At 37.5% G+C, this 48746-nt stretch carries 52 protein-coding genes and 1 tRNA gene; 25 read left to right on the forward strand and 28 right to left on the reverse strand.

Going from position 1 to position 48746, the window contains the following annotated elements:
* Positions 1-233: IS3 family transposase (locus J690_RS21770; RefSeq protein WP_032037302.1), on the forward strand; the 233-nt coding region annotated here is incomplete at its 5' end.
* Between the two features lie 292 nt (positions 234-525).
* On the opposite strand, the gene J690_RS21775 is transcribed toward J690_RS21770, so the two are convergent.
* The 5 genes from J690_RS21775 to J690_RS21790 all read right to left on the reverse strand — a co-directional run bounded on the left by J690_RS21775 (position 526) and on the right by J690_RS21790 (position 2566).
* On the reverse strand, positions 526-714 hold the full coding sequence (locus J690_RS21775) for a hypothetical protein (protein WP_081309099.1): 189 nt from the start codon (positions 712-714) through the stop codon (positions 526-528).
* Between the two features lie 147 nt (positions 715-861).
* Complete coding sequence (locus tag J690_RS21780) at positions 862-1332, reverse strand: hypothetical protein (RefSeq protein WP_032038391.1); 471 nt, start codon at positions 1330-1332, stop codon at positions 862-864.
* Positions 1333-1428: 96 nt separating this feature from the next.
* Positions 1429-1578 carry a hypothetical protein gene (locus J690_RS24170; RefSeq protein WP_081405283.1) on the reverse strand — a complete coding sequence of 50 codons (150 nt, stop codon included), beginning with the start codon at positions 1576-1578 and terminating at the stop codon, positions 1429-1431.
* Positions 1579-1805: 227 nt separating this feature from the next.
* Entirely contained in the window at positions 1806-2015 is a 210-nt protein-coding gene (locus J690_RS21785) for a cold-shock protein (RefSeq protein ID WP_014206275.1), read from the reverse strand.
* 230 nt (positions 2016-2245) lie between these two features.
* Complete coding sequence (locus tag J690_RS21790) at positions 2246-2566, reverse strand: hypothetical protein (RefSeq protein WP_032038393.1); 321 nt, start codon at positions 2564-2566, stop codon at positions 2246-2248.
* 385 nt (positions 2567-2951) lie between these two features.
* Between J690_RS21790 and J690_RS24175 the strand changes: the two genes are divergently transcribed.
* From J690_RS24175 to J690_RS24505, 3 genes are all read left to right on the forward strand, one after another.
* Positions 2952-3104, forward strand: a complete 153-nt coding sequence (locus J690_RS24175; RefSeq protein WP_081405284.1) for a hypothetical protein — start codon at positions 2952-2954, stop codon at positions 3102-3104.
* 172 nt (positions 3105-3276) lie between these two features.
* Positions 3277-3393, forward strand: coding sequence for a hypothetical protein (locus J690_RS24345; RefSeq protein ID WP_119026689.1), 117 nt, complete (start codon positions 3277-3279; stop codon positions 3391-3393).
* 340 nt (positions 3394-3733) lie between these two features.
* A complete protein-coding gene (locus tag J690_RS24505) occupies positions 3734-3967 on the forward strand; it encodes a hypothetical protein (RefSeq protein ID WP_024436173.1) in 234 nt (77 codons plus the stop codon).
* Positions 3968-4125: 158 nt separating this feature from the next.
* On the opposite strand, the gene J690_RS21800 is transcribed toward J690_RS24505, so the two are convergent.
* Positions 4126-4752, reverse strand: a complete 627-nt coding sequence (locus J690_RS21800) for a hypothetical protein (protein ID WP_032038395.1) — start codon at positions 4750-4752, stop codon at positions 4126-4128.
* A gap of 158 nt (positions 4753-4910) precedes the next feature.
* The gene (eat, locus tag J690_RS21805) at positions 4911-6326 is read right to left on the reverse strand and encodes an ethanolamine permease (RefSeq protein WP_017386651.1); all 1416 of its coding nucleotides are present in this window, start codon (positions 6324-6326) and stop codon (positions 4911-4913) included.
* 181 nt (positions 6327-6507) lie between these two features.
* Here eat and J690_RS21810 point away from each other — a divergent pair, with 181 nt between their 5' ends.
* The 3 genes from J690_RS21810 (at position 6508) to qhpR (ending at position 10251) form a co-directional block, all read left to right on the forward strand.
* The gene (locus tag J690_RS21810) at positions 6508-7509 is read left to right on the forward strand and encodes a phosphotransferase enzyme family protein (RefSeq protein WP_032038398.1); all 1002 of its coding nucleotides are present in this window, start codon (positions 6508-6510) and stop codon (positions 7507-7509) included.
* A gap of 73 nt (positions 7510-7582) precedes the next feature.
* Positions 7583-8908: an HAD family hydrolase gene (locus J690_RS21815; RefSeq protein WP_032038401.1), complete on the forward strand. Its 1326-nt coding sequence runs from the start codon at positions 7583-7585 to the stop codon at positions 8906-8908.
* A gap of 308 nt (positions 8909-9216) precedes the next feature.
* Positions 9217-10251 carry an AraC-like transcriptional regulator QhpR gene (gene qhpR, locus J690_RS21820; protein WP_031944595.1) on the forward strand — a complete coding sequence of 345 codons (1035 nt, stop codon included), beginning with the start codon at positions 9217-9219 and terminating at the stop codon, positions 10249-10251.
* Positions 10252-10373: 122 nt separating this feature from the next.
* Here the strand turns inward: qhpR and J690_RS21825 are convergent, their stop codons facing one another.
* Both J690_RS21825 and J690_RS21830 read right to left on the reverse strand, forming a co-directional pair.
* Positions 10374-11714 (reverse strand): aspartate aminotransferase family protein, encoded by a 1341-nt coding sequence (locus J690_RS21825; protein WP_032038403.1) that lies wholly within the window; start codon positions 11712-11714, stop codon positions 10374-10376.
* Between the two features lie 360 nt (positions 11715-12074).
* On the reverse strand, positions 12075-13265 hold the full coding sequence (locus J690_RS21830; protein WP_032038406.1) for an MFS transporter: 1191 nt from the start codon (positions 13263-13265) through the stop codon (positions 12075-12077).
* A gap of 103 nt (positions 13266-13368) precedes the next feature.
* Here J690_RS21830 and J690_RS21835 point away from each other — a divergent pair, with 103 nt between their 5' ends.
* From J690_RS21835 to J690_RS21855, 6 genes are all read left to right on the forward strand, one after another.
* Positions 13369-14280: a LysR family transcriptional regulator gene (locus tag J690_RS21835; protein ID WP_032038408.1), complete on the forward strand. Its 912-nt coding sequence runs from the start codon at positions 13369-13371 to the stop codon at positions 14278-14280.
* A gap of 361 nt (positions 14281-14641) precedes the next feature.
* The gene (gene mutS, locus J690_RS21840) at positions 14642-17281 is read left to right on the forward strand and encodes a DNA mismatch repair protein MutS (protein ID WP_032038411.1); all 2640 of its coding nucleotides are present in this window, start codon (positions 14642-14644) and stop codon (positions 17279-17281) included.
* Between the two features lie 61 nt (positions 17282-17342).
* Positions 17343-17873: a GNAT family N-acetyltransferase gene (locus tag J690_RS21845; RefSeq protein WP_032038414.1), complete on the forward strand. Its 531-nt coding sequence runs from the start codon at positions 17343-17345 to the stop codon at positions 17871-17873.
* A 344-nt stretch (positions 17874-18217) separates the two neighbouring features.
* Positions 18218-18541: a ferredoxin FdxA gene (fdxA, locus tag J690_RS0104780; RefSeq protein WP_002051033.1), complete on the forward strand. Its 324-nt coding sequence runs from the start codon at positions 18218-18220 to the stop codon at positions 18539-18541.
* A 135-nt stretch (positions 18542-18676) separates the two neighbouring features.
* Positions 18677-19399 (forward strand): D-Ala-D-Ala carboxypeptidase family metallohydrolase, encoded by a 723-nt coding sequence (locus J690_RS21850; protein ID WP_174724152.1) that lies wholly within the window; start codon positions 18677-18679, stop codon positions 19397-19399.
* A gap of 138 nt (positions 19400-19537) precedes the next feature.
* Entirely contained in the window at positions 19538-20206 is a 669-nt protein-coding gene (locus J690_RS21855; RefSeq protein WP_014206262.1) for an O-methyltransferase, read from the forward strand.
* A 116-nt stretch (positions 20207-20322) separates the two neighbouring features.
* On the opposite strand, the gene J690_RS21860 is transcribed toward J690_RS21855, so the two are convergent.
* The 11 genes from J690_RS21860 to J690_RS21910 all read right to left on the reverse strand — a co-directional run bounded on the left by J690_RS21860 (position 20323) and on the right by J690_RS21910 (position 31069).
* A complete protein-coding gene (locus J690_RS21860) occupies positions 20323-21165 on the reverse strand; it encodes a universal stress protein (RefSeq protein WP_002115820.1) in 843 nt (280 codons plus the stop codon).
* 155 nt (positions 21166-21320) lie between these two features.
* Complete coding sequence (locus tag J690_RS21865) at positions 21321-21932, reverse strand: chloramphenicol acetyltransferase CAT (protein WP_002115833.1); 612 nt, start codon at positions 21930-21932, stop codon at positions 21321-21323.
* A complete protein-coding gene (locus tag J690_RS21870; protein WP_032038417.1) occupies positions 21925-22524 on the reverse strand; it encodes an IMPACT family protein in 600 nt (199 codons plus the stop codon). The genes J690_RS21865 and J690_RS21870 overlap by 8 nt, the downstream gene beginning before the upstream one ends.
* Positions 22525-22616: 92 nt before the next feature.
* Positions 22617-23813 (reverse strand): beta-barrel domain-containing protein, encoded by a 1197-nt coding sequence (locus J690_RS21875; protein WP_005076849.1) that lies wholly within the window; start codon positions 23811-23813, stop codon positions 22617-22619.
* Positions 23810-25951 carry a type I secretion system permease/ATPase gene (locus tag J690_RS21880; RefSeq protein ID WP_005802602.1) on the reverse strand — a complete coding sequence of 714 codons (2142 nt, stop codon included), beginning with the start codon at positions 25949-25951 and terminating at the stop codon, positions 23810-23812. Before J690_RS21880 ends, J690_RS21875 begins: the two co-directional genes overlap by 4 nt.
* On the reverse strand, positions 25948-27414 hold the full coding sequence (locus tag J690_RS24770; protein ID WP_017481420.1) for a TolC family protein: 1467 nt from the start codon (positions 27412-27414) through the stop codon (positions 25948-25950). Before J690_RS24770 ends, J690_RS21880 begins: the two co-directional genes overlap by 4 nt.
* A 273-nt stretch (positions 27415-27687) precedes the next feature.
* Positions 27688-28431 carry an LPS export ABC transporter ATP-binding protein gene (gene lptB / locus J690_RS21890; protein ID WP_002122331.1) on the reverse strand — a complete coding sequence of 248 codons (744 nt, stop codon included), beginning with the start codon at positions 28429-28431 and terminating at the stop codon, positions 27688-27690.
* Complete coding sequence (lptA, locus tag J690_RS21895; protein WP_002122334.1) at positions 28431-28979, reverse strand: lipopolysaccharide transport periplasmic protein LptA; 549 nt, start codon at positions 28977-28979, stop codon at positions 28431-28433. Before lptA ends, lptB begins: the two co-directional genes overlap by 1 nt.
* Positions 28963-29511 carry an LPS export ABC transporter periplasmic protein LptC gene (lptC, locus tag J690_RS21900; RefSeq protein WP_005070181.1) on the reverse strand — a complete coding sequence of 183 codons (549 nt, stop codon included), beginning with the start codon at positions 29509-29511 and terminating at the stop codon, positions 28963-28965. Before lptC ends, lptA begins: the two co-directional genes overlap by 17 nt.
* 37 nt (positions 29512-29548) lie before the next feature.
* Positions 29549-30088, reverse strand: coding sequence for a KdsC family phosphatase (locus J690_RS21905; protein ID WP_002122322.1), 540 nt, complete (start codon positions 30086-30088; stop codon positions 29549-29551).
* 3 nt (positions 30089-30091) lie between these two features.
* Positions 30092-31069 (reverse strand): KpsF/GutQ family sugar-phosphate isomerase, encoded by a 978-nt coding sequence (locus J690_RS21910; RefSeq protein ID WP_002122342.1) that lies wholly within the window; start codon positions 31067-31069, stop codon positions 30092-30094.
* A gap of 213 nt (positions 31070-31282) precedes the next feature.
* Between J690_RS21910 and cysS the strand changes: the two genes are divergently transcribed.
* The 5 genes from cysS to J690_RS21935 all read left to right on the forward strand — a co-directional run bounded on the left by cysS (position 31283) and on the right by J690_RS21935 (position 36662).
* Positions 31283-32704 carry a cysteine--tRNA ligase gene (cysS, locus tag J690_RS21915; protein WP_005076856.1) on the forward strand — a complete coding sequence of 474 codons (1422 nt, stop codon included), beginning with the start codon at positions 31283-31285 and terminating at the stop codon, positions 32702-32704.
* Positions 32705-32767: 63 nt separating this feature from the next.
* Positions 32768-32843 (forward strand) — tRNA-Gly (locus J690_RS21920).
* 553 nt (positions 32844-33396) lie between these two features.
* Positions 33397-34413 (forward strand): ABC-three component system protein, encoded by a 1017-nt coding sequence (locus J690_RS21925; RefSeq protein ID WP_050688068.1) that lies wholly within the window; start codon positions 33397-33399, stop codon positions 34411-34413.
* A complete protein-coding gene (locus J690_RS21930; protein ID WP_032038424.1) occupies positions 34406-34858 on the forward strand; it encodes an ABC-three component system middle component 2 in 453 nt (150 codons plus the stop codon). Before J690_RS21925 ends, J690_RS21930 begins: the two co-directional genes overlap by 8 nt.
* Positions 34848-36662 carry a coiled-coil domain-containing protein gene (locus J690_RS21935; RefSeq protein ID WP_032038427.1) on the forward strand — a complete coding sequence of 605 codons (1815 nt, stop codon included), beginning with the start codon at positions 34848-34850 and terminating at the stop codon, positions 36660-36662. Before J690_RS21930 ends, J690_RS21935 begins: the two co-directional genes overlap by 11 nt.
* A 156-nt stretch (positions 36663-36818) precedes the next feature.
* Here J690_RS21935 and J690_RS21940 read toward each other — a convergent pair whose 3' ends face one another.
* The gene (locus J690_RS21940) at positions 36819-37148 is read right to left on the reverse strand and encodes a hypothetical protein (protein ID WP_002118302.1); all 330 of its coding nucleotides are present in this window, start codon (positions 37146-37148) and stop codon (positions 36819-36821) included.
* Between the two features lie 85 nt (positions 37149-37233).
* Positions 37234-37680, reverse strand: a complete 447-nt coding sequence (locus J690_RS21945) for a winged helix-turn-helix transcriptional regulator (protein WP_032038430.1) — start codon at positions 37678-37680, stop codon at positions 37234-37236.
* Between the two features lie 111 nt (positions 37681-37791).
* Here J690_RS21945 and J690_RS21950 point away from each other — a divergent pair, with 111 nt between their 5' ends.
* Positions 37792-39057 carry an MFS transporter gene (locus J690_RS21950; protein ID WP_032038433.1) on the forward strand — a complete coding sequence of 422 codons (1266 nt, stop codon included), beginning with the start codon at positions 37792-37794 and terminating at the stop codon, positions 39055-39057.
* A gap of 133 nt (positions 39058-39190) precedes the next feature.
* A complete protein-coding gene (locus tag J690_RS21955) occupies positions 39191-39595 on the forward strand; it encodes a hypothetical protein (RefSeq protein WP_032038435.1) in 405 nt (134 codons plus the stop codon).
* A gap of 79 nt (positions 39596-39674) precedes the next feature.
* On the opposite strand, the gene J690_RS21960 is transcribed toward J690_RS21955, so the two are convergent.
* Positions 39675-40928 (reverse strand): mechanosensitive ion channel family protein, encoded by a 1254-nt coding sequence (locus J690_RS21960; RefSeq protein ID WP_032038438.1) that lies wholly within the window; start codon positions 40926-40928, stop codon positions 39675-39677.
* 242 nt (positions 40929-41170) lie between these two features.
* Between J690_RS21960 and J690_RS0104785 the strand changes: the two genes are divergently transcribed.
* Positions 41171-41533: a DUF3592 domain-containing protein gene (locus J690_RS0104785; RefSeq protein ID WP_019767884.1), complete on the forward strand. Its 363-nt coding sequence runs from the start codon at positions 41171-41173 to the stop codon at positions 41531-41533.
* Positions 41534-41537: 4 nt separating this feature from the next.
* Here the strand turns inward: J690_RS0104785 and J690_RS21965 are convergent, their stop codons facing one another.
* The 4 genes from J690_RS21965 to J690_RS21975 are packed head-to-tail and all read right to left on the reverse strand — an operon-like array spanning position 41538 to position 44548.
* On the reverse strand, positions 41538-42182 hold the full coding sequence (locus tag J690_RS21965) for a glycosyltransferase family 2 protein (RefSeq protein WP_032038441.1): 645 nt from the start codon (positions 42180-42182) through the stop codon (positions 41538-41540).
* Positions 42179-42778, reverse strand: coding sequence for a class I SAM-dependent methyltransferase (locus J690_RS0104790; protein ID WP_032038444.1), 600 nt, complete (start codon positions 42776-42778; stop codon positions 42179-42181). Before J690_RS0104790 ends, J690_RS21965 begins: the two co-directional genes overlap by 4 nt.
* A complete protein-coding gene (locus J690_RS21970) occupies positions 42753-43547 on the reverse strand; it encodes a PIG-L deacetylase family protein (RefSeq protein WP_032038446.1) in 795 nt (264 codons plus the stop codon). The genes J690_RS0104790 and J690_RS21970 overlap by 26 nt, the downstream gene beginning before the upstream one ends.
* Complete coding sequence (locus J690_RS21975; protein ID WP_050688069.1) at positions 43535-44548, reverse strand: acyl-CoA dehydrogenase family protein; 1014 nt, start codon at positions 44546-44548, stop codon at positions 43535-43537. Before J690_RS21975 ends, J690_RS21970 begins: the two co-directional genes overlap by 13 nt.
* Positions 44549-44797: 249 nt before the next feature.
* On the opposite strand from J690_RS21975, the gene J690_RS21980 reads away from it, so the two are divergent.
* Positions 44798-45031 (forward strand): DUF2171 domain-containing protein, encoded by a 234-nt coding sequence (locus J690_RS21980; RefSeq protein WP_002113991.1) that lies wholly within the window; start codon positions 44798-44800, stop codon positions 45029-45031.
* A 300-nt stretch (positions 45032-45331) separates the two neighbouring features.
* Positions 45332-46267 (forward strand): metal-dependent hydrolase, encoded by a 936-nt coding sequence (locus J690_RS21985; protein WP_032038452.1) that lies wholly within the window; start codon positions 45332-45334, stop codon positions 46265-46267.
* Positions 46268-46334: 67 nt separating this feature from the next.
* Here J690_RS21985 and J690_RS21990 read toward each other — a convergent pair whose 3' ends face one another.
* Entirely contained in the window at positions 46335-46895 is a 561-nt protein-coding gene (locus J690_RS21990; RefSeq protein WP_032038454.1) for a TetR/AcrR family transcriptional regulator, read from the reverse strand.
* A 432-nt stretch (positions 46896-47327) separates the two neighbouring features.
* Here J690_RS21990 and J690_RS24845 point away from each other — a divergent pair, with 432 nt between their 5' ends.
* On the forward strand, positions 47328-47837 hold the full coding sequence (locus tag J690_RS24845) for a helix-turn-helix domain-containing protein (RefSeq protein WP_002120495.1): 510 nt from the start codon (positions 47328-47330) through the stop codon (positions 47835-47837).
* A 32-nt stretch (positions 47838-47869) separates the two neighbouring features.
* Positions 47870-48712: an IS3 family transposase gene (locus J690_RS24850; protein WP_230445321.1), complete on the forward strand. Its 843-nt coding sequence runs from the start codon at positions 47870-47872 to the stop codon at positions 48710-48712.
* Positions 48713-48746: the final 34 nt, after the last annotated feature.

Here is a 48746-nt window from a genome sequence, read left to right on the forward strand (position 1 = left end):
GTTTAATTCAAAGTATGTCTCGTAAAGGAAATTGCTTAGATAATGCTGTAATAGAAAGCTTCTTTGGAATATTAAAATCGGAGTGCTTTCATGGTGAAAAATTTCAATCAACTGATGAGTTAGAGAAAACTATACGAGAGTACATTCATTATTATAATCATGAGAGAATCAAGGTGAAGCTACAAGGTTTATCCCCTGTACAATATAGAAACCAGTTTTTAAAAACTGCTTAACTAACTGTCCAACTTTATGGGGTCAGATCATTCCACCGTAGAGGGGGCACGAGGGGCTAGACACTAAAGATATAAAACCTTTAATGCTTCTATGATACGGTCCGTCAAAACCGACTGGCGATGTAGGCCAGCAGGCAAAGGATAGTGTCCAACCCTTTTGCAGTCAAGCACACAAAATGCCATTTGTTTTAAAATAGATCATTAAAAAGTAAGGATAAATAATTAGCAACTTATTGTTAAATTGGGATTTATAAACAGGCCTTTCCCTGCTTAAAGTAGGAGGCAAAATTCACTAACGACTATATAGCGGATCTTCCTCAACAAAAAAAACCTCACCCGATGAGGGTAAAACCCATTGATAAGTTCCTTCTATTTTCTGCATCTTTTCTTTAAAAATATCATATATCGCTATAAGGTTATGTTTTTCATCATATTCCCCTACATAGCCAAGTTCCTTTTCTTCATGAAAATCTCTAAACATTTTATGCATTTTTACGGCTCTAAGTTCCATATCTTTTCTCCTTTTTATTATCAATATAATTATTATGATCTCTTTTTATTTTCAATACTAAAAAAAATGTACCAAAATATATCTTATAGAAATATCAATTAAATAGTTATCGTAAATTTAATATTTATCAAACCTAAACTTTTCCATATCGTATGGTATGTCTAATTTCACACTCCATTGGTTTATTTTTTCACTCATTATAACGGCATCAACTTCAAAAGCATCTCGCTCACTAAAACCTTTTGTTTTTAAAAAATTAACAAAACTGGAAGAATTTATTTTATTAAGATATCCAACTCTTAAAGTATCTATATACACTGCAATTTTATTTGTTTCTTTTTCAAGGCATATTACAGCATTTTTAAAGACATTATTTCTATCACTATTTTGATTGCCGACTAAAGTTATCAATTCTTCTTGGTATAAAGTTACAATTATTTCATGTTCGAAAAAGTTCTTATTCTCTGTAAATATTTTTCCAGCTATTTTTAGAGTACTTTCGGGGAGCTCCAGTTTAACTGTAGAAAAAACCTTAAATAAAATATAAGCAAAAACAAACAAAATTAAAATTATTATAATAAAAGACATATTAAAAACATTCCTCTTAATTTTATAAATTGGCAAAAAGAATCATTATTCTTTCTACCAACCCATCATTTAAGAAAAAACAAATTTATTATATTATTATTTTTTCTCAATTTTATCATTTTGATCAACTTTTTCTACAGCATTCTGATCAGGACTTTTAGGCTCAAACTCTTTACCGTCTTGCTGTTGCTGTTGTTGCTCTTTTGATTTGTCTTGATCGCTTTTAACTTGGTTTTGTTGAGACATTAGAGTCTCTCCTATTTAATGTTGTGTAGATGATTATCTAGCACTTAGTTAACATAGTCCTTTTACCTTTATATAGATACAACGCAAGTGTATCTGAATATGATATTGTTGTTTATCATTACAATAATTTATATTTTTAATTTATATTTTTAATTTATTTAAAATTATCTTTATGATTAATATACTAAAAAAAAAGCACCTAAGATGCTTTTTTTATTTTTAAAATATTATTGGGCAATAATATTAGTAGCTGTAAGACCTTTTTGTCCTTGAGCTATATTAAAACTAACACGTTGACCTTCATATAAGGTTTTAAACCCAGAGCTACTGATTTCTTTAAAATGTGCAAAAACGTCTGGGCCTGTATCTTGTTGAATAAAACCAAAACCTTTAGTTTCATTAAACCATTTCACTGTACCGATTGCTGTATTAGACATAATATATCCTTTGATTTTTAATAATATAAAGTCACATTTTATGACTCATTAAACTTTGAAAAAATAATAACGAATTGAGTTTAAGATCTTAAAAAAACGAAGGATTATGAATAAAACTACGATACTAAAAGAGGATTTACTAATAAGTCTTTTTTTCTAGTTAAATCGAGTATACGCCAAATAAATATTTATACAACACATTTAAAAAATATTTATTTTCGTACCGTTATTTAAAAATAATAACTCCTAGATACAGAAATACTTTTTACAAATCCCGCCAACCAAAGAATAAATTCATGTTCATTATCAAAATTAGGGAGAAGGCTTAAATCAATTTTAACAATACGCTCTTTCATTGGCCTATTTAAACAACTTTCAAAATCAATAACAGGATATTTTAATTGTAAATTGTTTATAGCTGCTTCTTTTTTAATTTCAATTAACAGTCTATTCAGACAGTCAATTAAATCCTTAGAGGACTGATTTTTAAAGTGAATATTATTGTAAACACTTTCAGCCACATCAAAATATTTTTTCATTTCATCATCCATATTTCCCTCATTTTTTAATTAATTTGATTGAGTATGCATGTAAAACTGTATCTTTATGTTGTATAAATATATTTACAGATCGAATCCCCCACTTTAATTAAAAATATTTCCTACAATTAAGAAATTAAAATAATATATTTAAATAAATTATAATTATCAAAAAACCATTGAAAACAATAGCTCTCTAGCTATATGTTAACTCTTGTATTTGATTAAAATTTGCTTCCACTTATATATCAACAGTCTATTTGGTTCAAAGAAACATTATGTCGAGAATTAAGCACTTTCAGGCACATATCTCTACATAGAGTTCTCATAATCACCGCAATGTAAGCGAATTAAAGGCCTACGATGAAGCTTCCTTACTATTATTAAGAAGTTTAAAATGTCTGATTTCAAAGAATTTTCAAAAAAAACCACACAAAACCAAAATGATTCTAATGCTCAACCTAATGAGGATAAAACTGAAAAACCTGTACAATCGCCTGAAGAAGAAAATAATCCTAAAGAAAATAATAATGAAGAAAAAAAAGAATAAAATAATTGATAGCTCAAAAGCTCTATATTAAATAGAGCTTTTGTTTAACATCATATTAATTAAAACGTTTTATTCATTTTCCACATTGAATCTAAAAAACGCTAATACATATATTTATTTTTAATTTAAACAAGTTCTAATCTTTTATTTAATATTAATTCAACTCTTCTTTGTGCATCACAAAAATCAATCTCTTCACTTATCCAAAATGTATGAAGCTGCCCATGTAGATGAAAATGCTCTTTATTATATTCGGATCCATGATCAGAATAATGACTATCTACTCTGAAATGATTTTGATCGTCTTTTCTTTTTTTCCCATCAAGTATGCCGCCAATACAGATATCCATTTTAATGCCAATAATTAATCGAAATTGACTATAACACATAGTGCACTGTGGCTTTAAAAAGAGTTGTTACTATTATCTTTACAGTGTCATAAAAAATTTATGTTTGCAGCATATCTCCTTAAATTTAAAGAGAATAAATATATATTTTGCATATCTAAAATGCTTTGATATGTAATATAAATGTTGTTTTATCTAAAATTTATAACATTTTCAAAATAATTCTTCTTACAGTAGATAAATCACTATATGCTGCATACACCTCTTACAGAAATTATTCTAATGTCACAGCAGACTCTGCTACAAGAACTGAACTCCAGAATCGACTATTACTCTACAAGAACAGACTACCCACTACGTAGAATTTTGATAGGTTACCGAGCATATGCAAAATTGATGTTATGTTCAGCTTTTTCAGATGAAGTTATAAATTCTGCAATTGACCCCAATAAACGGAAGTATAAGAAGTTAAAAATTAAAGTCACCAAAGATGACGACCAACTCGACCTTGAATGAATCAATCTAAGTAACAAGTGAATATTTCCTTGTGCTTATTTACCGCTTCAATGACCGCAAAATGACAATGACCAATGCCGGCAATATTGTTGTAAACATCTAGATAGTGATGCCCTACTGCTGCCGCTTTGAACCAAGAAAATAATTTGCTCTTAAACTTATTTTTTCACAGGAAGTAGTAAAACAGGGTCTTCAATATCGTAACCTGTTTCTTCTGGAACCCCCAGATATTTAACGACAACCAACCTCTTATTGTGTTTAGGCACACTATAATTTTGGGAAATTTTTATAGCTTTGGTGTAATGAACCGCAACATGGGTTTTACTTTGTAAAGACGGCGATTTTACAACATATTCTGTTTTATATTGCGTGATCTTTCCTGAAGGATCAAACCAAGACGATACTTGATTCTGATGAGTTTTTAATGTTTGAATTTTTAAGGTCTTACTATTACTTACGACTAATGGGGTTAAATTCTTTTTAATTTTATTTAGAGCTTTATCAAATGCTCTACTATCTTGATCATAATCAATCTTATGTGTTTTTGGATTGATATAGAGAGATTTAACTTCGATAAGTTTATCAGGCGATTTACTATTTAATAGATAATAATAGAGTTGTGGTAGACGTCCTCGACCATCTTCGTAGTGTCTTAATACATAAAGTTTCTTCTCTTTTTGCTGATAGCCCAATACTTCAATTTTTTGTCCACCGCCCACTGTCGCATAACTATGTGCTGATAAAGTAAGAATGGTGCTAAAAGTTAGAAATTTTAGAAATTTCATGAGTTCATATCCGTGTGATCTGGTAACTATATTGTATAAATATCAATCAGATTAAAATGTTACTTGAGTAAGCATTACTTGCTATTTTTATATTCTTTTGTACAGAAGTATAAAACTTAAAAAAGAGGCCGAAGCCTCTTTTTTTATCGCAATCAAACTCAGTCATCAATCATGGCGAACTCTTGCTCAGGCGTGCCTTTCACTAAATGGTGACGGCTATATAACAAGTAATAGAGTATAAATCCGACATAAATCAGCGCGGCCAATAACCAAACTTTTGGATTTACCATTAAACCTGCAACTACAGCAACAGCAGCAAGAATCAAGGCAATACAAGACGTCCACATTCCACCAGGCGTTTTATACGGGCGTGGTAATTCAGGACGAGATAAACGCAACTTGATATGTGAGAGCATCATCAATACATAAGAAATTGTTGCACCGAATACTGCCATTAAAATGAGTAAATCACCCTCACCTGTTAAAGAGAGTAAAAAGCCAATAATACCCGGAATGATAATGGCCCAGTACGGCGCTTTATTTTCATTGGTAAGTGATAAGTTTTTTGGCAAATATCCCGCACGTGACAATGCAAAAATCTGACGTGAATAGGCATAAATAATTGAGAAAAAACTTGCGACCAGACCAGCAAGACCTACAAAGTTAACAAAGCTTGCCAACCATGTGTGCTGACCATATACCGCAATGAGTGCGTCAACCAAAGGTGCCCCTGAATTTTTTAAAGCATTTGAACCCGCTGCACCTGCTCCCAAAAATAAGATTAAAAGTGCAAACGATGCCAATATCAACATTGAACCAATCAAACCGCGTGGTAACGAACGTACTGGATCTTTTGCTTCTTCGGCTGCCAGTGGTACCCCTTCAACCGCAAGAAAAAACCAGATGGCATAAGGTACTGCTGCCCATATTCCCATATAGCCAAACGGTAAAAAGTGACTCGCACCTGCATGAGCGCTGACTGGAATATCAAACAAACGGGCACTGTCAAAATGTGGAAGCATCGCAACGATAAATACGACCAGTGCAATACAAGCAACGGCGGTAATTCCAAACATGATTTTAAGTGCTTCACCTGCACCTTTCAGATGAATGCCCATAAAAACTAAATAGCAAATTAAATAAACGGCCCAACCGCCAATTCCAAAGAGTGATTCGCAATATGAACCGATAAATACGGCAATGGCAGCAGGTGCAATTGCATATTCAATTAAAATCGCAGTCCCTGTGAGGTATCCTCCAAAAGGACCAAATGCAACACGGGCAAAACTATAGCCACCGCCAGCAGTAGGCAACATTGTTGACATCTCAGACATCACAAAGCTCATGCAGAGATACATAAACGCGACGATGACTGTTGCAATAAAGAGCCCACCCCAGCCGCCTTGTGCCAGCCCAAAATTCCAACCCGCAAAGTCACCCGAAATGACGTAAGAAACACCTAGCCCCACTAAAAGTAACCAACCTACTGCCCCCTTTTTTAACTGACGTTTTGCAAAATACTCTGCGTCCTGTTGTAGAGCACCAACATCTACGCTTAATTCAGACTCTTTCATTGTCGTATTGCCTTATCGACTAAATTTACACCACCAATAGTTGCGCAAAAGATATTCATAAAACTTGACAGCAAAACATCTCCCCGACCACTTGAAGTCAAGTTGATTCATTTTTTCTTTTATAAGATCGACGGCATCTCAACACAGAACGTGTTTAAAAATTAAATTGAGGAGATGGGTTATGTCTGTAGAACAAAATGAATTTTTAAGCCAAGTTCAATTACAAATACTGGCAGAACAAGCAATTAAGCAATATCCATCAGACTATCAAGGACAGGTCAAACTGCTGTGTCAGTCTGAAAATGCAACCTTTCAGATTTCGACTGGATCTGCCCGATATGCACTTCGAATTCATCGTCCCAACTATCACAGCAAACTCGATATACAAAGTGAGCTTGAATGGTTAGATGCCTTAAATGCGAGTGGTATTCAAGTTCCTGTTGCGATTGCAGATCAATCGGGTGAGCGTGTCATCACTTTAAAACTATCGAATGATATTTATCGTTATGCAGTCCTTTTCAACTGGGTTGAGGGCGATATGCCAACTGTTGAAGTTGACCCCACTGCATTTGAGCAACTAGGACAAATTACCGCAAAGCTACATGTACATAGTAAGACATGGCAAGCGCCTGAAAACTTTCAACGTATTGTGTGGAATCATGAAACCATGATCGGTGCGGATGGACACTGGGGAAACTGGAAAAATGCACCTCATTTAAGACCTCAAGATCACGGCGTGATTGAAGAAGCCATTGCACAAATTTCGAAAGATTTAAACTTTTTTGGTAAAACCCAAGAACGCTATGGCCTAATTCATGCCGATTTGCGTTTAACCAATTTATTACTACAACAAGAACGTATTGGTGTGATCGATTTTGATGACTGCGGAATGAGCTGGTTTATGCATGATCTCGCCGCCGCGATTAGCTTTAATGAACATTATGCAAATGCACCTCATTGGGTTGATTACTGGTTAAAGGGCTACGAGCGCGTAGGTCATATTCAGTCTGAAGAATATGAAATGATCCCAACTTTTATCATGCAACGCCGCATTCAAATGATGGCTTGGAATGGTTCTCACGCACAAACAGAAATGGCTCAAAGTCTTGGAGACCAATGGTCCAATGAAACTGTGCGTCTTTGTAAAAAATATCTAAACGGTCAAATGCCTGTAGGAATTTGAAAAGTGCTTTAGATCGCTTTTCTTCATTTCAATTTTTAGTTTTTAAATTTTATAGAATTTAAAGGAAGGGGTTATGCAAGCTACCCATCAACTGAGCAAAGTTGCCAAAGCACTATTACTTACCAGTAGTCTGGCAAGTATGCTTGCTCTAAGCGCATGTAATTACAACCCTATACAAAGTACATCTCCCGCAGTCGCTATTCCCAAAAAGGAATATATACAAAAAGGTCAATGGGACACTTTTAACTTTGACCAACTTAACCAATTGATTGCTACTTATGGAAAAGATAGCCCAAACTACAATCCTGACAAACGCCCATATATTGTCACTGACTTTGACAATACTTCGGTATTTTTAGACATCGAAGAAGCAACGTTAATTTATCAGCTTGAACACTTAGCGTTTAATGTCACGCCAGAGCAGCTTAATCAGATTATTCGTAAAGGAATTAGCTCACAAAATTTTGAAGCGACCTACAATAACCAGCAAGGCCAAGCCGTCAATATTGATAAAATTGCCCCAGATATTATTGCCAGCTACACATGGCTTTATCACCACTATAGCGGTCTAAAAGGTAAGCAAAGTCTGGATCAAATTAAACAAGATCCACATTATCTCGATTTCATTACTAAAATGAGATATCTATATGCAGCGATTGGAGACACCTTTGATCATGAAGTTGCATATCCCTGGGTCACTTATTTATTTACTGGGCTTACCGAACAACAAGTCCGTAATTTGGTAAAAGCAACGGTGGCTTGGCAAATGCAGCAACCGATTGGACCTGTGACATGGACCTCTCCCGCTGCGCTTTCGGGCCAAGCAGGCGTTGTGAAAACCACTTGGGAAAATGGTTTAAGACCATACCGTGAAATGCAAAATCTATTTAAGGCCTTTCAGGATAATGGAATTGATGTCTATGTCTGCTCGGCATCTTTTATTGATGTGATTAAGGAAATTATTTCCAATCCAGAGATCGGCTATAACATTAATGAAAAAAATGCCTACGCGATGGAGTTGGAACGAGATGCACAAAATCGAATTTTACCCGAGTTTCGTCATGGCTATGCGCAAACTCAAGGTAAAGGCAAAACTGCAACCATCCAGCGTTTTTTAGTCTCTAAATATGGTTACGGGCCAATTTTTATCGCAGGTGACAGTGAGGGCGATCAAAATATGATGCAAGATTTTGCAATGACTCAGAAGGTACTAATTATCAATCGATTGCGCAGTCCAAGTTCAGATATTGGAAAATTTTCTCAGCAGGCTGTGCAGAGCTATGGTCAAGCCAATACTAAGTTCTTACTACAGGGCCGCGATGCCAATACAGGTCAATTTAGACCCTCAATGGCCAGTTTAAGTTATGGCGCGCAAACGGCAAAAACTACAAAAAATTAATATTTCACTTATTTTCTCATGCCTACAATAGATGTTGTATGCATGAGAAACCGATTAATTTCTTGTTTTAGTTCTGCCCTGTTTGCCTATCTCTAATGCATTTTCTGCCTTCTTTTAGTTCGCTACCCAACCTTAAATACAACTCTTGATCTCTTCTTAAAGAATCAAATCTGAAACTTAAAACAGCAACACATAAGTCATTATTTTATAAAAGTTTTTAACAACACAAAATCATGGACGTAAGCAAAAACTGGTATGGCTTTTGCTTAATATAAGAATAGTTAGGAATAAATATCATGAGACTTGACATGTTACATCTCAACCCAGCTCATCTTGTCGATTCAAATATGTGTAATCAAGGTGTATTGTCTGCAGCCGCCTCTGGATTAAGCGAATTTATTCATCAAAAAGGTGCAGATGTTGATCGTGTTTTAGGAATTAGTGGTATTAATCCTGAACTTCTCATCAGTCCAACTTTGAGCTTACAACTACCCAATTATTGCAAGGTGTTAGAACAGGCGGCATTGGTTTCAGGTTGTGATAATTTTGGCCTGCATTATGGTCAACAGTTTCAACCGAAATCATTAGGGCTCATTGGGTACATTGGTCTTTGTTCAAACACATTAGAATCTGCACTCATGAACATGACCAATAATTTTTATTTGCATCAGAAAGATACCCTAAATCGAATGGTAGATTTAGGAGATAGCTGGCGCATAGATTATCAAGTTCAACACGGCGCGATTTTAACTCGACGCCAAGATGCCGAACTGACCATGGGCATGTTTATGAATGTGATCCGTGAAGTGATGGGCCCTCATTATTCTCCACGCGCGATTCACTTTGAGCATACTCGACCTGAATTCTGGCAAGAACATAGCAAATTATTTAATGCGCCTGTTTATTTTGATCAGCCTTTTAACTCCATCATCATTTCAAAAAAAGACGTCCAGCATACTATGCCGGGCCGTGATTCTATTTTGTTAACAGTGATTCTAGATACGTTGCACCTACTCAATCGCGCTTCACCAAGTCAATGTCTTGCTGATCAAGTACGCTCTCACATCCAACTTGAACTCAGTGAAGGTGAACCAAACCTTGAAAAAATCGCTCATGATATTGGTTTAACGAGTTGCACCCTTACCCGCCGTTTAAAAAATGAAGGACTGACCTTTACCCATTTAGTCGATCAGGTCCGTTGTGAGTTGGCCGAGCATTATATTAAACAGAAAAATATTCCAATTTCAGAAATGGCATTCTTATTAGGTTACTCAGAAGTAAGTGCTTTATCTCGTGCATTTAAACGTTGGTTTGGTGTTACGCCACGTCAATTAAGACACTAAAACATCGCAAATACAGGCCTTGAATAAAGGCCTTTATTTTAATAGCTGAGCAAATTAGACAAGAAAATACCCTTCAAATTAGATTTAACATCCAACTTGAAGGGTATTTTTTATAGAAGGTCTTACTTTAATTTTGTTAAGGCTTGATCTAAAGCGCCAACTAACCAATCGATATCTTTTGTTTGGAAAGCCAAAGGTGGGCGTAGTTTTAATACGTTGCCATAAGGACCTGCAACTGAGGTTAAAACTCGATGAGTATTTCTGAGCTCTTCAATAAGGTTCAAAGCTAATGCTTTATTCGGCTCTTTAGTGGTTCTGTCTTTAACCAGTTCAAACCCTATAAATAAACCAGCGCCACGTACATCACCAACCACTTCATGTTTATCCATAAGTTTAGTGAGTTCTTTGAGAAGTAGCCCTCCCACATATTTACTATGGGTTTGCAATTCTTCTTCTTGAATCCCTTTAAGTACAGCCTGTGCCGCCGCCATAGAAACAGGATTACCGCCAAAGGTATTAAAATATGGAATTTTATCGCTGAAAGCAGCAAGAACTTCACTCTTGGCTAAAAGTCCTGATACTGGAACTCCGTTACCCATTGGTTTACCAGTGGTAATGACATCAGGCACAACGTTGTGACGGCCAAAACCCCAGAAAGAATCGCCAGTGCGCGCGAACCCCGGTTGTACTTCATCAGCAATAAAGATTCCGCCATTGGCATGCACGACATCAACCGCTTTTTGTAAGAACCCAACAGGATTAGGCATGACACCATCAGAAGAAAATATTGAGTCCGCTAAAAAACCTGCAAACTTGATGCCTTTTGCGTTCATATCGTCAATTTGCTGTTGAATCTGCTGTGCGAACCATTCACCTAAATCATCAGTTTGAATCCGATAATAATCAGGTGCCGGAACTAAGCGAGTTGTATCATCTAAAGGTTGTTCAGTTCCCAGTGCTGGAGAGCATCCTGAGGTTAAGCTACTGGTCCCATGATAGGCTTCTTGAGACACAATAATTCCTGTACCGCCGCTATATTCACGTGCAATACGAATCGCTAAATCATTCGCTTCCGAACCTGTACACATATACATGGCACGGTCAATTTCATCAGGAGTAGTCTGTAAGAGTTCTTCGGTGTAATCCAAAATATTTTCATGTAAATAACGCGTATGCGTATTGAGCATTTTCATTTGCTCATTTACCGCTTCAATCACCGCAGGATGACAATGACCAATGCTGGCAACATTGTTGTAAACATCTAGATATTGATGACCTGCTGCATCCCATAAATATTGCCCCTGACCTTTCACCAGATGCACGGGATTACGATAAAACAAGCGATAGGATTCACCTAAAATTTTATTTCTTTTATCTGTCAGTTTTCGGGTAGCATGATCCAGCTCAGCAGCATGTTCTGGACGAAAGCTATTGGTATCCATAATGGTTGAACGCGTACCCATGAATGACTCCTCTATTTATATTCAGCATACTTTTGCGCGAGACAATGACTGACGTAGGCAATTCATACTCTGATTCGACATATTTCAGTATTTGTTTGAAGTTACGCAAACCATATTGCTTAAGTATCTTGAAAAAAACTTGACCTCAGACCACTTAAGCCACAATTTGAAGTCAACTTATTGGTCTTATATTCCTTGCTATAATTTTTCCAATAGAAAGTATTCGACCTTCAAGACTCACATACCAGAACATATTGAGATAACTTCAGAAAAATGTAGTGTTCAAATGGGTGATGAGCCAAAGGCCAAAATCTTTTTAATCGTCACTATTTTAATGGAGTGGAAAAAGTGACTTTAGAATTAGCTTATGGGCAAACGTTTAGCCAGTTTCTTTTGCAAAATAATAACCAATATTGGGAACCCTGCTGCGGAAATTGCGCATACCACCAGTAACGTATTTACACTTTGTGGCGTCATGCCATGAACAGGTAATAAAAAGGCAGATAAGAAAAATGCAACTGTTGTCATCAAATACATGATTGACGACTGTAATGAAGAGAATCCAGCTCGTTGCCGATCATCAGGAAACTGAATCGTAACCACCGAAGATGACACCAAACGACAGTAAGATGCACCGAGAAATAAACTAATAAAAAGCGCTGCATGCTGATAGCCTAAAAATGGTATTAGTAAACTCAATATAAAAACTATGGTTGAACCTGTAGCCAGCATTAAAGCAGAAAAACGAGAGGTTAACGCCCCTGTAATTTTTGTAGATAAATAGCCTATCACGCCCCCGCTAAAGAAGAGCCAAGGCAGTAGATCTTGAGAAGCGCCCAACTGCTGTATCATTAATGGAGCCAAAATAGGAATAACCAGCATAGGACTAAACTGAACAAAGGCATTACCAGAGGCGAACAGTATAGTATCTGCATCTAAAGGTGGCGCACGAAGCATGTCTAAAGAGACTTGGTCTTTGGGTATGATGGATACAATCAATGGCAACGCCAATACACACAATGCGCTTATGAGCCACAAAGCCACATGCCAACCATATTTGCTGCATAGAAATAATATTGTGGGCATTCCTACAATACTTACTATTGAAAATGACGCGATCACCGTCGCTAACATCTTTCCCCGTAAATTAGGCGGTGCATTGTTTATTAATATACTTATACCCACTCCCATTGTCGTACCGCCAACCAATCCTGCACAAAATCGTAGTGCAAGCAGAAGACTAAAACTGGTTGTGAATGTACTTAAAAGTGTTAATAGGCCTAATAGTGCCATATTAACGATTAAAAAACGTTTCTTATTAAAACGATCAATCCAGTAAAAAGCAGTAACTCCCGAAATCACGGCACCAAGTGTGTACATACCAGACACATAGCCTGAGAATGAGACAGGCATTGCAAAATCTGTTGCCATAAAAACAAAAATAGGATTGAACACCATATATTCCAGCGCATTAGTGAACTGGACAAAAGCAATCGCTATCGCTATCTGCATGAGAGCTTTGTAGTGAAATGTTTGTGTAGCTAAGGGCATAGCAAGCCACCTATAGATAAAAGATATCCAAGTTTAACTACTATCAAGAATGTTTATTATGTGGTAAAAATGGTATTTATTATTATCAAATATGGGACAATTAATGCGTCCGACTCTGGATTTTAATGCCCTGAAAGTATTTATTGCTGTGGTGGAAAAAGAAAGTTTTGTTGGGGCATCGAAGCTCCTTGAAATGCCGACATCAAACGTTAGTCGCTATATTTCTCAATTAGAAGAAAAACTGGATCTTCAGCTCATTGAACGTAGCACCCGACATATGAAACTCACTCAGTCGGGACATCTACTCTATACCAGAGCAAAGCCATTACTAGAGGCACTTGAGCAAACTGAGACAGAATTAACATTGCGGCAAATGCAACTCAAGGGTCCATTGCGTATCTGTATCCCCAATGAAATAGGTCCTGCATTACTAGGTTCTGTTATTGCCGAGTTCGCCTGTCAGTATCCAGAACTAGAGATCAGCTGCATCACAAATTTGTCAGGTTTAGAATCCCTGAGAGATGATCTGGATTTAGCTATCATTGTCACCCGTGGCCAGATGGATAACAGTGACTACATCGCCCGTCATCTGTTGACCATACCGTGCACCATTGTTGCAGCTCCCTCCATCATTCAGCGTTATGGCATCCCTTCTCATATCCAACAATTTGAAGAACTACCCTGTATTACAACGGTAAATGCCCTAAAAGGTGCTCCTTGGCAATTTGTTAATAAAAAGGGAGAATTCGAGACCATCAAGGTTAAAGGACATTATCGGGTAAACAGCGGAGAGATGGCTGGACAAGCTGCACTATCAGGTATAGGTTTTGCAATTCTATCGAAACAAGCCTGCCAGCCCTTCATTAATGATGGACGGTTAATCGAGGTTGCGTTTGAGCAATCGGCATCCCCATTACAATTATTCGCACTTTATTCAGATCGGCGCTACTTACCTGCTAAAACAAGAGCACTCATTGATTTTATGCAGCAGAAATTGAGTGCTATATCTTCATAAGACCTGTCTTTTCATAAATATTTGTAAACCAGTACATTCCCCCACTATAACTTCAAAGGATCACCCATCTTGATCTTGTCTATTAACCAAGTTACTAAAGCCACTTTTGGCCACTTTCTTTTTGTTGCTTATTTCCTCACTCATTTTAGGAATCCTTTTTGCCAATCTGCCTCAATTTGTTAAGATGGCTACAGTGAGAAAGAAGTTATTCTCACACACTTTTGACTGAATTTTGAAATAAAAAAAGTACACTAAAAGGTATACTTTTTTCTTAGATTAAGTCAGATTTACACAAAAGTTGTTAGAATTGGTTAGATGACCAAACGTAAAATATTACTGATTTTTTAAGGGTTTAATACGCATGAATAGCGCTGAAATCATGGCTGACTTATCTTCTCACACACCTATGATGCAGCAATATCTCAAAGTTAAAACGGACTATCAACATGCGTTGCTGTTCTACCGTATGGGTGACTTTTATGAACTCTTCTTTGAAGATGCTCATTTAGCAGCCAAGCTTTTAGGCATCACATTAACCCATCGTGGTAAAGCCAGTGGCCGACCTATTCCAATGGCGGGGGTTCCCTATCACTCGGCAGAAGGTTATTTGGCGCGACTTGTTAAAGCTGGGCGCACGGTGGCTATTTGTGAACAAGTTGGAGAAGTAACAGGTAAAGGCCCTGTTGAACGTAAAGTTGTTCGTATTCTGACCCCAGGTACATTAACTGATGACGCATTACTCAGCAGTTATCAATCATCTAATCTCGTTTCCTTATGCATTCATCAAAACCAGATTGGTTTTGCTTTACTCGACTTGAGTGCAGGCATTTTTAAAGTTCAACAACAAGATTACAAGCCAGAACAATTGCCTATTGAACTTGCGCGTTTAATGCCAAGTGAGATCTTGATTGATGAAGACTTGGTCGATACCAATATTATCGAACAAATTAAAAAGCATTTAGATTGCCCTGTTACTAAACGTCCAAATGTAGACTTCAACCTAAATAACGCACAAAAAACCTTATGTGATCAGTTTACGGTATCAACACTTTCAGGTTTTGGTTTAGACCCATTACCTTTAGCCAAAGCTGCTGCCGCTGCACTTATTCACTATGCAAAAGAAACCCAAAAAACTGCATTACCGCATATTCGCTCAATCCAACTTGAACAAAGTACCGACTTTATTGCGCTCGACCCAATTACACGTCGCAACTTAGAAATTATTGAGCCATTATTTGAACACGGAACATCATTATTCCAACTGGTAAATGATTGCCAAACTGCAATGGGTGGCCGTCTATTAAGCCGCACACTCATGCAACCTGTGCGTGATACTGCATTGCTTGATGCTCGTTTAGATGCGATTGAGCAACTCATTCAGGGATATCACGAAAACCCAGTTCGGTTAGTGCTTAAAGAAATTGGTGATATTGAACGTGTGCTTAGCCGCGTTGCGCTAGGCAGTGCACGACCACGTGATTTGGTGCAACTTCGTCATGCATGCGCACAAATTCCAGCTTTAAGAACGGCGTTAACTCCAGTCATTCAAGCGAAGAAATCTAAATTATTAGTTCAACTAGATGAAGAACTTGGAGATTTCAAAGCGCTTCATCAACATTTGATGGCAGCTATTGTTGAAAACCCACCGGTATTACTTCGTGATGGCAATGTAATTGCAGAAGGATATGATGCTGAGCTTGATGAATTACGCCAAATTCGTGATCATGCAGGTCAATTCTTAATTGATCTAGAAATTAAAGAGCGTGAACGTACAGGCATTAATACCCTTAAAATCGGTTATAACCGTGTAAGCGGTTACTATATTGAACTGACTCGTGCTCAAGCAGAACAAGCGCCAGCCGACTATATCCGTCGTCAAACTTTAAAAAATGCTGAACGCTACATTACCCCTGAACTTAAGAGTTTTGAAGATAAGGTCCTGTCGAGCGAGTCGCGTGCACTCTCTCGTGAAAAAGCATTATTCGAAGCTTTGCTTGAAAACCTGCGCGAAAATATCGCTCACCTACAAATGATGAGTTCAGCAATTGCTCAAATTGATGTCATTGCAAACTTTGCTCATCAAGCACGTTTAAACAATTGGGCACGCCCTGAATTTACTCCGGAAACGGGCATTAAAATTCAGGCTGGTCGTCATCCTGTCGTTGAAGCATTAAATAAAGCACCATTTACCCCAAATGATACTTTCCTTGATACTCAGCACCGCATGGCAATTATTACTGGTCCAAACATGGGCGGTAAATCAACCTTCATGCGCCAAACGGCATTAATCAGTTTACTTGCTTATTGCGGTAGCTATGTTCCGGCTAAAGCCGTCAAACTTGGTCCAATTGACCGCATTTTTACCCGTATTGGTTCAGCCGACGATTTATCTACAGGTAAATCTACCTTTATGGTTGAGATGACTGAAACTTCGCAAATTTTGCATCATGCCACCAACCAGTCGTTGGTGTTAATGGATGAGGTTGGCCGCGGAACCAGTACTTATGACGGTTTATCTTTAGCATGGGCATGTGTGGTCGACTTAACCAAGCGCGTAAAATGTTTATGTTTATTCGCGACTCATTATTTTGAGTTGACTGAACTTGGTAGTGAAGCAGGAATCGATAACTATCATGTCACGGCGCAAGAGCTGAACGGCAATCTGATTTTATTGCATAAAGTTCAGCAAGGCCCTGCGAGTCAAAGTCATGGTTTACAAGTTGCAAAATTAGCAGGTATTCCTGCCAATGTTATTAAAGAAGCGCAGAAGCGTTTACGTATTTTAGAAAAACAGCAGCAGCAACATCTACAAACCAGTTTTCAAAATGATTTGTTTGCTCCACCAGATGCAAACTCTGGTTCACAAATCATAGAGAAAGTGGTCGAGATCGAGGTTTCATCCCCTGCTCTAGATTTACTTAAGCAAATTGAAGTTGATAACTTATCGCCTCGTCAGGCACTTGAACAACTCTATGAGCTGAAAGCTGCCCTCAAATCTTGATAAAGCACTTCCGAATAAGCAGGCTTAGGTCTGCTTATTCATATCGGAGAATAATATTTATATGATTTTAAGATCTTTGCAAAGTTCAGAAATTGATCTTATTTGGCAGCAGATTAGCCGCCGTGAATTAATTACTCAAAACTACATACAAAAGCCGCAACAGCTAGAATTGGTTGATTGTTTTTTTGATGTACAAAATTGGGACTCATACCATCTAGAAAATGACCCGCCTAAGCTCAAACAACTCTTTGCACAAGGTTCAATATTTATCGGTGCTTTTGACGCCTCTGAAAAACTCGTTGGTGTGAGCGTAGTCTCAAACCAAGTGATAACAGACTATCCTCACGCTAGATTACTCCATTATTTCTATGTGGATGCTGACCAACAAGGTCAAGGCATTGGTTCCAAGCTAATGCAAGCCGCAAAAGAGTCCGCTAAACAACTCGGTGCAAACCAACTGTATATTTCAGCAACTCCAAGTCGGCGCACTGTAGACTTCTATATGAAGCATGGCGCGCAACCGTTAAGTACTCCAGATCAACAACTTTGGCAACTCGAACCTGAAGATATCCATTTACTATACAAGCTTTAGCTCTAAAAATTTAAGTTTTTTTAGAAAAAAAACCGTAAAACAAAATTTGTAAAAGAAAAAAATGAAAAGTTAAGGTATTTATTAAAATAGATGCCTTGACTTAAATGACATCTAAATAATTAAATAAAATATTTTTTAAGTTATTGTTTTATAAAATATATTATTATTTTAATTTTATAGACTACGCTCTGCTGGGTTTACAAGATATGTTTGATTATCAACGTATTAACTTATCTTCATATGCATGAATAAAGAATATCAATAAAAGCAATTGTTTGTTTACCCCTTTTTTGCCTAAAATATGCTATTCGAAATGAAACCATATTTTTTAGGTAGCTGTCGCCATGACCTTTGTTGTCACTGAAAATTGTATTAAATGTAAATACCAAGATTGCGTAGAAGTTTGTCCTGTAGACTGTTTTTACGAAGGTCCGAATTTCCTAGTGATTAATCCGGATGAATGTATTGACTGTGCATTATGTGAACCAGAGTGCCCGGCAAATGCAATTTTCTCTGAAGATGAGTTACCTGAAGGCCAAGAAGTATTTATTGAATTAAATGCTGAACTTTCTCAAAAATGGCCTAACATTACTCAAATTGGCGATCAACCAGCTGACCGTGAAGAATGGAACGGCAAACCTGATAAATTACAATATCTTGAAAAGTAATTTCAAAAAAGATCAGCAACTGCTGATCTTTTTTTATACCCTATTCAAACATTTCATTGCAAATTCCTCGTAATTTGTGCACTGTTTTGCATTAAAATACCCGCAATATTTATTTATAAGTGCTTAATTTTTCTTATGCGGAAGTTTTTGCAGAGTATGGTGCCCTTATGCATAATCCCAGCGGTTATGATAGGTTGTGTCAGCTCTCCCCAACACACAACAACAGGCAAAACCTCTCCAAGTGGTAAACGAATCTTTATTCCACAAGAGCGCGTTATTATCGAGCGCCCAATTCCCCCTAAAGTTGAGCCTGCATCTTATCGAAGTTGGTTAAGTTCTGGTGAAAATTACCAACGTGTTCGGGAATACGAAAAATTCTTAACCCGAAATAACGTTGCAGGCATTGTGCCAAGCTTTGAGTTATTACGTTCAGCACGTGATTGGCAAAAATGTGGCCGCTCTGAATATGCTGTACCTAATCGCGAGCTATGGGGAAATTCTTTATCTACCCTACGCGTATTTAAATATTTAGTTGCAGCAAAAGTTCTTACCGACTTTGAAGTGACCTCGGTTTACCGAGATTTACCTTTAAATGAATGTGCAGGCGGTGCAAGCTCATCTAAACATTTATTTAACTCGGCAATCGATTTCCGTATTGGTCCTGAGTTCCCACAAGCTCAAGATTATGCATTTATCGAAAATACCAAGTTTAAACTTTGTCAGTTCTGGGCACAGCATGGTCAAAGCTTAAATATGGGTATTGGTCTATATAGTTCAGGTCAAATTCATATCGACACTCAAGGCTATCGTACTTGGGGACCTGACCTCACCCGCAACAGTTCAATGTGTAATTTCTAATAAAAAACTCCTTTCAACTGAAAGGAGTTTTTTTTATTGTTCATTTCCCAATCAACCAAAATTTCTTGAAACGAAGATTTTTGCACTCTAGGCATAAACGTTTAAAATAGCCCGATCAACATATAGGTAAATTTGATTATGCAGCAGATGTGGACAGACATTGACCAATATATCGATTCACATTTAATTCCCGAAGACCCGCGACTCGAATATGCATTAAAGAATACCGACGAACACGGCTTTTCAAATCATCTTGCAGTAGCTCCTAACCAAGGAATGTTCTTGCAGATGCTTATTCAAATGAATAAATGCAAACGAGTTTTAGAAATCGGAACCTTTGCTGCATACAGTACCATCTGGTTAGGTCGTGCTTTACCTGAAGATGGTTATTTACTCACCATAGAAGGCCGTGCTACTCATGCCGAAATGGCACAAAAAAATATCGATCATGCCAATCTTCCTGTAAAAGTTGATCTTCGAGCTGGCCGTGCTGCAGATATTCTTTCTGCAATTGATCCTCAATCTATCGATCCTTTTGATTTTATTTTCATTGATGCAGATAAACAGGGTTATCCTGAATATTTAGAATTGAGTCTGAAATTCTCAAGATCAGGTACGATTATCGTACTCGACAATGTAATTCGCGCAGGTGATATTTTAAATCCTGACAATAAAAAACCGAGTATTGAAGGCATCCGTGAAATGTTTAAAGCCTTAGAAAATCATCCGCAAATCTTGTCTTGTACAGCCTTACAAACAGTTGGCTCAAAAGGTCATGATGGCTTCGCAATTGCAATTGTGAAATAATGGTTAAAAAATCATCTTTTTTATTTTATTATTTATAATCAATTAATTACTTTTATTACTGTTGCTTTTCCATATAGTTATCCACAAGATTTGCGGATAACTATATGCAAATCTCATCATTTAGCCACAAGTAATGGTACAGTCGCGTTTCGGAATATAGTTGTCGCAATACTTCCCAAGAAGAATTGATGAATTTTGCTATGACTAAATGCCCCTAACACAATAATTTGAATACCGTGTTCTTGTTGGTACTCTAAAATATTTTGTGCAACATCGCCATAACGGTAAACGGTGACTACATCTAGGCCCGCTTGTTTAAGATAATGTTCTGGTTCATTTAATATTTCTGGATGATCACCTACATACACCAAATGACATTGCAGTGTTCGCAATAAGTCACTTTGGGCAATACGGCGCATCATTTTTTGACAAGTTGGCGAATATTCATAAGCAAAGATAAATCGTGTTGGCACTTTAAAGTTTTCACCAATGGTCAAAACAGTACAGTTCGCACCGCGGATGAAGTTTTCAACATTGCTACCGATTGGTTTGTGTTTCTCGGCTGCTCTTTCCCCGACTCGACCTAAAATAACGATGTCATTTTCATGTAAGAGATTAAAACTTTGTTCTAAAAAATCACCTTTTTCTTGAATTTTTGAACTGGTAATTCCGTGTTTTTCTTGAATAAGATCAGAAATATGGCGGAGTAAATTATTACTATAATCTAACGCGAGTTCACTTTGTTTTTGCTCTAGCTCAGCTAACTCTTTTAGCAGCATTGCATTGCTTTCAAAGCCGATTACCCCACTAATTTCACCAAGATGGTAACTGGCTGGGTAATAGTCCAGAATTTGTAATAATACAAGTTCCCGTCCGGTCGCTTTAGCAACCCATGCTGCTGCATCAGCAATAGCATTAATACACGGTGATGAGTCAATACACGCAATAACACGGTTCATGTTAGCCTCTCTTCTTCAGGTCTATTGCCTTGGAGATTATTATTAAAACTTAGCTTTAACTTAACATAGATAAAAATTGGTATGTTAAGGTTTATGTATAAAAACCAACTTTTTTGTTTAAAGATCAAACATTTTATTACATTCTTAAGACTGCATTATTCTCTTAAGCGAATAAATTTTGCGGGATTTCCGCCGACAATATGGTACGGCTCAACATCTTTGGTCACCATACTATTCATCCCGACCACAGCATGTTTACCGATTTTAATACCGTCTTTGATCCCCACATGCGCCCCCAACCAAACGTCTTGCTCAATTTCAATTCCTTTAGAAGTAACTGGCTGTTGGTAAAGTGGACGGTCGAGTTGCATCCCATGGTCAAATGCATATAAATGGCAATAAGCGGCAATACGGACTTGGTCATGCAACTTTATGCCCGTTCGTCCCCCATCTAAAATACAATGATGGTTAATCGCGACTTCATTGCCGATTTCCAGCGGTCCATGCAATGTGCAATCAGCCGCAATAAAACTATTATCCCCAATAATAATTTTGCGACCTGGTTCAGCAAAAATATGTGCTAGCGGTGAAATAAAACAATTTTCACCAATCTCAACAGTTTCCATATCCATTAAATAAGCTTGATATTCCTTTTGCCACTCTTCAGCCCAAGCACGGTTTTTAGGTTTCAAAGTCCAATATAACCATGGCATATAGTTTAAGCGGTGCTTATGTTGCTCACGATATTTCAGTAAGGAATCAGTCATCAGTTAATTCCTCTTCAATTTTTAATTCTTCACGACCACGTGTTACGTCTCTAAGTTTTAAGGCGAGCGGTTCAATTTGATGTATCTGTAGTCTCGCTTCGATATCTACACCTGTTGCTGTGTAGGTTTCCTGATATTCAATCTGTTGTTGAGTCAATTCATATTGAAATATCGCCCACTCATTAAAATGACAAGAAAAATGAATCGTCTTCTTTGCAATCAGTTCAATACGTTCAGCCAATAATAAACATTGTCCAGCACAGCCACCGTATGCTCTAACAAGGCCGCCCGTTCCAAGTTTTATACCGCCATACCAGCGGTTAACCATTACAATAATATTCGTCAGGTCATTCCCTTCAATGGTCGCCAAGATTGGACGCCCTGCTGTTCCTGACGGTTCACCATCATCGTTAAAGCGTACGTTATGCCCAATTTTCCAAGCCCAACATTGGTGAGTGGTCGAGATATCCTTGTTGTATTCTAAAAATTCTTTAACCTGCTGTTCATTTTCTACTGGCGCAGCAATCGCCTGAAATCTACTTTTTTTAATTTCTTCTTCAAATGTAATCTGTGATGCAATCGTAAAAGCCATAAATAAGATAAAGCACAATAAAAATCAAATTATAACGTGAATTTAATAGAATCAAACCTATAAAAAAGCCCCGAATCTCGGGGCTTGTTTTATTATCTTTCTCGTAGCGCTTCTTTGGCTTTATTAAATGGTTTAAGTAAGTAATCAAGAACTGTTTTTTGACCAGTACGGATATCTACTGTTGCCACCATACCCGGTGTAATACCAAACGCTTTACCTTCTTTATTGTAAAGCTTGTCGGAATCAGTACGGATATAAACACGATAATAGAATTGGTCCTGTTTCACTTCATCACGAATGGTGTCGGGTGAAATAACGGTAACCTTCCCTTTTAAACCACCATAAATTGAGTAGTCATAGGCCGTGATTTTAACCAGTGCTTCTTGTCCCGGACGAATAAAGGCAATGTCACGCGGTAAAATACGCGCTTCAATCAGCAGTTGTTCGTCAATCGGTACAATCGTCATCAATTTACCGTTTTGTGGAACAACACCACCACGAGTAGTCACCGCAATTTCTTTGACCACACCACGTACCGGTGCTCTGAACACTGCACGGTCTAAACTGTCACTACGACCCAGTACAATTTGTTGTTGCGTTTCGCTATCCGTATTCGCTTTAGATAACTCTTCACGCGCTTTCACATAGTACTGGTTCTGCGCATCATTCATTTTGTTTTGCAAATCATTTGCTTCACGACGTAAACGTAAAACCTCAACCTCACTTGCTGCACCTTTAGCAACCAGCGGTTCTGTCATCGCCAGTTCTTGTTGCACAAGTTGCAACGCCTGTCTTAAACCTGCAAGGGTTTGTTCAAGATCAGCACGACGCGAGCGATATAATGCAGTTTCTTCTTGTACTAACTTTGGTTCTTTCATCACAATTTCAGGAAAAACCAAAGGTGTACCGTTTACTTCCGCACGCAAACGCGCTGCTGTCGCCTGAGCAGAGATCAGTAAAGATCTTGATTCACCAACATTTGATGCAAAACGGGTTGGATCGAGCTGCGCAAGAATTTCGCCTTTTTGAACGATGTCACCTTCTTGTACATTCAGCTTGGTTAAGATACCGCCTTCTAAAGACTGAATAACCTGCTCTTTAGATGATGGAATGACTTTACCTGTACCAGTAGAAACTTCTTCAAGTTTAAATACCCACGCCCAGATAAAGAAAATAACCAAGCCAATGCCCACAATCCAGATCACTAAACTGGCACGTGGTAAGGGTGGCTCACTATAAGATACATTCATTGAACGGGTGAGTTGTTGTTCTTGTTGTGGTTCGCTCATGAATTACCCCCTTGGCTCACTTGTTTTTGTTGGGCTGTTGATTGATTGAGTACCTGATCTCTTGGACCGTCCATCACGATTTTGCCTTCATTCACGACAATAATACGGTCTACAAGTTCTAATACAGCGCGGCGGTGGGTCGCAACGACCAAAGTACGATGTGCCAGCCAACCTTTTAAATGATCAATCAGTTGTTTCTCTGCCACGTCATCAATGGCTGCTGTCGGTTCGTCTAACAATAAAATGTTCGGTTGACGAATCAATAGACGAGCCAGTAACAGCGCTTGTTTCTGACCACCAGAGAAACCAACACCACCTTCTAAAATCAGGTGATCTAACCCTTCTTTTTTCTCTTGAACAAAAGGTAATGCACCAGTCACTACTAGCGCACGAAGAATCTCTTCATCCGTTGCAAGCGGTGCACCCAAAGTGAGGTTTTCACGAATCGTACCATAGAAAAGATGCGCATTCTGGTTAAGTAAACCCATGTCACGACGTACATCAGACGGATCAATTAATGAAAGATCCAGACCATCTAAATGTACTGCACCTTGAGTTGGAACTTGCATACCAGATAGAAGCTGGAGCAGTGTTGATTTACCTGCACCGTTACGCCCCAATATGGCAATTTTTTCACCAGCACGAATTTTTAAATGACGGATTGCCAAACTTGGTTTTGGGTCTTCTTCGCCATATTGGAACAAGACATTTTTTAATTCGTAGTCGCCATTTAAAACTGCTTTGTGTACCAGATGCGAACGGTCTGCCTGATCGATCGGACGTTGCATAAGTTCATCAAGGCTTTGTTTTGCGACTTTTGCTTGCTGTAAACGTCCTAACACACCTGTAATTTGAGCAATCGGTGCCAACATACGTGAAGATAAAATTGAACAAGCCACTAACGCACCTGTAGTCATTTCACCTTCCATCACGGCAAAACATCCTACCAATACCACAATTGCATAGGTCAAACCTTGAAGCATTTGAGTCCATGCCATTAAAGTACCGACGATTTTACGCTGTCTCATCCCGATATCGGCTGAAACTTCGTTCATGTGGTTCCATTGGTTTTGGAAGCGAGACTCAGCACGTAATAGCTTAATGTCTTCAATACCTTGTACCGCTTCAACAAGAATGGCGTTACGGATTGAAGACTCTCTCATGCCCTCTTGTGCGAGTTGCGCTAGCTTCTTCTGTGCCAGAATACCCGGCAAAAGCATAAGTGGCACAACCAGCAGCATCACCCAAAACAGTTTCCCACCAATAATCGCAAAAATAATCAGGAACAGGAAAAAGAATGGGAAATCGGCAATTGCACTAATGGTGGTTGAAGTCACCAGTTCACGCACACCTTCGAGCTCACGGATCTGGGAAATAAAACTACCTGTAGATTTTGAACGATCTTTATTCTTGATGCGTAGGGCATGGCCAAATACACGGTCAGACACCCGTAAGTCAGCACGTTTACCAATAATATCGGATAAGTACACCCGTGATATACGTAAGGTAAACTCAAAAAGTGCTGCAATCAGTACTCCACCTGCCAACACCCATAAAGTCGGGATAGACTGAGATGGTACAACACGGTCATACACTTGCATTGAGAAAATAATGGTTGCCAGTGCCAACACATTGGCAATCAGTGAGGCAAACATAATATCAACGTAGCGTTTCCAGTCTCTTAGAACAATCGACCAGAACCAGCTTGCTTCGTATGGTTTGATATATTCGTCAATACGCGCATCGGGAATAGAAGTTTCAGGACGCAAGATGTAGACATTCTTAATTGTTGTTTTTAAGACATCTAAGCTTAAATTTTGGGAAAGGCCGTGATCTCCACTAAACTGGATACTGACATTTCCTTGAGTATCGGCCTTATCAATTACACCAACTTGTCCATCATTAAACTCGACCATGACCGGTAAACGCCATGGATTAAGTAAATCTAATGAAAAAGGTACTTTACGTAAATTGAGTCCAACCTGACGTGTCATTAACTGCAAAACATCATCAAGGTTTTGATTTTGGTTCCAGTCAAGTTGTAAACGAATTCTTTCTTCTGAAGGCTCAATTCTATAATGTTTAGCAATCGTTAAGACCGCCTGTAACCAGGGCTGGTAATTTATTTTTGTCATCATGGTTGTACTTCGAACCCCTGAATTGAAATATTATTTAAGTCATAAGCTTGGCGAGAACGTCCTGTTGCTGCAATGTACTGAACAATACTGCTATAAATGTCATAACGTGCAGTTTCGAGTTCTGAATTGGCACTATGAATCGCCTGTTCAGCATTCAGTAAGTCAACCAATGAACGGGTACCGAGTTTGTACTGCTCTTGATAGAGTTCGCGTGTACGAACTGTCGTCGCTTGGCGGTTGGCTAAAACCTGCATTTGACGTTGTTTATTTTCAATTTGTTCACGGCTGGTTCTGATCTGATCGAGCACATCCAGATACACAGAATTCACTTTAGATTTAGCGGCTTCTTCTGCATAACTTGCCATTTTTACTTGGGAAGAAACTGCCCCACCTTGATAAAACTGACTGGTGGCTTCGAGCATGATGGAACTATATAAACCATCGTCTTCATCATTGTTTGGGTTTTTTCCATTAATGGCCTGACTCACCGAGCCTTTCACTGCCAAAGTTGGATAACGTGTTAAACGGGTCTGTTCCTTTTGAGCTTTAGCCACTTCAATGCCCGCTTGTGCAGCGATCATTTTTGGAATCGTATTAAACTCAGGTTCACCATATAAATCAGACACTTTCACCAAATCATCTGAAATAATCCAACCTGTACGTGAAACATCAGCACCCAACAATGTTCTTAAATGTTGTTGGTATTGACGTAATAAAGATTGCTGTGCAATCAAACCGGACTGTGCAGCTTGTAAATAAGACTGAGCTTGGATCGGGTCAGCCTGACTGCTAATACCAGCATTTGCACGTAAATTAGCGATTTCCTGAATTCGCTGAATACCCGCAATTTGCTGCTCGGCAATTTTATTTAATTGGAGATAGCGCTGAATATTGATAATCGACTGAGCCACATCAAGTGCAATATCGTCAATGCTGACCAACACATTCGCCTGTTCGACTTGAAGTTTGGCTTTCTCAACCGATACACCTGATTTGACTTTACCAAAATCATAAAGCATTTGAGTTGCGTTTAAAGTCAATAACTGCCGACCACGTTCACCACTACTCAAGTCCCCTGTGGTAATACCACCTGAAATTTGAGGATAGTAACCCGCCTTCGCAACATCAATACCGGCGTTTTGGCCAGCTAAAGTTGAAATGGCTTGGGAAATATCAGGGTTACGCTGAATCGCGATTTTCACCGCTTCCTGCAGAGTCATTTTCCTTGATGGCAAATTTGAATAAGATGAAGCTGCTCTATCATTGAGTTGAACAGTCGGAAACTCCTGCACTCTAGAGCGATCTAGCCTAAAATTACTCAACTCTTGCATCTTAGCGACTTTAAATTCATCACTACTTTTAGGGGCAAAAAGTTGTGATAAGTTGTCTTTTAATGTGTGATATTGCTCACTTGGTTTAGCGGCATATATCACCATAGGTACATGCAGTGAAGTTAAAAGCATCAACCCTTTCAGGAAAGCTGGCTTTTTACATGTCCTTTTTACTCTTCTCTGGTTATATCCAATCATGCTTGTCTTGTTGATCTTGTTTGTTATCGTTTAAAAGCTTTTACATTCTACATATTTTTTTGCATAAAGAAGCATAAATGCAGGAATAATTCACACATTACTTTTTCATCAACTAAATATTCTAATTTATTGTTTTTAAAAAATAAATATAAAAAAACTAAAAAGAGGCACTGACCTCTTTTTAGCCAAATAGATTAACTTTTTTATTTAAACTGTAAAATCATCACCTAAGTAGACTTTACGTACCTGTTCATTATCTAGAATTTCTTGTGGAGTGCCTTCCGCAATTACCGCGCCTTCGCTCACAATATACGCACGTTCACAGATTGCCAAAGTTTCACGTACGTTATGGTCTGTGATGAGCACACCAATACCACGATCTTTTAAGGTCTGGATAATATCTTTAATATCGCCTACCGAAATTGGATCGACACCGGCAAACGGTTCATCAAGTAACATAAACTTAGGATCAGCAGCCAATGCACGTGCAATTTCAGCACGGCGACGCTCACCACCAGACACACTCATTCCTAATGAATCTTTAATATGACTGATTTTAAAGTCATTCAATAATTCAGTAAGGCGTTGTTGGCGCTGCTGCTTATTTAAGTCTTTGCGTGTTTCTAAAATAGACATAATATTTTCAGCAATTGTGAGCTTTCTAAAAATAGAAGCTTCTTGCGGAAGATATCCGATCCCTTTACGTGCCCGTTCATGCATTGCTAAATCGGACATATCAAGATCATCAAGGTGAATTTCACCTTTGTCCATACGCACTAGCCCAACAACCATATAGAAGCTTGTTGTTTTTCCTGCGCCGTTAGGGCCAAGCAAACCAACAATCTGTCCACTTTGCATACTAAAAGATACGTCTTTGACGACCCAACGTTTACTATAGTTTTTTGCTAAGTGCTTAATACACAAAGTTTGGGGTTGAAGAGCTTGTTGCATTAGTCACGCGCTCCTGGGAAACTTTTTGAAGTTGATGGCGGAATAATAATTTGAACGCGGTTTGATGATGAACCTTGAGCTTCAACATCACCTTTGTTCATACTATATTTCAATGAGTTACCACGGATGCTTGACCCATCTTGATATAGATATGCACCACCAGTCAAAGTAATAATGCCTGTATCTGCATTATAAACAATGGTTTGCCCCTCGCCTCGTGCAACGCCCTTGTCAGCACTAATTTGCTGTTGGAATTTAGATGGTCTACCTTTGGCAGTAATCGTTTGAATTTCACGCTTAGAGTTTAGCGTAGCAACAATTGAGTCGGCTTGAAGCTTCATCGTACCTTGTTCAATCACGACATTACCCGTATAAGTCGTTAAACCCGTTTTCTCATTATAAGTTGCACGGTCTGCCACTAACGAAATTTGTTGATTACGGTCAGACGGTAAAGCAAAAGTCGAAGCAGATGATAAAGCAACGAATGTAATTACCGCAGCTTGTTTTAGGAAAGCTGAAGAACGTTTTAAATTAAGACTTTGGTGCATACTTTCCTCGAATATTAAAAAATTCGTACTGACCATTATTCAAATTAGCTTTTAATCCTTTGCTGACAAACTCGGCTTGCGGAGATTGAACAACCACTTGGTGATCTGTTTCAATTTCTCTGGTTTTTGGATATCCAGTTAACTCATCAGTTTGGAATTCAATCTTCCCTTGTGGCGCCAGTTTAGTTGCGACCACATCACCCGATAAAATAACTTTACGGTTATCATCGTAGCCATTTGCCTGTTTTGCAAAGAATGTCGCATCAACTTTGCCATCTTTATACATCGAGGCATTAAGTTGATCCAACTTTGATGTTTTTTGTTGCATATCCTGTTCAAGCTGACGAACTTCAGCACGAATATACAAATTGCCTTGATCATCAGTTTGAGTCAAATGGACGCCCTGCGCTGAATATGTCATATTCTTCGCAGAACCAATGTCTAGTTTTTTTGCCTTGCCACTATAGTAGTAGTAACCACCACTTATAGCAGCAACCACTACAGCAACAATTGATAAAACTCTGGTATCCATGAGCAGGAATAGCCTACCTTTTTAAGTAATCTTATTATTAATGCGGTACTGCAAGATATTTTTCAAGAAGTTCTTGGTAAATGCCTTTTGCGATCAGCAACATATCACAGACTTCACGCACAGCACCACGCCCACCCATCGACTGCGTAACCAAATGCGCACGGCGACGTACTTCTTCGTGACCATTTGGTACAGTAACACTCATACCTGCAATTGCAAAAGCAGATAAATCAGGCCAATCATCACCCATATACAAGCAATCTGACGGCAAAATATTAAACTGCGCACAAGCTTCACGAAGTGCTGAGCCTTTGTCTTCACGGCCTTGAAAAACGAGGTCTACGCCTAAATCAGACATACGTTTTTCAACAATATTACTTTTTCGGCCTGTAATAATGATGACTTTCATGCCGGCTTGCTGTGCAAGCTTCATTCCTAAACCATCACGGATATCGAATGATTTAATTTCATCGCCACTATTGGTTAAGGTTACGAAGCCATCACTTAAAATACCATCAACATCCAGAACCAATGCCTGTAAATGACGTGCTTGTTCTAACAATGCATAAGATGCCATTGATTAATTTACCCCTGCCTGAATAAGGTCATGCATACTAATTACACCAATCACTTTGTTTTGGTCATCTACCACCACAAACTGACTAATTTTTTTCAGGTTCAGCTGTTGTAGAGCTTCTACCGCACGTGCTTCTTGAGAAATCGTTGATGGTTTTTTTGTCATCACTTCTGAAACAGGCAAATTCACATCAAAACCTTGCTGTTTATCAATTAAACGGCGCAAGTCACCATCGGTGAAAATACCAAGTAAATGTTCTTGTTCATCTACAATTGTCGTCAAGCCTAAACGTTTATTAGAGATTTCATAAAGTACTTGATTCATTGGTGTATCTGGTGAAACTTTTGGCAGTTCATCGCCTGTATGCATTAGATGTTTTACATGTAAAAGTAAGCGTTTACCCAACGCACCTGCAGGATGCGAACGAGCAAAATCATCTGCAGTAAAACCACGCGCTTCAAGTAAAGCGACAGCCAGTGCATCACCCAAAACTAAAGTTGCTGTCGTACTCGACGTAGGCGCTAAACCTAATGGACATGCCTCGTCAGACTCCCCTAAAGTTAACGCGATGTCAGCGTTTTGCGGCATTGGGCCTTTATCATCACGGCTAATGGTAATAAGAGGAACGCCAAGATGTTTGATTAAAGGCATCAACATCATGATTTCATCACTTTTTCCAGAGTTGGAAATCGCAATTAAAACATCACCACGAACCAGCATTCCCAAATCGCCATGCCCAGCTTCGCCCGGATGCATAAAGAAAGATGGTGTACCAGTTGAGGCGAAAGTAGCAGCCATTTTACGGCCAATATGCCCTGACTTACCCATGCCAGTGATCACAACACGACCTTTACACTGTAACAATATTTCACAAGCTCGGTTAAAACTGTCACCAATTTGTGTTGCTAACACGTCTAAGGCTTGTTGCTCAATACGCAATGTTGCTAATGCGCTGCTTTGGAAATCTGTAGGATTGGGCATACGAGTTTGACTCAAAATAATTGATCTGATCTCTTGTGAAGATCGGTGATTTTAATCAAAAGATTTGGGGGCATTCTAACATAACTCAATCATCTACACGTTTTTAAATGTATAAGATTTCACAAGCTTATAAAATTCTTGCATAAACCTTTGTGAAAAATGATGCATCAGTTATGATGTAACACTGTTTTTGTTGAGTGTTTGAAAACCCTTATGCAACCGTTTGTTTTATATAACTCTGAGCAACGAAAAAAAGTTGAATTTGTACCTCGTAAAGAAGGTCACATCGATATGTACGTCTGCGGTATGACCGTTTACGACTACTGTCATATCGGGCATGCTCGAGTTATGGTTGCATTTGACTACATTATTCGTTTCTTACGTAGTCAAGGCTGGAATGTTCGCTACATTCGCAACATTACCGACATTGACGACAAAATCATTAAACGTGCGAATGAGAATGGTGAAACAATTCAACAACTCACCACTCGTTTCATCGATGCAATGAATGAAGATGCAGCGAACCTAGGCTGTTTAGCACCAGATGAAGCACCTAAAGCGACTGAATATATCGACCAGATGCAAAATATGATTGGCAATTTGGTGAATAAAGGCGCTGCTTACCCTGCTTCAAACGGCGATGTTTATTTTGAAGTGACCAAATTTGAAAAATATGGTCGCCTCTCTGGCCGTAAGCTTGATGACATGCAAGCTGGTGCAAGTGAGCGTGTTGATGTAGAAGTTGAAAAGAAACACCCTTTTGACTTTGTACTTTGGAAACATGCAAAAGAAAATGAACCATCTTGGGCATCTCCTTGGGGTAATGGTCGTCCAGGTTGGCACATTGAGTGTTCTGCAATGTCGACTTGCTGCTTAGGCAATCACTTTGACATTCATGGTGGTGGTTCAGATTTAATGTTCCCGCACCATGAAAATGAAATTGCGCAAAGTGAAGCTTCGACTGGTGAGCAATATGTAAACTATTGGATGCATGTTGGCTTCATTAACGTTGATGGTGAAAAGATGTCTAAGTCTTTAGGCAACTTCTTTACGATTCGTGACGTGATGGAGAAATTCCACCCTGAAGTGATCCGCTACTTTATTGTATCTTCACACTATCGTAGTCCTGTGAACTTCTCTGATGTAGCACTTAAAGAAGCAAAAACTTCTTTAACTCGCTTCTATCATTCATTTAAAGCTTATCAACAAGTATACGGTCAAACGACAACTGAAACGCTTGATCAAAGCTTTATTGAACGTTTTAACAATGCAATGTGTGATGACTTCAACACGGCCGAAGCAATGGCTGTATTGTTTGAACTGAATAAAGAGTTAAACCGTGCTGTAAAAGAAGAGCAAGCTGACCAAGCGACTGTGCTTTATTCGACATTACGTCACCTCACTAACATTTTAGGTTTGGTACAACACAATGTAGATGATTTCTTAAAATCAGATATTGGACAAGAAGCGCTTGCTTTGTCTGATGCTGAAATTGAAGATTTCATTCAACAACGTGTTGATGCGAAAAAGGCAAAAGACTTTGCTAAAGCAGACGGTATTCGCCAGTCTTTACTCGACCAAGGTGTGGTACTTGAAGATACACGTCAAGGCACAGTTTGGCGTCGTGCTGATTAAACGTTCAATTAGATCACAAGAGTGTTGACACTTTAATGAAACACTCTATAATGTGCTCACATTGCGGGAATAGCTCAGTTGGTAGAGCATAACCTTGCCAAGGTTGGGGTCGCGAGTTCGAGTCTCGTTTCCCGCTCCAAAATTTAAAAACCACTTAATTCGAAAGGATTAGGTGGTTTTTTTATTGGCTATTGGTTAGTTCTGACGAAGTAAAATGATATTAAAGAAAGGCTTTATATTCTGCTGTCCTCCCTCTTTGTTGGCTAAATTTCATATATCAAACTCAGTATGAGATTGGTCTCATATAATTTATTAGTAGATGAAAAGCATAAGACTGCGACACAATTTCCCCTGACTAAACTAACTTTAAAAGCACCCAAATAGTAATAGATTAAATATTATTTAATAATGGATGTTTTCAGATCTCAAACCAAATGTTAAAGTATGTAAATACTGACTTTCAAATAAGTGTTTTAAAACAGGTAATTTGGTTATCGTTGTATCAGAGGGAAAAATAGAAGCAATTTTTAAGAGATTGAATATAGAAATCACAGTTTGTATTTAGAATGCTTTAGCTCTAAATGGCATGAAAAAAAACGTGGCACATCCTTAGAGGATATAAATTGGTTAGAAAAGTAGTCGTTTTATATAAAGAAATTTGAATGAATCTTTTTTAAATTAAGGTTAATACAATGTCTAATAATCTATTACCGATTTCATCATTAGTTAAATTAAGTGGTTATGGCGATAAAGAATGGGAAATCTTTATTGAAGAATGTGTTGATGAACTTAAAATTAAAAATAATTACTTAAGAGTATTACATTTTGGTGGCGCTGGAGATAAAGGACGAGATATTTGTGCTTATACCCAAAATGAGAGTATTGAATCTACATGGGATCTTTATCAAGCAAAACATTACGGGTCAGTTTCTACAAGTCCATCAAATTTCTTTCCAGAATTAGCAAAATTTTTTGATATGTTAATTTCTAATGAATATAGTATTCCTAATAAATATATACTATGTACATTAAAAATGGGGTCAAAATTAAAAGATTTATTTTTAAATAAGAAAAAGTTCAAAGAAGATTTTCTTAAAATAATTGAAGAAAAAAAAGGAAGATTTAAGCAATATACTATTACGAATGATTTACAAATATTCTTAAATTTTGTTAAAAATTTTAATTTTGATATTTTAGAATTTTTAACGCCTACAGAACTTATTGAAATTCATAAAAGTTCTAGCCATCATTTTAGACGTTTTGGAGAGTTACCATTACGTGATAGCGATCCCAAAGTTCCAAATATAGTAACGCCTTATGAGGCAATATATGTAAATGAATTATTAAGATTATATAATGATTTTAGTGGAGAAAATCTAACTTTAGAAACTTTAACTAGTCGATTTTCAAAGCACTTATATCAACAAAGAAAAGTATTTTTTGTAGCAGAAGGTCTTCATCGATTTAGTAGAGATAAATTGCCAAACGAATTTGAAAACTTACTCAACGAATTACTCGATGCTTTAGGAGTTTTGTTATATGGCTACTATAATAGTAATATGGATAAATTTGAAAAATTAATTAGTTTTGCAAATACATTAAAAATTACAAATAATCCATTATCAAATAGAATGAAACCAGGAGATATTTCAGGTTGTTGTCATCATCTAGTAAATAATGAACATTTCCGGTGGGTAGAAGATGAATAATATTTTTAATAGTCCTTTAGAGTTAGGAACAAGGGCATTATTTATCTTAAATGCTATTAAACCACATGAAGCAAGTATAGAAAAAATAGCTTACTTAGATTATATTTCGATTTATTCTTCTGAATTTAATGGTCCAAATAATCTACATCCAGATGTCCCAATGCATCATTTAGAATTCATTTTTAGGATTGAAAATCTAAAAAATGGTCTAAATCAAATGATTAAAAAACAAATTATTAATGCAAACTTTACAACCCAAGGTATCAAATATAGTTTAGGTGAATACTCTTATCCATTCATGTCTTTTTTAGATACAGATTACCACATAAAATTAGGTGAGAGATCTCTATGGGTTCGAGATAATTTTTATCATTTATCAGATAATGAATTAGATAAATATTTTGGTATTAATGGAAAATTGTGGAAACTAAAAAATGAATATTAAATTGATAAAACTTTCTGTTCAGGGACAAAATAAAGAGTCTAAAGAAATAAATTTTAATGAAAAAAATACTTTGATTCAGGGATCTTCTGATACTGGAAAATCTTATATACTTAGTGCAATATATTATTGTCTAGGTGGCACTGACATACCTAAAAATGTCGGCTACTCGGCAGGTTATACTACATTTATTTTAACTTTAAGATTAAATAATGAAATTTATACTATAGTAAGAGACTACGCTTTTAGCATTACTAATATTTATTCTGGTGAGCATTACGTTATTGATCCTCCTTTTGAAAATTTAATTAGTAAAAAAATAAATGAATTCTTTATTAATACCTTGAATTTAAATAATTTTAAAATAGTCACAAAATCTGGAAAATTAGGAAATATAACACTTTCCAACCTAAAATATTTTTCTTTCTTTGATGAAGATAAAACACTTTCTAGCGATTTTTTTCTTCCCAAAAAAGAGAATAACAAACTTTTGGAAAGACAATCACTTTTTTCTTTTTTATTAACTGGACAAGATGATAAAAATTTAGACTTATCAACACCAAAAGATGAAAAACTACGTATTGATGGTAAAATTAGCGTTTATAATGCTGAACTAGAAATGTTAAATGATTGGTATTCAATTAACAATATTGATAAATCCTTAACTATAGATGATATTTCTGAAAAAATTTCATTTTTAGATACTGAACTTGAAGCCAAACTAGACATTAAAATTGTAAATCAGAATATTATAAATAAGCTAAATTCAGAGCTAAAGTCATTAAGAATTGAACTAAATAAAAATCAAAATACTATTGATAAAATTAATGATAATATTGCTAATTTTGAACTTCTAGATGAAAAATATAATAGTGACAAAGAAAGGTTAATATCAATTTTAAATACACATCTTATTTTTGAACAATTTGCTGACCATACCTGCCCTTTATGTGACTCAATAATGCAGGTTGATACAGCAGAGGAAAGAGAAAAGTTCGTTAAAGGTATTGAATTTGAAATTAGCAAAATTAGTACTTTACAGAGTGAACTTAAAACACTTATTCCAGAATTAAAAAATGAACTTTCTTTTTATAACGAACATAATCAACAGCTGAATAATAAAATTGAAAACAATATAAAATCTCAATTTGAAGTTAAAGAAAGGTCAGATCTTAATGATTTTATAAATTTAACTCAAAAGAAAAATTTATTAGAAAGTTCGATTAACTTTTCTAATAGAATAAGCGCAATTAATAAGTTGATTGATGAAAACATATCAGTCAAAAACAAAAATATTAAAGTTGTAAGAAATCTTTCCACCCCTTTCGATTCTATTTCTAAGAGATGTAAATCCTTATTATTAGGCTGGGGTATATCTAATATAAATAATTTATATATTTCTGACCAAGAAATGGATTTAATTATTAACCAACGTCAACGTATCTCTTTCGGTAAAGGGAAGAGAGCACTTTTCTTAACAGCATTTGCTATTTCAATAATGGAATATTCTTTAGATAAAGATATAGGGCATTTAGGCTTCTTAATTATTGATTCTCCACTTGTAACTCATAAAGATCCTAAATATGGACTTAAAACTATAAATGATGAAGAACACCGTAAATTAGAACTTGATAACTATACAGAAATAACTGTTGCTCAGAAATTCTATCATTGGCTTGTAAAATATAAAGGAAAAGGGCAAGTTATTATTATTGAAAATGATGCACCAGAAGAAAAATATAAAACTATGATTAATTTTATAGAATTTACTGGAAACGATATGATCGGTAGAGCGGGCTTTTTCTAAAATTACAAGGTATTGTTTTTATTAGTATTTTACACATAATGTAGTATTTATCTTATAAACAACAAAAAGCCCTATGAAATTCTTAGGGCTTTGTTTAACAGGAAGATAAATAAGAAATAAAAACTATTACTAGTTAACTATTTCCCACCAACACCCTCAAATATTTTTAGCTAATTCTTTTGCCAAACATTGTTCATGCCACGTGGTTTGAAAATTTTCGACAGCTTTTGACTTAATAAGAGGGTCTTCAAATAACTTTGAAGAATATGCAGATTTGATAAGCTCTTGATAAAGTTGTTTGGCTTGTTGCTCTTCAAGATGATTGGCGATGTCATGTAACTCTTTAGCTGGCACTTCATGTTGTCTAGCATCCATTACGCCACTCGCTGCTTTTTTCACAGTTTCACAGTAATGAAGTTCCATTGCTTCTGATGCTGCATAACATTGAATTGAAACTGCGCTTATAAAGAGGAATATAAATCTCATAATCTCACCTTAATTTGACGCGCAAGGTTATCAACTAATCTCTGCAAATTTAAGTTAAAAAAGGTTATTTTTGTTTTCTCTTCTTTTATTTCACCTTTTGCACTTCAGTATTAGAAGCTCTCAGCACTGTTCCATCTGCCGCGACTGGTGCCATAAATGGAATTTGTTGTCCTGTAGTTTTATCAATTAACAAAGAATGTCGCTCTCCACTTTCAAATAGGTTCTGCTCTCCCCATTGTCGTAGAGCCACAATCACTGGGAACAAACTCTCCCCTTTAGCGGTCAATACATATTCTTGATAAGCCGTGCCATCTGAAGCATCTTGCATTTCAAGAACACCAGCATCCACTAGTTTTTTTAGTCGGTCAGAAAGAATATTTCGCGCAACACCTAAGCTGCGCTGGAAATCTCCAAAACGGCGCATTCCATCAAAAGCATCACGCACAATGAGCAATGACCAGCGATCTCCGATTAGATTGACGCAACGTGCAACAGGACAAGGTTCATCTTTTAACAATGTAGAGTTCGTCATTGAGTTTCCTTACCAATCATCAGTAACAAGTTATCTAGTTGCATTTTAAAACTAGTCGATCTAACATTCAACTAGTTGCATTTTAAAACTAGATTAAGTGAGTTTAGAGTTATGAAAGCTTCTCTTGCATCTTCAACTTCACACGCCAAAAGTGATAAACCGCTTTCAAGCATGCCTCGTGGTGTAATTTTGCTGTTTGCTATTGCAAGTGGTGCAAGCGTAGCAAATGTCTACTACGCACAGCCTTTGCTCGACATATTGGCAAGAGACTTTAATGTTAGTCATGCTGCCATTGGTGGGGTGGTTACAGCCACTCAAATCGGTTGTGCCCTAGCTTTAATATTTTTAGTGCCGTTAGGTGATTTGGTAAATCGGCGTTGGTTAATGGCTCTACAGTTACTTGCCTTAATATCTGCATTGCTCGTGGTTGGCTTTGCTCATTCTACGATTATTCTTTTGGCAGGAATGCTTGCGGTAGGTTTACTCGGCACAGCCACGACTCAAGGGCTTATTGCCTATGCTGCGAGTGCTGCTCTCCCACATGAGCAAGGCCATGTGGTCGGTACTGCACAAAGTGGTGTGTTCATTGGTTTACTGCTTGCCCGTGTATTTTCAGGGGGAATAAGTGATGTGGCTGGTTGGCGCGGCGTGTACTTTTGCGCAGCCATCATCATGCTCATGATTGCATTGCCGCTTTGGAAACGTCTCCCTCATTTAAATATTCAACCTAGTGCCATGCGCTACCCGCAGCTTCTGGCTTCTATGCTAAAACTACTACGCCAAGAAAAAGTGCTCCAAGTGCGCGGTGTGTTAGCTTTACTCATGTTCGCCGCATTTAATATTTTTTGGAGCGCATTGGTACTGCCGTTAAGTGCCCCGCCTTATAGCTTCTCGCATACTGTAATTGGGTCTTTTGGACTCGTCGGAGTTGTAGGTGCTCTGGCTGCTGCACGTGCAGGTTACTGGGCCGACCGTGGATATGCTCAGCGCACAAGCTTGGCAGCACTGTTAATGTTACTGCTCGCATGGGGCACACTTTCACTCATGGCCTACTCACTCTGGGCAGTCGTGATTGGAATCGTATTACTAGACTTAGGCGGGCAAGCTTTACATGTGACCAACCAGAGTATGATTTTTCGTACTCGTCCAGAAGCGCATAGCCGTCTTGTTGGTCTGTACATGCTCTTTTATGCAGTAGGTAGCGGATTGGGTGCAATCAGCACAACAGAGACTTATGCTTATGCAGGGTGGCTTGGCGTGTGTGCCCTCGGTGCAGGTGTAAGTTTCTTGGCCCTATTATTTTGGAGGATGACACGCCATATCGTGCCTCAAATCACTCATGAAAAAGATAACAATATACAAATAAATAAAATATAATAATTCAAAGTTTTATAAGCCTATGAATAAGAAAGTTTAGTCTTTAAATCTTAAGTTCGAGCGGTAATAGAATGAAATCTTCTTTAACAATCTAAAGATTGATATACAACTTTAGACAATTACTATCAAATATATGCAAATCCCTATAGGAACAAAATTGGGTATTAATAATAAATTGCTTTACACGGTTGTATTTGCCCTTGTTGCAGGATGCCACCAGCAAGAAGCAAACGACAGTACAAATGCTGTGAAACTCCCAGCCTATCAGTACGATGGTTTCTCTGGTTCAGCACGCTTAAAAGGAAATTTGGAGTTAAAGCAAGGATGTCTTTATGTGAAAGATATACTCATTGTCTTTCCAGAACATAGCGCTCAGTGGGATGCTGAAAAAAACACTTTAAGTTACAAAGGTCAGCAGATCGGCTTAGGGGGCATATTAGATATTGCTGGAGGTATTGGTAATTTTGAGCAAGACAATCTACGCATTAAACATTTGAGTCCCATGTGTGATCATCAGAATATTTGGTTTGCTGGATAATCTTTTGTGAAGAGTATGAGTAAAAAAGCCCCCCTATGGGAGCCTTTTCAAAATACTTTAAATGCCGTGATTTATGGCTTTAAACTTCACTCGGATTAATCTCTGACGTTAATCTTTGCAAATCATGACCCGATGGTGCTTGGTAAACACGTAAACCAAATTCAGGAAGAATCGCAATTAAATGATCGAAAATATCAGACTGAATGGCCTCATAGGAAACCCATGCAATCGTGTTGGTAAATGCATAAATCTCTAACGGCAAACCTTGGCTGGTCGGTTGTAACTGACGAACAATAATAGTTTGATTTTGAGCAATGCCCTTGTGCTGACGCAAGTAAAATTCAACATAGGCCCTAAATGTACCAATATTGGTTAGACGGCGCTTGTTGTAACGAGATTGATTGCTTAAATGCTTATTGAATTCTTCAATTTCAGAGTTCTTTGCATTTAAGTATTGATCTAACAATAAAAAGTCTTTGAGCTTTTGTTGCTCTTCATCACTCATGAAATGAACGCTACTTTGATCTATAAAAAGTGAACGCTTCATTCGACGGCAACCCGAGTTGCTCATACCGCGCCAGTTTTTAAATGTATCGGTCACGAGCTTATTGGTTGGAATGGTGGTATAGGTTTTATCAAAGTTTTGAACAGTCACGGTATGCAGTGAAATATCAATTACATCACCATCTGCATTGAGTGATGGCATTTCAATCCAGTCCCCAATACGCACCATGTCATAAGAGGCAATTTGTACACTCGCCACCAAAGACAAAATAGTGTTTTGGAAAACCAGCATTAATACCGCTGCCATTGCACCAAAACCTGCAAGTAAAGTGAACACATCCTTTTTAAGGAAGGTTCCCAAAATCATGAGGCCACAGACAACAAATAAAATGAGTTTAACCAGTTGTAAGTAACCTTTAATCGGTTTGTTTCTAGATTTTGGATTACGCTGATAAATAAGATTAAAAATATTTAACAGCTCGCTGACCGTAAGCGCGAGTGTAAGAAAAATGAATGCTTGCGCCGCCATCTCTACAAAAGCAATGAACTTTGGAGATAGATGAGGAACCGTTGCAATACCATTCATAATCACAACAGCAGGAACAATATTTGCAAATTTCTTTATAACGCTATGCTGAGCAAAAATAGACTGATTTGGTGATTTGAGTTTTGTGACTAAATGTCGAACGCCCCGAACAATAATGCGTTTGGCAATAAAATTTGCAATAGCTGCAAATAAAATCAAAATCGTGAGTGAAACCAACATTTCTAGCCAAGGATATTGACTTAACTCACCCCGAATATCACGGAAAAAATTTAAAAAATCCAAACCTATACACCTTTAAAATTTCTTTTGTAGAATTTTAGGGGTTAAGAACGTTTCTCATAAGGTTTGTTTACATATGTAGTCATAAATACAACAACTAAGTTATATACCCTGCCCAAATTTAATTATGATCCGTTAATTTTTAAGCTTCATCTGCTTATGTTTCAGACCAATTATATAAACTAGATCGGGCTTATCAGTTCATTTAGAATAATCCGTTAAACGAATAACTCTGGTTTGAGTGAGTGAAATTTTCTGATTTTTTAACTTTTATTGGAACAGTCTGGTTTAGCTTATTGTTTATCTATATTGCTTGGACATTTTTTCTTAAAAGTCAGGTTCAAAGATTTTTGATTTATAAACGAGGAAAGATGACTTCTGCCGAGGTCGTATATTTTCAAGACTCATTAGCTAAGGTGCAATATCGCCCTTTATGTTATATCAAATTGAAATTTCAAACTGAGCAAGGCCAAGTCATTACTGAAAATCTAAAGGTGCTTATTGCTAAACAAGATCAACATAAATATAAAGTGGGTAGTATTATCAAAATTAAATATGACCCTAAAAATTTAAAGAATATTTCGATATTGGGCGAGGTCATGCTTTAAATCATTAGAGATTATTTAAAAAGTACGATAAACCTTGAGGTGCGCGTCCATTTAAACGACTACTTGTAGTTACTCGAACCAGATTACTCCAAGTAATATTACAACAATGCTTGATCAATTTTTTGATTAAAGACACGTCTTCATGACATGAAATAGGCTCAAAGCCACCGACCAAAAGATAGACCTCTGCACTAAAACTTAAATTTGCCCCGTGAATATGCTCGTGGTCCATCTGATCTTTATAGTGCGCTAAATATTTTTGCTGTTTCGTTATAGAGAGATGACTAAAATCGTCTAGCGTTACAGTACCGCAAATTGCATCTGTTGGTTGGTGCTGGATTTGATAGCGCAGCCAATCAGGACTCACCACGGTGTCTGCATCGGTACATGCAATCCAAGTTACACCACGCCCGATTAAATGACGGATTCCTAAATCCCTCGCCTTGCCGACACATGCATAGTTGCATTCAATCCAGTTAATGGGATGGCTTTGGACAATCAACCGCGACTGGTCTGTACAGCTATCGAGTACAACAAGCACTTCTACCTCATAACCACTAATGTTATCTATGGCGACCTGAATAGATTGCAGACAGGCCGATAGATAATACTCTTCGTTATGCGCTGGAATGACGATACCTATTTTCATCTTAGTTTTTCCTGCTGTGCTAAAGAGGAAGTGTTCGCCGTCCACAAATCAATCATAAAATCTGGATCGTTTAAACTGAGGTAGTGATGAAATGGAAAATGTTGCTGAAAAGCTTGATGGACTTGCTCTGCATTTAATTCAAAATCTTGAATTTCATGGCGCCAGTGACAACACAGAACCTCACCATCATCATTTAAACTATGCTTTAACTTTTCAATAAACTGATGCAATTCATCTGCCGATAAGTAATAAGCCATCTCACTAATTAAAATCAGGTCAAACTTTTGAATTGAGTAGTCTTCGGGTATTTTCCTGTTCTCAACCACAACATGCTCAAATTCTTTTAAACGCTCGGACGCCAATTGAACAGCACGCTCAGAGACATCTATACACACCAACTCCTCAGCTCTTTGCGCCAAATGAAAACTTAAATGTCCATTTGAACAGCCGACTTCTAGCACCTTTGGGTAGCGGGGTTTTGTCAGCAGCGAGAGACAAATTTGTCTTTTACGAGCTTCATACCAATGAAAGTCGTAGCCCCATGGATCACTGTTATGACGATATAAATCTTCAAAGTACACGCGAGAATGAATCACTCAAATAAACCTCATAAGGCATTAAAAGACGATTAATCGCACTTGGAGATAGCACTGCGGCATTCCCCGTGCTTTCATCTGCTTCTAGTTGGGTTTTAAACTGCAAAATTGCTTGATGTTTTTTAGTTAGCTGTTCTTGTGTTAAGGAAAATGCTTTTGCTTGATGCCAATCAATGCGTGGGTCTAAAGGCTCTGCCCAATGCCAAGCCCAGATTAATACGTGTAAACATAGTAGTTGCTTAGCAGTTGCATACGCTTGTACGGTTTTACCCACTGCTTCATGATCTGGGTGACCATCAAATTCATAGCTACAAATCAGAATATCGTCGGCTTGAATTAACTTGTCTAAACTCTGCCGCAGTTGATCGGTTTGCAAATGGATCTGGCCATCTAACAAATTAAGCTCTATATGCTCGGTTGACTCTGCTACACCTAGACAATTTAAGGCTGCCAAGCTTTCTTGCGGACGAAGAATATTGAGCTGATCTGGAGGATATTTTGTAGAGTTAGGATGACTTTGGGTGCCGTTACTTACCGCTAACACCAAAATCTTGCAGTTCAGTGCAATGAGCTGCTGCATTAATCCGCCACAGCCAAGTACTTCATCATCAGGATGTGGAGCGACAATCACCACTCTTTTTGAGCGAAATAGCTCAAGATCTAAAGCTGCTAACGGTTGTTCTTTAAATGCCTTTAACCATTGTTCTTTGGCTGTCCCCTCACCAAAAATAACGCGGTCTTCAACCAAAGGATGTTTTAAAGTTCCCATAGGCTTTGCTCCGACACACAGAGTTCTGCAATTTGTTCATAGTCAAAAGCAGCATGACTTTGCCTTATAAACACAGGCAGATCAGCCATGAGCTGAGCAAATGTCGCATCTTCACAAAAAGGACGAGCACCCAAAGCTTTCCCTACTCGCTCAATAACGCTGAGGCAGCATTGTTCTGTTTGAGCACGTAATATGCGTATTTCCCGCTCATGACTTAGCATTGCTTTCTGGTCTATGAGCTCGGCCACATATTGAAAATATTGCTTGGTGATTTCTAGCTGCTGAGCGACCTCACCTAAATATAATTTTTTATAAGGATTCGGATTTGCCTGACAGCTTTCTTGCAAAAAGTTAGCTAGACGCACGGCGGCACCATACCAACAGGCCGCAACACCTGCTGCGCCATGCCAAAAACCTGGGCGTTTTAAATAACTATTTGGCTGACCAATCAATTTAATAGGGGTATTTTTAAAAGTTACTTGTGCAGTCTGTGTCGCATGCATGCCTACAGCGTGCCAGTGGCTTAAATCGGTTGTAATGGATGGATGACTTAAGCCAACAATACAAAGCTGCGCCTGCCCTTGCTGATCTTTATAACTTATTAAAGCTTTTTCAATGAATTCAGCACCAGAGCACCAAGGTTTTATGCCATTACAAAGATTGTCTTTTATTTGCAATGGTGCTGGTCCACCGTCTGCTGCCCAAACTGCCCAAGTCTGGTCATCTATTTCTTGTTGATAACCCAATTCATTTAAAATGCTTAAAGCATCACAATGAGACTCAAAAAGCTTGGCTAGACTTAAGTCGACTCCAGCAATCTGCGCAAAAAGTTGCCAACGTTGATAGGTTTGACCCGAAGCTGGATGAGGCAAATTTTGAGTGAAATTTACAAGTTGAAAAAGTAAATTTATACGAAGCTTACTTTTATCTTCAGCTAGGGCAGCTTCAAATTCACTCAAACTGCTCAGTATCGTCATGTTTATAGGTATTTTAATATTCATTGCAAATAATTATTTATAAGACTTAACCCAACCATAACTAAAGATTTCTGTTTAGATAAACATATAAATTGTAATAAAAAGAAAAATATTATTAGTTTTATATCTAATTATTTCATTGTTACTCAAATATCACGATTAAGTGAACTTATAATCCGATCATGTAAGGTTTATTAAAAACTCAACATTTAATCGATTATTTAAAGTAGTTTAGTTCTTACCGTTTTTCTATTTCCAAAGAAGAGGTCTAAAATGAACACTTTAAATATTAATGATATTAAAAAACACGCAGATGTTATTGCTTCTTGTGGCACCAAAGTAGGAACTGTCGACCATCTTGATGGCGAGAACCAACTCAAACTCACCCGAGATGAAAGTGGCCAACATCACCTCATTCCTACTGGATGGATTGGGGAGGTAAAAGAAGACCAAGTTATTCTGAATAAAAACTCAGAAGAAGTTAAAGATCAGTGGCAAGCGATCTAAACTTCTAAGCTAGCTAGTTTTAGCTAGATTAAAATAAAATAAATTTATAATTAAAAATTTAAATTATAAAAACCAAAGCTCCTTTTTATTAAGGAGCTTTTTTTATTCTCCTCATATTTAAAATAAAAAAGCTTACCCTCGTGTTGTGTTAAATATACCCAATCTTTAACAGAGCTGCTTTTATCTCTATAAACCTTTTTGAGGCTCATTTTGTCCCTTAAGCACATGGTGATCGATTTTACTTAATGCTAAAAATTGTCCATTCGCATTAAATGAATAATTATGAATAGGGTGACGTATATGATCACAGGGAATCATCAGCTTAAAGCAAGAAAAGTCCATTTCGATTTTACCGAATCATCGGTCTGTTGGATGCCGAATGATCCGCTATGCTCACATGTCGCCAATGGCATCAACATGCTCTTGCCGGCTGGTGAGTTTTGGTTTTGCCGTGTATTTAATAAAACCCTGCCCTTAATTACCGATGAAGCACTAAAACAAGAAGTGATTGGATTTGTCCGCCAAGAAGCTGCTCATGCACGTGCGCATGAAAAAGCACAAGACTTCTTACGTGAAAATGGTTACGACATTCAAGAAACACTCAACCGTGCCCATTTTGTTTTTAATATTTTGTTGGGTGACAAACCTCTAGGCATACCATTTTTAAAAGGCGAAAAGCTTGATGAATATTGGTTACTTTTCCGAGTAGGCGTGATTGCTGCAATCGAGCACTTTACGGGAACCATTGGTCAATGGACACTCGACAGTAAGACGTGGGACCAAGCCGACCCTGCCATGGCAGATTTATTCCGTTGGCATTTGGCTGAAGAAGTTGAACATCGATGTGTTGCTTACGATTTATTTGAGCATCTCTTAACAAACAAATTTGGTTTTTATGTGTCGCGCCAAGTGATTATGGCGGCGGTTTTCCCACTGTTTATTTACTTCCTTGCTGACTTTGCCCGTAGTTTAGGTAAGCAAGATTTAGAGCATGAAGATATTCAAAAATTGATGCGCCGTGGCTACTTCAAAATTATTCGTGAATTTGAAAAAACCGCAACTCGCTCAGACAACTTACCGACCATTAAATTTTTGTGGAAAGCGACGTTAAGATGGGTTTCTCCAAAATTTAACCCAATTCATGAGGGAGACACCGAGCAAGCTTTAGCTTATATGGCTCGCTCGCCTGCGGTTCAATATTTTGAAGGTATGGCACAGGCTGCAAAACCTGTGTAATCAAGCTAAGCGCTTATTTCAATACAAAGTAAAGCCTCTTTTTGAGAGGCTTTCTTTCGTTTAAGTGTTATCTAAACCGACACAGATTAAAAAGAAACAATCGAACTAGCGCGCTTTCATCAATGCTGTTTTTTTCAAAAAGTCGGAACATCGCCCCGTCAATCATACATAAAAACATGTAAGCGTCTTCGACTGAGGCGGTAGTTTTAACGGTTAAAAGTAGTTTATAAATTTCATTGATGAGCCAAGTTCGGTACTCAATCGTAACGCCATAGGCCTTGGGATAGACTCTTTTAATTTCAAACAATGCCTTAAAGGGTAAATGATATGGCCCTTCTAAACTCGCATGTAAAAAGTAAATTTGCTTAAGTTTATCCAGCACCATGAGTTCATTGTAAGAATAGAGAATGGAAAACACTTTGTCTTTTAGCGTGTCTTTTTGGAAACTAATACACCTCTCGATTAGCCGTTCTTTTGAGTGAAAGGCATTATAAAAAGTGGCTTTGGAAACTTTGGCTTCACTAATAATTCGGTCGACACCAACTTTATGAAACCCATATTGATTAAATAAGTCTTTTGCTACGTGAAGCACTTTTAATGCTTTAAAGGAAGATTGTAAATTTGGCATAGATATACCGCTTAAAATAATTTTTTGTTGTATGTAAATGAGATAGAAATGCCGTCACTCTTAAAATGAGTGCTAAAAACAGGCATGCAAAAGCCGCACAAAATGGCGTGCTGACCTATCTCAAGTTTTATAGTTGCTGTGTTTTAGATTCTTAAGGTGTAGAAAACCTAGAGTCGATTGAACCGCTTTATAGATTGCTCGAGTGGTATGAATAGAGAGACTTTGGCAAAAGCCAATAAAGAAGAAATAGTACGCATAGCGGACTCCTTTGGGTATAAAGAAGCTTCACCACATTACTGTCAAATAATGGTGGCGAAACGAGAGAAGGTTGACAGACTGATACCCAAAAGATCAGCACACCCGAAGGTGTCCCCCTCCCGTTCTGAACTGCACCCCATAAGTTAGACTTTTAAAACTTATGAGGTGTGCTCTATGCCAATTCCGAAGCATTCAAAAGAGTTAAAATTAAAAGTCATTCAAGCTTATTTAGAGGGAAGTAAAGGATATAAAATCCTTTCACAAGAATTTAATGTAGATCTCCAAACCATCCGCTTATGGATTGAAAACTATAAGGCACAAGGTGAAGATGGCCTGAATGTTAAAACTAAAAAAACCTACTACTCTTCCGAATTTAAAATCAAGGCTGTACAAATGCTTCTTGATAAGATACCGGTAAGAGAAGTTAGAAGACGGTTAAATCTGAGCGGGACGTCAATTTTAAGAAGGTGGCTAGCTCAGTATCATAAAGAAGGGATTGCTGGGTTTAATACCACGAGGATTTATACCAATATGCTTAAACAAGATAAAACTAAAATAACCAAGTCTGTAAAAGATGACAAAGATAAATCTCAGCAGGAGCTCATTGATGAAGTGACCGCTTTACGAGCAGAGGTTGCCTTTTTAAAAAAGCTAAAAGCCTTAAAACTGAAGCAACGTACCTAAATTCAATTTCTACTGCAGACAGTGTTCAAGTTATTTCAGAATTAAGGCAAATTTATCCATTAAAGCTCTTACTCAGTATTGCCAAGATCGCTCGTAGTACTTATTTCTATCACATGAAAGCTGTACGCTCTAAGGATAAATATACTGAGTTAAAACAGCAGATCAAGTCCATATATCACAAGCATAAGGGATGCTATGGCTATCGTAGAATTACTCTTGCTCTGAAAAGTACAGGAATAATAATCAACCATAAATGTGTATATCGTCTTATGAAAACTATGGGACTTAAATCACGTATCAGAGCACTAAAATATCGCTCATATAAAAGTGGTTGTGTCGGGATGGTGGCCGATAACATTATGCAACGGCAATTTAAAGCGAACCGTCCCAACCAGAAATGGGCAACTGATGTGACGGAATTTAATGTTAACGGTGAAAAACTTTATCTATCACCAATTATAGATTTATTTAATGGGGAAATTATTACCTTCCGGATCCAACGTAAACTCAATTATGAGTTAGTGAAAGATATGCTCATTCATGCTTTAGCTAAACTTAAGCGACATGAGAAACCAATTCTCCATTCAGATCAAGGATGGCAATATCAAATGGCTCATTATCAACAGCAATTAAAGCAACATGGTTTAATTCAAAGTATGTCTCGTAAAGGAAATTGCTTAGATAATGCTGTAATAGAAAGCTTCTTTGGAATATTAAAATCGGAGTGCTTTCATGGTGAAAAATTTCAATCAACTGATGAGTTAGAGAAAACTATACGAGAGTACATTCATTATTATAATCATGAGAGAATCAAGGTGAAGCTACAAGGTTTATCCCCTGTACAATATAGAAACCAGTTTTTAAAAACTGCTTAACTAACTGTCCAACTTTATGGGGTCAGATCATTCC

The sequence above is a fragment of the Acinetobacter sp. 742879 genome, from assembly GCF_000588535.1.
Classification (GTDB): domain Bacteria; phylum Pseudomonadota; class Gammaproteobacteria; order Pseudomonadales; family Moraxellaceae; genus Acinetobacter; species Acinetobacter pittii.

Excerpts from the sequence above, each read along its gene's own strand:
- lptC (WP_005070181.1), bottom strand. The coding sequence starts at position 29,511 with ATGGATACCAGAGTTTTATCAATTGTTGCTGTAGTGGTTGCTGCTATA.
- J690_RS21800 (WP_032038395.1), bottom strand. The coding sequence starts at position 4,752 with ATGAAATTTCTAAAATTTCTAACTTTTAGCACCATTCTTACTTTATCA.
- J690_RS21910 (WP_002122342.1), bottom strand. The coding sequence starts at position 31,069 with ATGCCCAATCCTACAGATTTCCAAAGCAGCGCATTAGCAACATTGCGT.
- eat (WP_017386651.1), bottom strand. The coding sequence starts at position 6,326 with ATGAAAGAGTCTGAATTAAGCGTAGATGTTGGTGCTCTACAACAGGAC.
- J690_RS21790 (WP_032038393.1), bottom strand. The coding sequence starts at position 2,566 with ATGGATGATGAAATGAAAAAATATTTTGATGTGGCTGAAAGTGTTTAC.
- J690_RS21965 (WP_032038441.1), bottom strand. The coding sequence starts at position 42,182 with ATGAAAATAGGTATCGTCATTCCAGCGCATAACGAAGAGTATTATCTA.
- J690_RS21935 (WP_032038427.1), top strand. The coding sequence starts at position 34,848 with ATGAATATTAAATTGATAAAACTTTCTGTTCAGGGACAAAATAAAGAG.
- J690_RS21880 (WP_005802602.1), bottom strand. The coding sequence starts at position 25,951 with ATGATGACAAAAATAAATTACCAGCCCTGGTTACAGGCGGTCTTAACG.
- J690_RS24170 (WP_081405283.1), bottom strand. The coding sequence starts at position 1,578 with ATGTCTCAACAAAACCAAGTTAAAAGCGATCAAGACAAATCAAAAGAG.
- J690_RS21980 (WP_002113991.1), top strand. The coding sequence starts at position 44,798 with ATGAACACTTTAAATATTAATGATATTAAAAAACACGCAGATGTTATT.
- J690_RS24770 (WP_017481420.1), bottom strand. The coding sequence starts at position 27,414 with ATGCTTTTAACTTCACTGCATGTACCTATGGTGATATATGCCGCTAAA.
- J690_RS21845 (WP_032038414.1), top strand. The coding sequence starts at position 17,343 with ATGATTTTAAGATCTTTGCAAAGTTCAGAAATTGATCTTATTTGGCAG.
- J690_RS21780 (WP_032038391.1), bottom strand. The coding sequence starts at position 1,332 with ATGTCTTTTATTATAATAATTTTAATTTTGTTTGTTTTTGCTTATATT.
- J690_RS21975 (WP_050688069.1), bottom strand. The coding sequence starts at position 44,548 with ATGAATATTAAAATACCTATAAACATGACGATACTGAGCAGTTTGAGT.
- J690_RS24505 (WP_024436173.1), top strand. The coding sequence starts at position 3,734 with ATGTCACAGCAGACTCTGCTACAAGAACTGAACTCCAGAATCGACTAT.
- J690_RS21945 (WP_032038430.1), bottom strand. The coding sequence starts at position 37,680 with ATGACGAACTCTACATTGTTAAAAGATGAACCTTGTCCTGTTGCACGT.
- J690_RS21970 (WP_032038446.1), bottom strand. The coding sequence starts at position 43,547 with ATGGGAACTTTAAAACATCCTTTGGTTGAAGACCGCGTTATTTTTGGT.
- J690_RS21825 (WP_032038403.1), bottom strand. The coding sequence starts at position 11,714 with ATGGGTACGCGTTCAACCATTATGGATACCAATAGCTTTCGTCCAGAA.
- qhpR (WP_031944595.1), top strand. The coding sequence starts at position 9,217 with ATGTTACATCTCAACCCAGCTCATCTTGTCGATTCAAATATGTGTAAT.
- J690_RS21785 (WP_014206275.1), bottom strand. The coding sequence starts at position 2,015 with ATGTCTAATACAGCAATCGGTACAGTGAAATGGTTTAATGAAACTAAA.
- J690_RS21940 (WP_002118302.1), bottom strand. The coding sequence starts at position 37,148 with ATGAGATTTATATTCCTCTTTATAAGCGCAGTTTCAATTCAATGTTAT.
- J690_RS24845 (WP_002120495.1), top strand. The coding sequence starts at position 47,328 with ATGCCAATTCCGAAGCATTCAAAAGAGTTAAAATTAAAAGTCATTCAA.
- J690_RS21955 (WP_032038435.1), top strand. The coding sequence starts at position 39,191 with ATGCAAATCCCTATAGGAACAAAATTGGGTATTAATAATAAATTGCTT.
- J690_RS21930 (WP_032038424.1), top strand. The coding sequence starts at position 34,406 with ATGAATAATATTTTTAATAGTCCTTTAGAGTTAGGAACAAGGGCATTA.
- lptB (WP_002122331.1), bottom strand. The coding sequence starts at position 28,431 with ATGCAACAAGCTCTTCAACCCCAAACTTTGTGTATTAAGCACTTAGCA.
- cysS (WP_005076856.1), top strand. The coding sequence starts at position 31,283 with ATGCAACCGTTTGTTTTATATAACTCTGAGCAACGAAAAAAAGTTGAA.
- J690_RS21875 (WP_005076849.1), bottom strand. The coding sequence starts at position 23,813 with ATGAGCGAACCACAACAAGAACAACAACTCACCCGTTCAATGAATGTA.
- J690_RS21925 (WP_050688068.1), top strand. The coding sequence starts at position 33,397 with ATGTCTAATAATCTATTACCGATTTCATCATTAGTTAAATTAAGTGGT.
- J690_RS24175 (WP_081405284.1), top strand. The coding sequence starts at position 2,952 with ATGTCTGATTTCAAAGAATTTTCAAAAAAAACCACACAAAACCAAAAT.
- J690_RS21855 (WP_014206262.1), top strand. The coding sequence starts at position 19,538 with ATGCAGCAGATGTGGACAGACATTGACCAATATATCGATTCACATTTA.
- J690_RS21985 (WP_032038452.1), top strand. The coding sequence starts at position 45,332 with ATGATCACAGGGAATCATCAGCTTAAAGCAAGAAAAGTCCATTTCGAT.
- J690_RS21815 (WP_032038401.1), top strand. The coding sequence starts at position 7,583 with ATGCAAGCTACCCATCAACTGAGCAAAGTTGCCAAAGCACTATTACTT.
- mutS (WP_032038411.1), top strand. The coding sequence starts at position 14,642 with ATGAATAGCGCTGAAATCATGGCTGACTTATCTTCTCACACACCTATG.
- J690_RS21835 (WP_032038408.1), top strand. The coding sequence starts at position 13,369 with ATGCGTCCGACTCTGGATTTTAATGCCCTGAAAGTATTTATTGCTGTG.
- J690_RS21950 (WP_032038433.1), top strand. The coding sequence starts at position 37,792 with ATGAAAGCTTCTCTTGCATCTTCAACTTCACACGCCAAAAGTGATAAA.
- J690_RS21810 (WP_032038398.1), top strand. The coding sequence starts at position 6,508 with ATGTCTGTAGAACAAAATGAATTTTTAAGCCAAGTTCAATTACAAATA.
- fdxA (WP_002051033.1), top strand. The coding sequence starts at position 18,218 with ATGACCTTTGTTGTCACTGAAAATTGTATTAAATGTAAATACCAAGAT.
- J690_RS21860 (WP_002115820.1), bottom strand. The coding sequence starts at position 21,165 with ATGAACCGTGTTATTGCGTGTATTGACTCATCACCGTGTATTAATGCT.
- J690_RS21775 (WP_081309099.1), bottom strand. The coding sequence starts at position 714 with ATGTTTAGAGATTTTCATGAAGAAAAGGAACTTGGCTATGTAGGGGAA.
- J690_RS21865 (WP_002115833.1), bottom strand. The coding sequence starts at position 21,932 with ATGACTGATTCCTTACTGAAATATCGTGAGCAACATAAGCACCGCTTA.
- J690_RS21990 (WP_032038454.1), bottom strand. The coding sequence starts at position 46,895 with ATGCCAAATTTACAATCTTCCTTTAAAGCATTAAAAGTGCTTCACGTA.
- J690_RS21850 (WP_174724152.1), top strand. The coding sequence starts at position 18,677 with ATGCGGAAGTTTTTGCAGAGTATGGTGCCCTTATGCATAATCCCAGCG.
- J690_RS21870 (WP_032038417.1), bottom strand. The coding sequence starts at position 22,524 with ATGGCTTTTACGATTGCATCACAGATTACATTTGAAGAAGAAATTAAA.
- J690_RS21830 (WP_032038406.1), bottom strand. The coding sequence starts at position 13,265 with ATGCCCTTAGCTACACAAACATTTCACTACAAAGCTCTCATGCAGATA.
- lptA (WP_002122334.1), bottom strand. The coding sequence starts at position 28,979 with ATGCACCAAAGTCTTAATTTAAAACGTTCTTCAGCTTTCCTAAAACAA.
- J690_RS21905 (WP_002122322.1), bottom strand. The coding sequence starts at position 30,088 with ATGGCATCTTATGCATTGTTAGAACAAGCACGTCATTTACAGGCATTG.